The 51,872-nt window shown below is 70.5% G+C and carries 34 protein-coding genes; 24 read left to right on the top strand and 10 right to left on the bottom strand.

The window, feature by feature from the left end; all coding sequences use genetic code 11:
* Positions 1-2,235, bottom strand: a 2,235-nt coding sequence (locus tag BEK98_RS41365; protein ID WP_094221962.1) for a SpoIIE family protein phosphatase, incomplete at its 3' end; no start/stop codon positions are given.
* 302 nt (positions 2,236-2,537) lie between these two features.
* Here BEK98_RS41365 and BEK98_RS41360 point away from each other — a divergent pair.
* Positions 2,538-3,629 carry a lytic polysaccharide monooxygenase gene (locus BEK98_RS41360; protein WP_094221960.1) on the top strand — a complete coding sequence of 364 codons (1,092 nt, stop codon included), beginning with the start codon at positions 2,538-2,540 and terminating at the stop codon, positions 3,627-3,629.
* Positions 3,630-3,969: 340 nt separating this feature from the next.
* A complete protein-coding gene (locus BEK98_RS41355) occupies positions 3,970-7,236 on the top strand; it encodes a GH92 family glycosyl hydrolase (protein WP_094221959.1) in 3,267 nt (1,088 codons plus the stop codon).
* 60 nt (positions 7,237-7,296) lie between these two features.
* Here the strand turns inward: BEK98_RS41355 and BEK98_RS41350 are convergent, their stop codons facing one another.
* Positions 7,297-11,040 carry a GH92 family glycosyl hydrolase gene (locus BEK98_RS41350; protein WP_094221958.1) on the bottom strand — a complete coding sequence of 1,248 codons (3,744 nt, stop codon included), beginning with the start codon at positions 11,038-11,040 and terminating at the stop codon, positions 7,297-7,299.
* 413 nt (positions 11,041-11,453) lie between these two features.
* Between BEK98_RS41350 and ngcE the strand changes: the two genes are divergently transcribed.
* From ngcE to BEK98_RS41335, 3 genes are read left to right on the top strand one after another with little or no spacing between them, the layout of a single operon-like run.
* Positions 11,454-12,899 (top strand): N-acetylglucosamine/diacetylchitobiose ABC transporter substrate-binding protein, encoded by a 1,446-nt coding sequence (ngcE, locus tag BEK98_RS41345; RefSeq protein WP_094221957.1) that lies wholly within the window; start codon positions 11,454-11,456, stop codon positions 12,897-12,899.
* A gap of 28 nt (positions 12,900-12,927) precedes the next feature.
* Positions 12,928-13,854, top strand: coding sequence for a carbohydrate ABC transporter permease (locus BEK98_RS41340; protein WP_094221956.1), 927 nt, complete (start codon positions 12,928-12,930; stop codon positions 13,852-13,854).
* 4 nt (positions 13,855-13,858) lie between these two features.
* Entirely contained in the window at positions 13,859-14,788 is a 930-nt protein-coding gene (locus BEK98_RS41335; protein ID WP_094221955.1) for a carbohydrate ABC transporter permease, read from the top strand.
* A 6-nt stretch (positions 14,789-14,794) separates the two neighbouring features.
* Here the strand turns inward: BEK98_RS41335 and BEK98_RS41330 are convergent, their stop codons facing one another.
* Positions 14,795-15,118, bottom strand: a complete 324-nt coding sequence (locus BEK98_RS41330; RefSeq protein WP_244202202.1) for a hypothetical protein — start codon at positions 15,116-15,118, stop codon at positions 14,795-14,797.
* A 1,058-nt stretch (positions 15,119-16,176) separates the two neighbouring features.
* Here BEK98_RS41330 and BEK98_RS41325 point away from each other — a divergent pair.
* The 9 genes from BEK98_RS41325 to BEK98_RS41285 all read left to right on the top strand — a co-directional run bounded on the left by BEK98_RS41325 (position 16,177) and on the right by BEK98_RS41285 (position 26,905).
* Entirely contained in the window at positions 16,177-17,388 is a 1,212-nt protein-coding gene (locus BEK98_RS41325; RefSeq protein WP_094221953.1) for an ROK family transcriptional regulator, read from the top strand.
* A gap of 134 nt (positions 17,389-17,522) precedes the next feature.
* Complete coding sequence (locus tag BEK98_RS41320) at positions 17,523-18,623, top strand: sugar ABC transporter substrate-binding protein (protein WP_094221952.1); 1,101 nt, start codon at positions 17,523-17,525, stop codon at positions 18,621-18,623.
* Between the two features lie 188 nt (positions 18,624-18,811).
* A complete protein-coding gene (locus BEK98_RS41315) occupies positions 18,812-19,603 on the top strand; it encodes an ATP-binding cassette domain-containing protein (protein ID WP_167444384.1) in 792 nt (263 codons plus the stop codon).
* On the top strand, positions 19,600-20,901 hold the full coding sequence (locus BEK98_RS41310; RefSeq protein ID WP_094221950.1) for a sugar ABC transporter permease: 1,302 nt from the start codon (positions 19,600-19,602) through the stop codon (positions 20,899-20,901). The genes BEK98_RS41315 and BEK98_RS41310 overlap by 4 nt, the downstream gene beginning before the upstream one ends.
* A gap of 129 nt (positions 20,902-21,030) precedes the next feature.
* Positions 21,031-21,276, top strand: a complete 246-nt coding sequence (locus BEK98_RS41305; RefSeq protein ID WP_094221949.1) for a hypothetical protein — start codon at positions 21,031-21,033, stop codon at positions 21,274-21,276.
* 130 nt (positions 21,277-21,406) lie between these two features.
* The gene (dxs, locus tag BEK98_RS41300; protein ID WP_094221948.1) at positions 21,407-23,335 is read left to right on the top strand and encodes a 1-deoxy-D-xylulose-5-phosphate synthase; all 1,929 of its coding nucleotides are present in this window, start codon (positions 21,407-21,409) and stop codon (positions 23,333-23,335) included.
* A 151-nt stretch (positions 23,336-23,486) separates the two neighbouring features.
* A complete protein-coding gene (locus tag BEK98_RS41295; RefSeq protein WP_094221947.1) occupies positions 23,487-25,013 on the top strand; it encodes an amino acid permease in 1,527 nt (508 codons plus the stop codon).
* Between the two features lie 73 nt (positions 25,014-25,086).
* A complete protein-coding gene (locus BEK98_RS41290) occupies positions 25,087-26,535 on the top strand; it encodes a glycosyltransferase family 39 protein (protein WP_094221946.1) in 1,449 nt (482 codons plus the stop codon).
* A gap of 82 nt (positions 26,536-26,617) precedes the next feature.
* On the top strand, positions 26,618-26,905 hold the full coding sequence (locus BEK98_RS41285; protein ID WP_094221945.1) for a hypothetical protein: 288 nt from the start codon (positions 26,618-26,620) through the stop codon (positions 26,903-26,905).
* Positions 26,906-26,921: 16 nt separating this feature from the next.
* Here the strand turns inward: BEK98_RS41285 and BEK98_RS41280 are convergent, their stop codons facing one another.
* Positions 26,922-27,314 (bottom strand): PIN domain-containing protein, encoded by a 393-nt coding sequence (locus BEK98_RS41280; protein WP_094221944.1) that lies wholly within the window; start codon positions 27,312-27,314, stop codon positions 26,922-26,924.
* A 72-nt stretch (positions 27,315-27,386) separates the two neighbouring features.
* Here BEK98_RS41280 and BEK98_RS41275 point away from each other — a divergent pair, with 72 nt between their 5' ends.
* Together BEK98_RS41275 and BEK98_RS41270 are read left to right on the top strand one after the other, a co-directional pair.
* The gene (locus tag BEK98_RS41275; protein WP_094221943.1) at positions 27,387-28,403 is read left to right on the top strand and encodes a PLL family lectin; all 1,017 of its coding nucleotides are present in this window, start codon (positions 27,387-27,389) and stop codon (positions 28,401-28,403) included.
* Positions 28,404-28,562: 159 nt separating this feature from the next.
* Entirely contained in the window at positions 28,563-29,690 is a 1,128-nt protein-coding gene (locus BEK98_RS41270; protein WP_094221942.1) for a DUF8189 domain-containing protein, read from the top strand.
* A gap of 26 nt (positions 29,691-29,716) precedes the next feature.
* Here the strand turns inward: BEK98_RS41270 and BEK98_RS41265 are convergent, their stop codons facing one another.
* Positions 29,717-30,808 (bottom strand): LCP family protein, encoded by a 1,092-nt coding sequence (locus BEK98_RS41265; protein WP_094221941.1) that lies wholly within the window; start codon positions 30,806-30,808, stop codon positions 29,717-29,719.
* A gap of 394 nt (positions 30,809-31,202) precedes the next feature.
* On the opposite strand from BEK98_RS41265, the gene BEK98_RS41260 reads away from it, so the two are divergent.
* From BEK98_RS41260 to BEK98_RS41240, 5 genes are read left to right on the top strand one after another with little or no spacing between them, the layout of a single operon-like run.
* Entirely contained in the window at positions 31,203-32,831 is a 1,629-nt protein-coding gene (locus BEK98_RS41260) for a stealth family protein (protein ID WP_244202201.1), read from the top strand.
* A 15-nt stretch (positions 32,832-32,846) separates the two neighbouring features.
* Positions 32,847-34,466: a sugar phosphotransferase gene (locus BEK98_RS41255; protein WP_094221939.1), complete on the top strand. Its 1,620-nt coding sequence runs from the start codon at positions 32,847-32,849 to the stop codon at positions 34,464-34,466.
* 2 nt (positions 34,467-34,468) lie between these two features.
* Entirely contained in the window at positions 34,469-36,226 is a 1,758-nt protein-coding gene (locus BEK98_RS41250; protein ID WP_244202203.1) for a stealth family protein, read from the top strand.
* Complete coding sequence (locus tag BEK98_RS41245; RefSeq protein ID WP_094221937.1) at positions 36,223-38,319, top strand: glycosyltransferase family 4 protein; 2,097 nt, start codon at positions 36,223-36,225, stop codon at positions 38,317-38,319. Before BEK98_RS41250 ends, BEK98_RS41245 begins: the two co-directional genes overlap by 4 nt.
* A gap of 49 nt (positions 38,320-38,368) precedes the next feature.
* On the top strand, positions 38,369-40,336 hold the full coding sequence (locus BEK98_RS41240) for a DUF8189 domain-containing protein (protein ID WP_094221936.1): 1,968 nt from the start codon (positions 38,369-38,371) through the stop codon (positions 40,334-40,336).
* Positions 40,337-40,405: 69 nt separating this feature from the next.
* Here the strand turns inward: BEK98_RS41240 and BEK98_RS41235 are convergent, their stop codons facing one another.
* The 4 genes from BEK98_RS41235 to BEK98_RS41220 all read right to left on the bottom strand — a co-directional run bounded on the left by BEK98_RS41235 (position 40,406) and on the right by BEK98_RS41220 (position 47,277).
* On the bottom strand, positions 40,406-42,532 hold the full coding sequence (locus tag BEK98_RS41235) for a 3-hydroxyacyl-CoA dehydrogenase NAD-binding domain-containing protein (RefSeq protein WP_094221935.1): 2,127 nt from the start codon (positions 42,530-42,532) through the stop codon (positions 40,406-40,408).
* Positions 42,529-43,755: a thiolase family protein gene (locus BEK98_RS41230; protein ID WP_094221934.1), complete on the bottom strand. Its 1,227-nt coding sequence runs from the start codon at positions 43,753-43,755 to the stop codon at positions 42,529-42,531. Before BEK98_RS41230 ends, BEK98_RS41235 begins: the two co-directional genes overlap by 4 nt.
* A 118-nt stretch (positions 43,756-43,873) precedes the next feature.
* On the bottom strand, positions 43,874-44,911 hold the full coding sequence (locus BEK98_RS41225) for a LacI family DNA-binding transcriptional regulator (RefSeq protein ID WP_094221933.1): 1,038 nt from the start codon (positions 44,909-44,911) through the stop codon (positions 43,874-43,876).
* Positions 44,908-47,277, bottom strand: a complete 2,370-nt coding sequence (locus tag BEK98_RS41220; RefSeq protein WP_094221932.1) for a glycoside hydrolase family 2 protein — start codon at positions 47,275-47,277, stop codon at positions 44,908-44,910. Before BEK98_RS41220 ends, BEK98_RS41225 begins: the two co-directional genes overlap by 4 nt.
* A 155-nt stretch (positions 47,278-47,432) precedes the next feature.
* On the opposite strand from BEK98_RS41220, the gene BEK98_RS41215 reads away from it, so the two are divergent.
* Genes BEK98_RS41215 through BEK98_RS41205 form a run of 3 tightly spaced genes read left to right on the top strand, consistent with a single transcriptional unit; the run spans position 47,433 to position 50,454 of the window.
* Positions 47,433-48,749 carry an ABC transporter substrate-binding protein gene (locus tag BEK98_RS41215; protein ID WP_094221931.1) on the top strand — a complete coding sequence of 439 codons (1,317 nt, stop codon included), beginning with the start codon at positions 47,433-47,435 and terminating at the stop codon, positions 48,747-48,749.
* Positions 48,749-49,627: a carbohydrate ABC transporter permease gene (locus tag BEK98_RS41210; RefSeq protein WP_094221961.1), complete on the top strand. Its 879-nt coding sequence runs from the start codon at positions 48,749-48,751 to the stop codon at positions 49,625-49,627. Before BEK98_RS41215 ends, BEK98_RS41210 begins: the two co-directional genes overlap by 1 nt.
* Positions 49,624-50,454, top strand: coding sequence for a carbohydrate ABC transporter permease (locus BEK98_RS41205; RefSeq protein WP_094221930.1), 831 nt, complete (start codon positions 49,624-49,626; stop codon positions 50,452-50,454). The genes BEK98_RS41210 and BEK98_RS41205 overlap by 4 nt, the downstream gene beginning before the upstream one ends.
* Before the next feature lie 83 nt (positions 50,455-50,537).
* On the opposite strand, the gene BEK98_RS41200 is transcribed toward BEK98_RS41205, so the two are convergent.
* Positions 50,538-51,824 carry a ribonuclease D gene (locus tag BEK98_RS41200; protein WP_094221929.1) on the bottom strand — a complete coding sequence of 429 codons (1,287 nt, stop codon included), beginning with the start codon at positions 51,822-51,824 and terminating at the stop codon, positions 50,538-50,540.
* Between the last annotated feature and the right edge of the window lie 48 nt (positions 51,825-51,872).

Genomic DNA, 51,872 nt, shown 5'->3' with positions numbered 1-51,872 from the left:
GTCCAGCACCGCCTGGCAGCTCTCCTCCGGCGGCCGGTCGGGGTGCCCCGCCAGCGCCTGGCGCAGCAGCTCCATACCCACGTCCAGGTCACGCCGGCGGTCCTCGATGAGCCCGTCGGTGTAGAGGACGAGCTGGGTTCCCTCGGCCAGCTCCAGCTCGGCCGTCCGGAACGGCATGCCGCCGAGGCCCAGCGGCGGCCCGCCCGGCAGCTCGGGGAAGGTGACGCTGCCGTCGGGGTGGACCAGCGCGGGCGCCAGGTGCCCCGCACGCGACATGACACAGCGGCGTGTCACCGGGTCGTAGATCGCGTACAGACAGGTGGCGCCGACGATCTCCCCGGCCGACTCGGCACACGCGGACTCGTCCTGGTCGATGCGGCTCACCAGGTCGTCCAGATGGCTGAGCAGCTCGTCGGGCGGCAGGTCGAGCGTGGAGAAGTTGTGCACCGCGGTCCGCAGCCGGCCCATCGTCGCGGCCGCGTGCAGGCCGTGCCCGACCACGTCTCCGACGGCCAGCGCCACCCGGCTCCCCGGCAGGGGGATCACGTCGAACCAGTCACCGCTCACCCCCGACTGGGCGGGCAGGTAGCGGTACCCGACCTCCAGGGCGCTCTGCTCGGGCAGCGCCCGCGGCAGCAGGCTGCGCTGGAGGGTGACCGCCAGCGCGTGCTCGCGGGTGTACCGGCGGGCGTTGTCGATGTTGACCGCGGCCCGGGCCACCAGCTCCTCGGCGAGCGACAGCTCCTCCTCGTCGAAGGCGTCCCGCTTGGACCGCCAGAAGTTGACCATGCCCAGCCCGACACCGCCGGCCTTGATCGGGGCGGCGATGAGCGAATGGATGCCGAACTCGATGATCTGCTGGGCCCGCTCCGGGTCCTGTGCCTGCCAGCCCGGTGCGGCCGACAGGTCGGTCACCAGCTCGGAGCGGCCGGCGTCGTAGCCGCGCGCCTGCGGGGTGGAGGGCAGGAAGTCGATCAGCCGGCCCTTCTCGTAGAGCGGATGGTCGTCCCGGATGCCGTTCACGGCGACGCGCCGCAGGTCCGTCGCCGTGGGGGCCGGCTCCTCTCCGTGCAGCACGGCGTCGGCCACGTCCACGGTGACGAAGTCGGCGAAGCGCGGCACGGCGAGCTGCGCCAGCTCCTCGGCCGTACGAACCACGTCGAGGGTGGTGCCGACGCCCAGTCCCGCGTCGTACAGCAGCTCCAGCCGCTCCCGGGCGGCCTCCGCCCTGCCGGACACCGCCTGCAGCTCGGTGGAGTCGCGGAGCGTCACCACCGAGCCCCGGGGACCTCCCGCACGGTCCGTCGGCCGCTGGTTGACCGCCAGCAGCCGTCCTCCGGCGAAGTGCACCTCGTCGGTCGCCTCGCGCCCGGAGACCAGCAGCTGCGTCATCTCGGGGTCCAGGACCGACAGCTCCCGCACGTCTCGTCCCTCGGCCTCGGGGGGCAGCTCCAGCAGCCGCCTGGCCTCGTCGTTGGCCAGCAGCAGCCGCCCGTCGTCAGCGACGATCAGCACGCCTTCCCGCACCGAGTGCAGCACCGTGTCGTGGTGCTCGTACATCCGGGTCATCTCGGCCGGGGCCAGGCTGTGGGTCTGCCGCCGCAGCCGCCTGCCCACCAGGGCCGTCCCGCCGGTCGACAGCACGAGTGCTCCGGCACCGGCGGCCAGGATGATCGGCAGCTGCCGGTTCACCTCGCTGGTCACGTTCTTGACCTTCAGCCCGGCGGAGACGAGCGCGACCACCTTCCCGTGCGTGTCCTTGATCGGGACGGTCGCCTGGACCTCGTGGCCTAGCGGGCCGTGGACGCTCTCGGTGTAGACCTGCCCGGCCAGTGACGGTCCGATCCTGCCCACGAACCGATGGCCGATCTTGCTCGGAATGGGGTGGGTGTAACGGATCCCCTTGGTGTCCATGACGACGATGAAGTCGACGCCCGCGCTCTTGCGCCCCGCCTCCGTGAGCGGCTGGAGCACCTTCGACGGTTCGGGGGTCTGCAGGGCCTGGAGGACGCCAGGAGAGTGCGCGAAGGTCTGCGCGACGGCTATGGACCGCCGCTTGGCCTCCGTGCTGGTGTCACGCTCCGACTGCAGGACAAGGGCGAAGACGGCGCAGACCACAAGTACCACCACCAGCGCCACCTGGAGGACGAAGACCTGCCCGGCAACGCTACGGGGGCTCTTGCCGTTCACTGCACGCTGCGAGATGTGCCTGAATCGGGCCAAAAGGTCCCACATGCGATATTTCTAGCACCGGCCTTTCTGGGTGACTACGTCTGGTCCAAGCGATGGACATCACATTCCGACTGGTATGCCGGTCCTTTTGCCCATGCCGGTCCTTATGTCACAGCGCCGGCGACGGGCGTTTACACCTGACGCCTTGCGCGCTAGCTTCACGCACTAGGGGTGGGAGCGCTCCCATAGGTCCTCATGGCCCTGTCGCGGCCCAGGTGGACCGGAACCCGCCCGGACCGCGCGGGCGCGCTTCCGCCCTGTCCTCCTACGGTACGACTGCGACCACACCGAGAGGTGAATGTGTCATGTCTACGACAACTCGGGCGGGCCTCCCGAAGCGCCCCCGATTACCCCACCCCACCCGCAACACAGCCCTCCTCCTCATCCTCCTGGCCCTGCTCGCCACCCTCCCCGCCCTCGGCCTGATCCTCGCCGCGAGCACCCCGGCCTCGGCCCACGGCACCCCCATGAAGCCGGGCAGCCGGACCTTCCTGTGCTGGCAGGACGCGCTCACCGACACCGGGGAGATCAAGGCCGTCAATCCGGCCTGCAAGGCGGCGCAGCAGGTGGGCGGCACCACGCCGTTTTACAACTGGTTCTCGGTGCTGCGCTCGGACGGTGCCGGCCGCACCCGCGGCTTCGTGCCGGACGGCAAGCTGTGCAGCGGCGGCAACCCCAACTTCACGGGCTTCGACCTGGCCCGCGACGACTGGCCGGTGACCCATCTGACCGCGGGCGCCACGGTCGACTTCTCCTACAACGCCTGGGCGGCGCACCCGGGTTGGTTCTACGTGTACGTCACCAAGGACAGCTACGACCCGACCAGGCCGCTCACCTGGGACGAGATGGAGGACCAGCCGTTCCTGATCGTCGACCACCCGCCGCTCAACGGCACCCCGGGCACGGTCGAGGCCAACTACTCCTGGTCCGGCAAGCTTCCGTCGAACAAGTCGGGGCGGCACGTCATCTACATGGTCTGGCAGCGCTCGGACAGCACGGAGACCTTCTACTCCTGCTCCGACGTCGTCTTCGACGGCGGCAACGGAGAGGTCACGGGGGTCCACGACCCCGGCCACCCCACCGAACCCCCGCCCGGCACCTGCACCGCGAGCCGGAAGACCACCGGCACCTGGCCCGGCGGCTATCAGTCCGAGGTGACGGTGACCAACGGCGGTGACGTCCCGATGCTCGGCTGGATGGTCGACTGGACGCTGCCCGCCGGGCAGTCGGTGGCCAGCCTCTGGAACGGTAACGCGACCTACACCGGCCAGGGCGTGATGGTCCACAACGCCGACTGGAACGGTTCGCTGAGTCCGGGGCAGAGCACGACGTTCGGCTACGTCGTCCAGGGCTCCGGCGGTGACGACTCCACCACCCTTCCCTGTCAGGTCGGTTGAGCCGCTCTGGGCGGACCCGGTGGCCGTGCGCACCGGGTCCGCGAGCCGGGCAGGTGAGGGGGGTGTGTCCCTGCCCGGGTGGTGCCGGCTTGTGGCGGTGAGGCCTGGGCGGGCCTCGACCGTGTGGGGCGCGACAACGTTGTCGTATGGTCTGTACATGACTCTACCGCCTCAACCGACAACGATGTCAACCCACTTGGGGTAACCCGACCGGGTGATCCCGGCGCGCGCCTGCGGGGGCGTACGCGGTCTTCCGTGCTACGGGTGGCGCACGTTACTGTCCCTGCGGCTTGTGCGACCTGTGGTGCGCGACCCGTCCGTCAGGAGGAAGGGCCGCGCCATGCGATTCCGTCCCACGTCCCTGCTGCTGGCCGCGGTACTCGCGACCGGCGGCGCCACCCCCGCCCTCGCGGCGACCGCAGCTCCCCCCAGTCTCGTCAAGGACCCGACTTCGTACGTCGATCCGCTGATCGGCACCAGAAACGGCGGCAACGTCTTCCCGGGCGCCGTCGTGCCGTTCGGCATGTTCTCCTTCAGCCCGGAGAACACCAGAGGCGACGCCACCCGTACGGCCGCGCCCGGCGGTTACCAGTACGACGCCACCCGCATCCGCGGTTTCAGCCTGACCCATATGTCCGGCACCGGGTGCGCGGGCGGCAGTGGCGACATCCCGCTCTTCCCGTACGCGGGCGAGGTCACCTCCTCCCCGGCGAGCGACACCAAGGACGCCGTCTACGCCTCGGACTTCCGGCACGCCGACGAGACCGCCGCGCCCGGCCGCTACCAGGTGGGCCTCGCGTCCGGCGTCACCGCCGACCTCACCGCGACCACCCGCACGGGCTCGGCCCGCTTCACCTACCCGGCGGACAAGCCCGCCTCGCTGCTCGTGCGCACGGCCAACTCCGAGGTCGGGTCGGAGGATTCCACGGTCACCATCGACCCGGCTACCCGGACCGTCTCCGGCTCCGTCACCTCCGGGAACTTCTGCGGCTACCTCGACCCGGAGGGCCGACGCTCCTACTACACCCTGTACTTCACCGCCCGCTTCGACCGCGACTTCACGGCCACCGGCACCTGGCAGGACGACAAGCTGAGCCCCGGCTCCGTGCATGCCTCCGGCGGCACGGGCGGCTTCTCGCACGGCGGCAGGCCGGTCGCGGGCAAGGGCGCCGGAGCGTATGTGCGGTTCGCGCCCGGCACCGGCCCGGTGAACGTCAAGGTCGGCATCTCCTACGTCAGCCAGGCGGGCGCCGAGGCGAACCTCGCCGCGGAGAATCCGCCGGGCCGTTCCTTCGACGCCGTCCAGGACGCGGCGCGGCGGGCCTGGCGCGACCGGCTGGGCGCGGTCCGGGTCGGCGGCGGCAGCGAGGCCGAACGCACCACCTTCTACACGGCGCTGTACCACTCCCTGCTGCATCCGAACGTGATCAGCGACGCCGACCGCGGATACCGCGGTGCGGACGGCAGGCCGCACACCGTCGACCGGCGCCACCACGCGCAGTACGGCACCTTCTCCGGCTGGGACGTCTACCGCGACCAGGTCCAGCTGCTCACCCTCCTCGACCCGCGCACCGGCTCCGACATCGCCCAGTCGCTGTACGAACTCGCCGGGCAGAACGGCGGGACCTGGGACCGCTGGCTGCACGGCGCGAGCGGCACCCACGTCATGAACGGCGACCCCTCGCCCACCGCCCTGGCCGGCATCCACGCCTTCGGCGGCACCGGCTTCGACCTCAAGGGCGCCCTGGACTCACTGGTCAGGGCGGCGACCGTACCCACACCGCAGGACCTGTCCGCGGCCGGCAAGCCGGTGCTGTCCGTGGGCCAGCGCCCGTCGCTCGACAAGTACCTGAAGCTGCACTACATGCCCAGCGTCTCCAACGCCTGGGGCGGCGCCGCCGAGACCCTGGAGATGTCCACTGCGGACTTCTCCCTCGCCCAACTCGCGGCGGCGGCAGGGGAGAAGGACACGGCGGCCGCCTTCGCCCGCCGCGCCCAGTGGTGGCAGAACAACTTCAACATCGCGGCCGACCCGGGCGGCGGCTACGTCGCCAACCGCAAGGCCGACGGCAGCTGGGTCACCGGCTTCACCCCCGACACCGGCAACGGCTTCGTGGAGGGCACGGCCGCCCAGTACACCTGGATGGTCCAGCACGACCCGGCGGGCCTGTTCGCCGCGATGGGCGGCACCGACAAGGCGCTGGCCCGACTGGACGACTTCTTCCACACCGGCGACGGGGGCTGGGCCTTCACCGGCCAGGGCGGCACCAAGTCCGAGCTGGACAACGAGCCGTCCGTCAACGTGCCCTACCTGTACGACTACGCGGGCGCCCCCTACAAGACGCAGGAGACCGTCCGCGCGGCGATGAGCCGGCTCTGGTCGACCGAGCCCGGCGGCATCCCCGGCAACGACGACCTCGGCGCGATGTCGTCCTGGTATGTCTTCTCCGCGCTCGGCATGTACCCGCAGGTGCCCTCCCGGGCCGAACTCGTCCTCGCCTCACCCCTGTTCGAGCGGATCGAGATCGACCGCCCCCAGGGCAACCACATCTCCATCCGTGCGACGGGAGCCGCGGCCGACGCGCCGTACATCCGGTCCCTGAAGGTCAACGGGCGGGCCGGTGACCGGCCTTGGCTGCCCGCCTCCTTCGTGCGCGACGGCGGCCGCCTCGACTACACCCTCTCCACCACGCCCGACCGCACCTGGGGCGCGGCCTCCCCGCCGCCGTCCTTCCGGGAGGGCGAGCAGCCGTACCAGATCGGGGTCGGCCCCACCGCCGCCACGGTCGCACCCGGTGACAGCGCGAAGATCGGCATCCGCGCGCTGGCGCTGAGCGGTGGCACCGGCCCCGAGGTGCGCTTCCGGGTCGAGACCCCCTCCGGTGTCACGGCCACGCCCGCCGAGGGCACGGTCACCGACGGCTCCCAGGAGATCACCCTCACCGCGGCGAGGGACGCCGGCCAGGGCTTCTCCTCCGTCAAGGTCACGGTGACCTCGGGCGACACCTCTTACGAGCAGCCCGTCTCCCTCACCGTGGCCGCACCGGGCACCCTGCTCGCCGCCTACAACAACACCGGTGTCTCCGACGACGAGGGCGAGCACGACGAGGCCGACTACGACGGCGGCGGCTGGAGCTACTCCCGCCAGGCCCTCGCCGCGGCCGGACTCACCCCGGGCGGGCAGAGCACCGTCGACGGTCTGACCTTCACCTGGCCGAACTCGCCCGCCGCCCGCCCGGACAACGCCTCGGCCACCGGCCAGACCATCGAACTGGCCGCTCCCGCAGGCAAGTTGTCCTTCATCGGCAGCGCCGTCAACGGCAACCAGCAGGCCAAGGCGACCGTCACCTACACCGACGGCACGACCGACACCGTCGACCTCTCCTTCACCGACTGGACCGTCGGCGGTGGCGGCGGCACCGTCCAGTACGGCAACGAGGTCGTCGCCAAGACCGCGTACCGCAATGTCGCGGGCGCCGACAAGGACCCGGTGGCGACGTACGTCTTCGCCACCGAGCCGTTCGCGGCGCCGGCCGGCAAGACCGTCCGGAGCGTCAAGCTGCCGGAGAACACGGACCTGCACGTGTTCACGCTCGCCACCGGCTGAGCGCCGCACACACGACAGGGGGCGGACCCGAGCGGGCCCGCCCCCTTCTCCGTGCCGCGGTCAGGCCAGCAGCTCCACCTCCGCCAGCGTCGACTCGCCGTCGAGGACCAGGCGGTACTTCGTGTACGAGCCCGGGGAGGCGATGGTGAACGCCCGGGTCTGGCGGTCCCAGGTGAACGTCTCGCCGGAGCGGTGGTCCAGGGTCTGCCAGGTCGTGCCGTCGGTGGAGCCCTGCAGGGTCCAGCCGGTCGGCGCCTTGGTGTGGTCCGCCGCTGAAGTGAGCGTGTACTGCACGGGCTTGACGGCATCGCCGACCGGCAGGTCCACCGAGGTGACCGTGGCGCTCGTCGCCGACGTGTTGTCGAACAGGGCGCCGTCACCCTTCAGCACGTCCGCGCGGGGGGTCGGCACCTTGTCGTCCTGGGTGATGGAGACCGGCGCCGCGTTCTTGCCCGTGCCCCAGGCCGAGGGCTTGGACCCCATGAAGAACTCCAGCACCCCGCCCTTGGCCAGCAGTGAGTGGGGGAGCGAAGTTGACGTCCAGGGGCGGCCGTTGACCGTCACGCCCTGCACGTACACGTTCTGCGCGCTGTTGCGCGGCGCCTTGATCACCAGGTCCCGGCCGTTCTCCAGGTGCACGGTCGCCTTCTTGAACAGCGGGGAACCGATGGCGTACTCGCCGCTGCCCATGACCAGCGGGTAGAAGCCCAGCGAGGAGAAGAGGTACCAGGCCGACTGCTCGCCGTTGTCCTCGTCGCCGTGGTAGCCCTGCCCGATCTCGCTGCCCGTGTAGAGCCGGGTCAGCGCCTCGCGGACGTTCGCCTGTGCCTTCCAGGGTTCGGCGGCCGCGTCGTACATGTAGATCACGTGGTGCGCGACCTGGTTGGAGTGGCCGTACATGCCCATGCGGACGTCCCGGGCCTCGGTCATCTCGTGGATGACGCCGCCGTAGGAGCCGACGAAGTCCGGCGAGGCGGTCTCCGGGGTGGAGAAGTACGCGTCGAGCTTCTCCGCGAGGCCGCTCCGGCCGCCGTACAGGTTGGCCAGGCCCCGGCTGTCCTGCGGGGCGGTGAAGGCGTAGCCCCAGCCGTTGGTCTCCGTGTAGTCGTAGCCCCACACGCGCGGGTCGTACTTCGCGGAGTCCATCCGCCAGTCGCCCTGGGCGTCACGGCCCTGGAAGAAGCCCGCCTTGGAGTCGAAGAGGTTGACGTAGTCCCGGGCGCGGTTGAGGAAGTACTGGGACTCCTCCTGGTAGCGCTTCTCGCCGGTCTTCTTGTAGAGGGCCTCGCCCATCCTGGCGATGCCGTAGTCGTTGACGTAGCCCTCCATCGCCCACGACAGGCCCTCGTGCGTGTCGGTGCTGGTGTAGCCGAGGAACGGCGAGGTGCTCATGCCCTTGCGGCCCACGCCCGAGGACGGCGGAACGACCGTCGCGTTCTTGACCGCCGCGTCGTACGCGGCCTTCGCGTCGAAGCCGACGCCCTTGACGTAGGCGTCGGCGAACGCCACGTCCGAGGAGGTGCCGGTCATCAGGTCGGCATAACCGGGGGAGGACCAGCGGGAGGTCCAGCCGCCGTCCTTGTACTGCTGCACGAACCCGTCGACCATCTCGCCCGCCTGAGAGGGCGTCAGGAAGGAGTAGGCCGGCCACGTGGTCCGGTAGGTGTCCCAGAAGCCGTTGTTGACGTACACCTTGCCGTCGACGATCTTCGCGCCGGTGTGCGTCGGGGTGTCCGGGCCCGGCATGGGCGAGAAGGGCGAGGCGTACTGCGCCTTCCCGTCGACCGTCTCGAAGCCGGAGTTCGGGTACAGGTACAGCCGGTACATGCTGGAGTAGAGCGTGGTCAGCTGGTCCGGGGTCGCGCCCTCCACCTCGACCTTGCCGAGCAGCTTGTCCCAGGTCCGCTGGGCCTGCGCCTTGACGGTGTCGAAGGAGGTGCCGTCCGGGATCTCCTGGCGCAGGTTGTCCTTCGCCTGGTCGACGCTGATCAGGGAGGTGGCCAGGCGCAGGGTGACCGTGCGGTCCGCGCCCGCGTCGAACCGCAGGTAGCCCTTGACGCCGCTGGAGGCGCCGTCCGTCACCGGCTTGTCGAAGACGCCGTACACGAACAGCCGGGTGGCGCCCGTCGAGAGGCCCGACTTCACGTCCGAGTAGCCGGTGACGATCCCGTGCTCCTTGTCCAGGGTCAGGCCCGCCTGTTCGGTGACGTTGTCGAACAGCACACTCGCGTCGTCGCCCGGGTAGGTGAAGCGCAGCGCGGCCGCGTGGTCGGTCGGCGTCATCTCCGCCTTCAGGCCGTTCTCGAACCTGACGCCGTAGTAGTACGGCCGCGCGGTCTCGTTCTCGTGCCGGAAGGCCAGCTCCCGTGCCTCACGGCCGGTGTCCGGGGTGCCGGTCACGGCGGACGGCATCAGCTGGAAGGTCTGCCGGTCGCCCATCCACGGACTCGGTTCATGGCTCGCGCTGAACGCCTGGATCGTCGGCAGGTTGTCGCTGTTGTTCGCACGTGCGTACTCGTACAGCCAGCTCAGCGAAGACGCGTTGGTCACCGGCGTCCAGAAGTTGAAGCCGTGGGGGAGGGCCGTGGCCGGGAAGTCGTTGCCGCGCGAGAAGCTGCCGCTGGAGTTGGTGCCGCGGGTGGTCAGCGCGTAGTCCGACAGGTGCGCCTTCGGCTTCTCCGGGGCCACCGGCCTGAGCGCCACGTCGTCTATCCAGCCCCGGAACTTCGCCGGGCCGTTCGGGGAGTCGTACGCCACCAGGATCCGGTCGACGGTCTTGCCCGCCGCCACCGATCCGATCCGCGAGGCCACGTTGTTCCACTGGTTGACGTAGAGCACCTTCGCCGCGCCCTGCCCGCGCGGCGACAGCGGGAAGCCGTGCTGGTCCCGCGCGCCCAGGTCGCTCAGATAGGTGCCGTCGGTGAAGGCCAGGTCCACGGAGACGTCGGTGGCGTCGTAGTCGCGGTCGCCGTCGGCCATCGAGGGGAAGATGCGGTACGACAGCTGTGTGTCGGCGCCGACCTTCACGTTCACGTCGAAGACCTTGTTGTACGAGTACGCCCGGCCGGCCGCCGTGTGCCGCCCGGCGTAGCGCAGGGCCCGCTTGCCGGTGAAACCGGCCCGCGCCTTGGCGGTGGGCGAGCCGCTCGGGCCCTTGTCGACCAGCGACAGCATGTCCTGCGGCACGGGGCCGCCCCCGCCGCCGGTCGAGAACTGCACGTCGGCGATCTGCAGGATGTCCGGGGCGCCGTTGTTCTTCGTCACGTCCAGCCGGAAGTGCTGGTACTCGCCCGGCTGGGCCAGGTCGTACGACTTGGTCTGGAAGCGCTCCGGGAAGGACTCGCCGGAGCGGGTGTCGATCGTCTTCCAGTCCTTGCCGTCCGTCGAGCCCTGGAGCGTCCAGTCCTTCGGGTCGCGCTCGTCGAAGTCGTTGGCCGAGGTGAGCGCGTACGTCACCAGCTTGACGGGCTTGTCCAGGTCGAACTCGACCCAGCCGGTGGGCTGGAAGGTCAGCCACTTGGTGCCGGGCTCGCCGTCGACGAGGTTCTCCTTCACCTCGCCCGCGCCCTCGTTCTCGCCACTGGCCCGGACCTCGGTCACGTGGTCGGTGACATTGCCCGGAATGCCCGTGCTGTAGCCGCCGTCCACACCCGAGGCGCGCTTGCTCCCGTCCGCCGCCGTGTCGACGGTGTTCAGCCAGTCCGGCACCGGGTCACCGGTCTCGAACGAGGATGCGAACTCCTGGTCGGCGGCCGCGGCCCTGGCCGGCAGGGCGACCGCCGCGCCCTGCGCGCCGACGGCCATGACAAAGGCGGCCGTGAGGACGACCGCCGGACCGTATCTGTGCCGAGTTCTCCGCTGCCTCTTCCGCTGCATCTACGGATTCCCCTCCTGCGCTCCGCTCTGGACAACGTTGTCAACTTCGTGCGCAGGAACCAGTAGGTGGTCAAGTGGCCCTTGATGTCAAGGGTGTTGGGTGTGGCATTCAGGGGCCTATGTCGCCGATTTTCCGGCCGCGGTACCCACAGGTCGCTCATATTTCCGGGAGGTCTCAACTCGGAAAAGACCCACTGCCAACCTTGCATTCGATCTTGCTCCGCTGGCGGGAAGTGGACTATACCTGTCGGCGTTTCCCGCATGACCCTGCACTACCCGACCGCGGTGCCGGGGAGGATCCGGTTCACCGCCTGAGTCCTGGAGAAGGCGAGGACTTGAGCATGGGATCCACTGCGCACCACGGTGGCGAAGGTGTCGGCCGCCGCGATCTGATCAAGCGTTCGGCCGCGATCGGTCTGGTGGCCGCCCCCGGAATGGGTCTGCTGTCCGCCTGCGCGAGCAGCGGCGGCTCCGGACAGGACAAGGCGAAGACGGGCAAGAAGACCGCGAAGAACCCGCTCGGCGTCAACGAGACCGCGAAGATGGAGTTCGTCCTCTTCGACGGCGGTTTCGGCAAGGAGTACGCCCAGGACGCGGTGAAGATCTATCAGAAGGACTTCCCCAAGGCCACGGTGAAGTTCTCCGCCACCCAGAAGATCCAGTCCACGCTCCAGCCCCGCTTCAACCAGGGCAACCCGCCGGACCTCATCGACAACTCGGGCGCCGAGCAGATGGACATGGGCGTGCTCGTCGGCAAGAGCCAGCTGGCGGACCTCACCCCGCTGCTGGACGCGCCGTCGTACGACGACCCGAACAAGAAGGTCCGCGACACGCTGCGCCCCGGCATCGTGGAGATGGGCCAGTTCGACGGCAAGCCGGTCTGGATCATGTACTACGCCTACACGGTCTACGGCGTCTGGTACTCGCAGAAGGCGCTGGACTCGCTGGACGCCACGTACCCCGAGACCTGGGACGAGATGCTCGCGGTCTGCGAGAAGGCCAAGAAGAAGGGCATGGCGGGCTGGACGTACGCGGGCAAGTACCCGTACTACGTCCCCTTCTCGCTGTACCCGATGATCGCCAAGGTCGGCGGCCGCGAGGTGCTCGACGCCATCGACAACCTGGAGCCGAACGCCTGGAAGCACCCGGCGGTCAAGGCGTGTTTCGAGGCCTACTACGAGCTGTACAAGAAGGGCTACATCCTCAAGGGCACCCCGGGCCTGGACCACATCCAGTCGCAGACCGCCTGGGCCAAGGGGGAGGCGCTGTTCATCCCGAACGGCTCCTGGGTGGAGAACGAGTCGGCCAACGTCATCCCGGCCGACTTCAACCTCGCGGTCTCCGCGCCCACCGGCATCGACAGCTCGGACAAGATGCCGTTCGGCACCATCTGGGCCTCCGGCGGTGAGCCCTTCGTCGTCCCGGCCAAGGCGGCCAACGCCGAGGGCGGCATGGAGCAACTGCGCATCATGCTCTCCGAGGCGTCCTCGAAGAACTTCACCGCCAAGGTGAAGTCGCTGACCGCGTACAACGGCGGCACCACCGGCATCACCCTCACCCCGGGTCTGAAGTCGGGTGTGGCGGCGCTGGACAAGGCCGGATCCAACGTGGTGAACCCGCGGCTGCAGGACTGGTACGTACAGCTGCAGAAGGAGAAGATCGGTGTGGCCGGTCTCGGCGAGATGATGGCCGGCCGCCTCACCCCGGCCGAGGCCGTCAAGAAGATCCAGGGCTTTGCCGACGAGGCCGCCAAGGACACCTCGATCAAGCACTACAAGCACCAGTAACCAGCACCTTTACCGCACCGGAGTGGCGATGCAGCACGGCAAGTACCGGTTCATCGTGGGGTTTCTGGCACTGCCCCTGGGACTGTACGCGCTCTTCGTGGTGTGGCCGTTCATCCAGTCCATCTACTACTCGTTCACGGACTGGACCGGCCTCAGCCCCGAATTCAAGATGGTCGGCTTCGACAACTACAAGCGGATGTTCCACGACGACATCTTCTGGAAGTCGTTGCAGCACAGTCTGCTCTTCGCTCTGGTGCTGCCACTGGTGACCATCGGGCTGGCGCTGTTCTTCGCCTTCATGATCAATGTGGGCGGACGGCGGAGAAGGGGCGGCCCCGTGATCTCCGGGGTGCGGGGCTCCTCCTTCTACAAAATCGTCTATTTCTTCCCGCAGGTGCTGTCGATCGCGATCGTCTCCCTGCTGTTCGCCTTCGCGTACAACCCGGACAGCGGCGCGATCAACTCACTCCTGCGCGGTGTCGGCCTCGACAGCGTCCAGCCGCTCTGGCTGGGCGACCCGAGCCTCGCGCTGTGGTGCGTGATGGCGGTGCTCGTGTGGTCCACGGTCGGCTTCTTCGTGGTCCTGTTCTCGGCGGGCATGGCGTCGATCCCGGCCGAGCTGTACGAGGCGGCCCTGCTGGACGGCGCGAGCCGGGCCACCACGTTCTTCCGCGTCACCCTGCCGCTGCTGTGGGACACGGTGCAGTCCGGCTGGGTCTACATGGGCATCCTCGCGCTCGGCGCCGAGTCGTTCGCGGTCGTACAGATCATGACGACCGGGCCGGGCGGTCCCGACTACTCGACCACCGTGATGGTCCTGTACGTGTACCAGAAGGCGTTCCGGGACGGTCAGGCCGCCTACGCCACCACCATCGGCGTCGCCCTGCTCGTCGTCACGCTCGCGTTCGCCGCGATCGTGATGCGGCTGGGCCGTCGCGAGCGGCTGGAGTACTGAAGCCATGAAGACGACCGAGACCTCCGCCCCGCTGCCGGCCGAGCCCGGCGCGACCGTCTCCAAGGTCGACGTGCCGCCGGCGCTGCCCGCCGGCCGGAAGAAGAAGAAAGAGGGCACCGTCCTCAACGTCTTCTCCCACGGCATGCTGATCCTGTGGGCGTTCATGGTGGTCATGCCGCTGCTGTGGGCGGTGATGACCTCCTTCAAGGACGACGGAGCCATCTTCAACTCGCCCTGGTCCCTGCCGGACAAGCTGCACTTCGACAACTGGGCGCGGGCGTGGACCGACGCCAACATGAGCGACTACTTCCTGAACACCGTCCTGGTGGTCGGGGGCTCGCTGATCGGCACCCTGGTGCTCGGCTCGATGGCGGCCTACGTCCTGGCCCGCTTCGACTTCCCCGGCAACCGGTTCATCTACTACCTGTTCATCGGCGGCATGAGCTTCCCGATCATGCTGGCGCTGGTCCCGCTGTTCTACGTCGTGAACAACATGGGGCTGCTGAACACGATCCACGGCCTGATCCTGGTCTACATCGCCTACTCGCTGCCGTTCACGGTCTTCTTCCTCACCGCCTTCTTCCGCACCCTGCCCACATCCGTGGCGGAAGCGGCCTTCGTCGACGGCGCCTCGCACACCCGTACGTTCTTCCAGATCATGCTGCCCATGGCCAAGCCGGGTCTGATCAGCGTGGGCATCTTCAACTTCCTGGGCCAGTGGAACCAGTACATGCTCCCCACGGTCCTCAACACCGACCCCGACAAGCGCGTCCTCACCCAGGGCCTGGTCCAGCTGGCGGCCAGCCAGGGCTACAAGGGCGACTGGTCCGGCCTCTTCGCGGGCCTGGTGATGGCGATGCTGCCGGTCCTGGCGGCGTACATCATCTTCCAGCGCCAGGTGGTCGCGGGCCTGACGGCGGGCGCGCTGAAGTAGCGGCCCTCACGAGGAGCGCACCCAGCTCAGCTGTGCCTCGCTCAGCGGGGGAGCGAACCCTTCCGGAAACATCAGCATGCGCGGATCCGGCCACATGTTCTCGGCCCCGTGCTCCGCACAGTGCAGCGCGATGAGGTGATCCCCTTCCCCACAGGCCTCGTGCCGGTAGGCCCGATCATGCGTCCGGCAGACGTACCAGACCGACGTGCAGTCGTCCCCGCCACCCGGCTCATGAAATCCGGGATCCCGCACGATCATGGTCACCGGCTCCTGCCGGTTGAACCGGGGGATGGGCCGGGGATCACGCCACAACAGTCGGGGTGGAAGCATCCCCCCATCCTGCCGCGCGCCCCGCTCGCCCGGGTCCGGCTCCCGAAGGAGCGCACTGTCGCTGGGCTGTAGGGCAGGGGTATGCGCGGGGGATGCTCTCGGAGTCCTGCGCGGGTGGTCGTCCGTTGGTGCAGTCCGCCGGGCGGGTCCGGCTTTCGGAGCGGCGCCCCGTCGCCGGGGTGCCCTGCAGGGGTACGCCCGCGACGCTCCCCGAGTCCTGTGCCGCCGTGCGCCTCGCGCTCGCCCGCCTCGCCGCCCACCGGCCGGGCGCTCGCGCACCGAGCCCAGCGCCAGGTGCTGAGGCGGCCCCGTCGAACGCGCGCGGCGGTGGCGTACGTGGCGGCGACTCAAGGCCCGGGCCGCGGTGTTCGAGGCGAGGCCGCCGGCACAGCTCGCCTCGGTCGCGCGCCGCCCGGCGGATGGCTGCCGAGTACGTGCGCGACGCTTCCCGAGTCCTGTGCTGCCGCGGGCCTCGCGCTCGCCCGCCGTGCCCCCCACTGGCCCGGCGTCGCTCGCGTACCGTGCCCGGTCGTCCAGTGCCAGGTGCCGAGGCGGCCGGGCCGAACGCGCGCGGTGGCGGCTCAAGGCGGGAGTCACGGTGTGCGAGGGGAGGCCGCCGCCTCGGTCGCGCGCCGCCCGGCGGATGGCCGTCGAACCCCCAGGGCGGACCGGCTCGCGGCACAGTGACTCTTCGCACCCGCGATTCGCACGCTGCCGTCCGGTCGTCGGTCACGGCACGGTCACGTTCCGCCCCTCGGGATTCCGGGGCTGAACGATCCGCCGGCCCCGCACGCCAACTCTTCCGCAGCCCTCGAACCCCGCCCGGAAGCCCTGTCGGAACGTGCTTCCGCCCTGCTCGGGGGTGGCGTACACGTGTCCTGGGGGTGTCCGGTGCGGAACCGGAGAAGCGAGAGCGATTTCCGTCAAGGACTTGACTGCGGTAACCCGTACAGCCGAGCTTGGAGTTCATAACTTGTAAGTGGCCCGGTTCCGCAGATGTGACCTGGGCCACGGGCGGCGCAGGGGCCGCCCGGCCGATGGCGGGAGTGGATGGGTCGATGGAGACTCCGGGGTCGCAGTCGTCGCTGCACCGAGCCAACCTGGAACGAGTCGTACGGGCCGTGCGGCTGGCAGGGTCGCTCACGCAGGCGGAGATCGCGCGGACGACCGGCCTGTCCGCGGCGACGGTCTCCAACATCGTGCGGGAGCTGAAGGACGGCGGGACCGTCGAGGTCACGCCCACGTCGGCGGGCGGACGACGGGCCCGCAGCGTGTCGCTGAGCGGAGACGCCGGCATCGTGATCGGCGTCGACTTCGGGCACACGCACCTGCGCGTCGCGATCGGGAACCTCGCGCACCAGGTGCTGGCCGAGGAGTCCGAGCCGCTGGACGTCGACGCCTCCGCGACACAGGGCTTCGACCGGGCGGAAGAGCTGGTCAACCGCCTGATCGCGGCCACCGGCGTGGATCGGTCCAAGGTGGCGGGAGTGGGGCTGGGCGTGCCCGGTCCGATCGACGTCGAGTCGGGGACGCTCGGGTCCACCGCGATCCTGCCCGGCTGGGGCGGCACCAAGCCCGCCGAGGAGATGCGCGAGCGCCTCGGCGTGCCCGTGCACGTGGACAACGACGCCAACCTGGGCGCCCTGGGCGAGCTGGTCTGGGGCAGCGGCAAGGGCGTGCGCGATCTCGCCTACATCAAGGTCGCCAGCGGTGTCGGCGCCGGTCTGGTCATCAACGGGAAGATCTATCGCGGCCCGGGCGGCACCGCAGGCGAAATCGGACATATTACACTCGACGAATCCGGCCCGGTCTGCCGTTGCGGCAACCGTGGCTGCCTGGAGACCTTCGCGGCCGCGCGCTACGTGCTCCCGCTGCTCCAGTCCAGCCATGGCACCGACCTGACGATGGAAGGCGTCGTACGGCTGGCCAGGGACGGAGACCCGGGCTGTCGTCGGGTGATCGCCGACGTCGGCCGCCACATCGGCAGTGGAGTGGCCAATCTCTGCAACCTTCTGAACCCGAGCCGGGTGGTCCTGGGCGGTGATCTCGCCGAGGCCGGAGAGCTCGTTCTCGGGCCCATCAGGGAGTCTGTCGGCCGCTATGCCATCCCGAGTGCGGCGCGCCAACTGTCGGTTCTCCCGGGGGCACTTGGGGGCCGTGCCGAGGTGCTCGGAGCGCTCGCTCTCGCACTCAGCGAGATGGGCGATTCGACCCTTTTGGACGGCTCTGCTGCCGGCACGCTGTCCGCCGCCACGCCTGCCTTCACTTAGAGAACGATTGGCACCGTTGCCATCTCGTTAAGGATTTACTTCTTGACGTCGCACGTGTGGCCGAGTTGACTTCCAGCCACCTCGGCCGCAACGACGCGGCCTCGTCAGGGAGGTTTCAAAGAGTGAACATGCGTATGCGTCGTGCGGCCTTCGCCGTTGCTGCTGGTGCCATGGCCGTCTCGCTGGCCGCCTGTGGCAGTGCCAAGGAGTCCAAGGGCAGCGACAGCTCTTCCTCGGCGCCCGCCAAGGGCGACAACATCAAGGTCGGCCTCCTCCTTCCGGAGAACAAGACCGCCCGCTACGAGAAGTTCGACAAGCCGCTGATCGAGAAGAAGATCAAGGAGCTGACGAACGGCAAGGCGGACTTCCAGTACAACAACGCCCGCCAGGACGCGAACCTGCAGGCGCAGCAGGTCGACACCATGATCACCAACAAGGTGGACGTCCTGATCCTGGACGCGGTGGACGCCAAGGCCATCCAGAACTCCGTCCAGAAGGCCGTGGACGCCGGCATCAAGGTCGTCGCCTACGACCGCCTCGCCGAGGGCCCGATCAGCGCCTACACCTCGTTCGACAACGAGGAGGTCGGCAAGACCCAGGGCACCGCCCTGCTGAAGGCGCTGGGCAGCAAGGCCACCAAGTCCTCCAAGATCGTCATGGTCAACGGCTCGGTCACCGACCCGAACGCCGCCATGTTCAAGAAGGGCGCGCACTCCGTCCTCGACGGCAAGGTCACCATCGCCAAGGAGTACGACACCAAGGAGTGGTCGCCGGACAACGCCAACTCCGAGATGGAGGCGGCGATCTCCGCGGTCGGCAAGGGCAAGATCGCGGGCGTCTACTCCGCGAACGACGGCATGGCCGGCGGTATCATCACCGCTCTGAAGGCCGCGGGCCTCTCCGTCCCGGTCACCGGCCAGGACGCCGAGCTGGCCGGTGTGCAGCGCATCGTCGCCGGTGAGCAGTACATGAGCGTCTACAAGCCGTACGCCCCCGAGGCCGACGCCGCCGCCGAGATGGCCGTCGCGCTCGCCCAGGGCAAGTCGCTCGACTCGGTCGCCAAGGACAAGGTCTCCTCCGGCTCCGCCAAGGACGTCCCGTCGGTCCTGGTCCCGGTCACCTCGCTGACCAAGGACAACATCAAGGACACCGTCATCAAGGACGGCGTCTACACGGCCGCCGACATCTGCACGGGCAAGTACAAGTCCGCCTGCGACAAGCTCGGCATCAACTAAGCAGCCCCCCAAGTCCCTTCCCGATCACGGGCATTCGCACTTGAATGCCCGTACGGGAGCGGACGGACTGCCCAAGGCTCCTCCGGCGCCCCGCGCATCAGACAGCCCCGCAAGCTCGGTGCGGGGCGCCGGACGGAACTCCCCCCAAACTTCTGCACAACCTCCCGCCGGGTCAGGCGGCGAAGGAGATGGTTCACGTGTCCGCTACGCCCGTGCTGGCGTTGCGCGGGGTCTCCAAGCGGTTCGGTGCCGTTCAGGCGCTCACCGACGTAGAGCTTGAGGTCCACGCCGGTGAGGTGGTCGCCCTCGTGGGCGACAACGGTGCCGGAAAGTCCACGCTGGTCAAGACGATCGCCGGCGTGCACCCCATCGATGAGGGCGTCATCGAGTGGGGTGGCAAGGCTGTTTCGATCAGCAGGCCGCACGACGCCCAGGCCCTGGGCATCGCGACGGTGTACCAGGACCTCGCGCTGTGCGACAACATCGACGTGGTCGGCAACCTGTTCCTCGGCCGTGAGCTGAGGAAGTGGGGTGTCCTCGACGAGGTCGAGATGGAGCGCCGCGCCCGCGAGCTGCTCACCACGCTGTCGATCCGCATCCCGAGCGTCCGCATCCCGATCGCCTCGCTCTCCGGCGGTCAGCGCCAGACCGTGGCCATCGCGCGTTCGATGCTCGGCGACCCCAAGCTGGTCATCCTCGACGAGCCCACCGCCGCCCTCGGTGTCGAGCAGACCGCCCAGGTCCTCGACCTCGTGGAGCGCCTGCGCGAGCGCGGTCACGCCGTCATCCTCATCAGCCACAACATGGCGGACGTGAAGGCGGTGGCCGACAAGGTCGCCGTGCTGCGCCTCGGCCGCAACAACGGCGTCTTCGAGGTCAAGTCGACCTCGCAGGAGGAGATCATCTCCGCCATCACCGGCGCCACCGACAACGCCGTGACCCGCCGTGCGGCGCGCACGTCCGGGGAGGTTTCCAAGTGAGCATCGACAAGACCTCCGCGAACGTGGACGAGACCCCCGACGCGCCCGTCGTGAACCCCGAGGCCGCGGCCGCCGCGGTCACCGCGGTCGACCCGCGCCTGCTGGTGCGCGAGCAGGGCCTGCTCGGCTACTGGACCGAGTTCAAGCGCAAGATGAAGGCCGGCGAGCTGGGTTCCCTCCCGGTCGTCCTGGGCCTCGCGATCATCTGCGTGATCTTCCAGGTCCTCAACTCCGAGTTCCTCTCCGCGCAGAACATCAGCAACATCACGGTCACGATGGTCGGCACGGGCATGATCTCCGTGGGCATCGTCTTCGTGCTGCTGCTCGGCGAGATCGACCTGTCGGTCGGCTCGGTCAGCGGCGCGGCCAGCGCCCTCGCGGCCGTCCTCACGGTCAACCAGGGCTGGCCCGAGTGGCTGGCCGTGCTCGTCGCCATCGCCGTCGGTGCCGCCATCGGCGCGCTGCACGGCTTCTTCTTCGCGGTGCTCGGCGCGCCCGCCTTCGCCGTGACCCTGGCCGGTCTGCTGTTCTGGCTGGGCTTCATGCTCAAGGTGCTGGGCGAGGACGGCACGATCAACCTCGACAGCGACGGTCTGATCGGCAAGCTGACCACGTACACCTTCACGGACGTGGCCGCCGCCTACGGGCTCGCGGTCGTCGTGGTCGCGCTGTTCTTCATCAGCTCCTTCCTGGGCAACCGGCGCCGGGAGGCCGCGGGCGTCCCGTCCCGGCCGCTCAGCGACACGATCCTGCGCACGGTCCTGCTGGCCGTGGTCTCCTTCGCCGCGGCCTACATGTACAACCAGTACAAGGGTCTGCCGCTGGCCACCGTGATCTTCGTCGCGTTCCTGGTCGGCACGGACTTCGTGCTGCGGCGCACCGCCTACGGTCGCAAGATCTTCGCGCTCGGTGGCAGCGTGGAGGCGTCCCGGCGCGCGGGCATCAACGTCACCGCGGTGCGGATCTCCGTGTTCGCGATCTCCGGTGGGTTCGCCGCGATCGGTGGTCTGTTCCTGGCCTCGAAGATCGCGTCGGCCAACCAGAGCGCGGGTACGGGTGACCTGCTGATGAACGCGATCGCCGCCGCGGTCATCGGTGGTACGTCGCTCTTCGGTGGGCGTGGTCGTACGTGGAACGCGCTGCTGGGTGTGCTGGTGATCGTGTCGATCCAGTACGGCCTTCAGCTGGAGTCCATCGCGGAGCCGGTGAAGTACATGATCACCGCGGCTGTGCTGTTGACCACTGTGGTCATCGACTCCATCACTCGCAAGACGCAGAAGACGGCGGGCCGCGCGTAACGCCCGCCTTCGAAGGGCCCGGCGCCACCACTGGGATCCCCATGGTGGCGCCGGGCCTTTTCATGTGTTCCAGCGGTGTTCTTTTGTCGCGGCATATCGCGTGGTTTTCTTTCCGCCACTTTTGGGTGCTTGCCGCTCCCTTTCGGGGCCGGCCTGGTGCTCGCACCTGCGGCGCAGGCCAGCGGCTACGGTGGCAGCGGCAACCTGATCGACAAATTTCCGGTGACCTACAGCGGCAGCACGTTCGGCAACGTCTATCTCGACCAGGCGGGTCCGGTCAGCATTTCGGCCGCCGGGCACTGCATCCTCATTTACGGCCGCATCGGCTGGGCCGGTAACACGGGTGGTGCGTTCGACATCGGCCACTGCGGCTGACACACGACGTACGACGCCGGCGCCCGGCCCTGCGAAGGTGCCGGGCGCTGTCGTGTCGCGCAAAGCATGAACATTAGACTCGGGCGAGCCCGGCAACAGCTCGATCAGCTCTACTTGCAAGGAGGCACGGGTGCCGCTGCTGACCCGCATCAGGGGACCGCGCGATCTGGACCGGCTCAGCCTGGAGGAGCTGGACCAGCTGGCAGGGGAGATCCGGACCTTCCTCGTCGACGCCGTCTCCAAGACAGGCGGCCACCTCGGCCCCAACCTGGGCGTGGTCGAGCTCACCATCGCCCTGCACCGCGTCTTCGAGTCCCCGAAGGACAAGGTGCTGTGGGACACGGGCCACCAGTCCTATGTGCACAAGCTGCTCACCGGCCGGCAGGACTTCTCCCGGCTGAAGATGAAGGGCGGCCTGTCCGGCTACCCGGCGCAGGCCGAGTCCGAGCACGACGTCATCGAGAACAGCCACGCGTCCACCGTGCTCGGCTGGGCCGACGGCATCGCGAAGGCCAACCAGCTGAAGAAGCGGGACAGTCACGTCGTCGCCGTGATCGGTGACGGTGCCCTGACCGGCGGTATGGCCTGGGAGGCGCTCAACAACATCGCCGAGGCCAAGGACCGCCCGCTCGTCATCGTCGTCAACGACAACGAGCGCTCCTACGCCCCGACCATCGGCGGTCTCGCCAACCACCTGGCGACCCTGCGCACGACCGACGGCTACGAGCGCTTCCTCGCCCGGACGAAGGACATCCTCGACCGCACCCCGGTCGTCGGAAAGCCGCTGTACGAGACCCTGCACGGCGCCAAGAAGGGGCTGAAGGACTTCATCGCCCCGCAGGGCATGTTCGAGGACCTGGGCCTGAAGTACGTCGGCCCCATCGACGGACATGACATCGAGGCGCTGGAGTCCGCGCTGGCCCGGGCCAAGCGGTTCGGCGGCCCGGTCATCGTGCACTGCCTGACCGAGAAGGGCCGCGGCTACCAGCCCGCCCTCCAGGACGAGGCCGACCGCTTCCACGGCATCGGCCCCATCCACCCCGACACGGGCCTGCCGATCAAGGCCTCGGGCGCCGACTGGACCTCCGTCTTCGGCGACGAGATGGTCGAGCTGGGCAAGGAACGCGAGGACATCGTGGCCATCACGGCGGCGATGCTGCAGCCCGTCGGCCTGAAGAAGTTCGCCGACACGTTCCCCGACCGGATCTACGACGTCGGGATCGCCGAGCAGCACGGCGCCGTCTCCGCGGCCGGCCTGGCCCACGCCGGTGTGCACCCGGTCTTCGCCGTCTACGCCACCTTCCTCAACCGCGCCTTCGACCAGGTGCTGATGGACGTGGCCCTGCACAAGTGCGGGGTGACCTTCGTACTGGACCGGGCCGGCGTCACCGGCACCGACGGCGCCTCCCACAACGGCATGTGGGACATGTCGATCCTGCAGGTCGTGCCGGGGCTGCGGCTGGCCGCCCCGCGCGACGCCGACCAGGTGCGGGCGCAGCTGCGCGAGGCCGTCGCCGTCGAGGACGCGCCGACCGTGGTGCGCTTCTCCAAGGGCGCCGTGGGTCCCGCCGTACCGGCCGTGGGCCGGGTCGGCGGCATGGACGTGCTGCGCGAGCCGGGAACCGACCGCCCGGACGTGCTGCTGGTCTCCGTCGGCGCCCTCGCCCCGATGTGCCTGGAGATCGCCGGCCTGCTCGACAAGCAGGGCATCTCCACCACCGTCGTCGACCCGCGCTGGGTCAAGCCCGTCGACGAGGCGATGGCCCCGCTCGCCGAGCGGCACCGGGTCGTCGTCACCGTCGAGGACAACAGCCGCGTCGGCGGTGTCGGCTCCGCCGTCGCCCAGGCCCTCCGGGACGCGGGCGTGGACCTGCCGCTGCGCGACTTCGGCATCCCGCCGCGCTTCCTCGACCACGCCTCCCGCGCCGAGGTCATGGCCGAGATCGGGCTGACCGCGCCCGACATCGCCCGCCAGGTCACCGGACTGGTCGCCAAGCTGGACGGCCGGTTCGACCGTACGGCCGACGAGGTGGACGCCGTAGAACCCGCTCGCGACTAGGCACGTACGGGACAAGCACCCGTAGGGCCGGTTTCGCCCCCTTCCAGGTGGCGGACCCGGCCCTTTTGCGTTTACCTGCCTGTGCCGGGGCATACGCATCCCCAGCCCTCTCGATCATGTCGAGGACGACGAGCGTGTGGGAGGAAGGCCCGTGAGCAACAGCCTCTTCCGAACGAAGAAGGTCGAACAGTCCATCCTCGATACCGAGGAGCCAGAGCACGCGCTCAAGAAGTCCCTGACCGCGCTGGATCTGACCGTCTTCGGCGTCGGTGTCATCATCGGCACCGGCATCTTCGTCCTCACCGGCAAGGTGGCCAAGGAGACCGCGGGCCCCGCGGTCTCCTTGGGTTTCGTCGTGGCCGGCGTCGTCTGCGCCCTCGCCGCGCTGTGCTACGCGGAGTTCGCCTCCACGGTCCCGGTGGCCGGCTCCGCGTACACCTTCTCGTACGCCTCCCTCGGCGAACTGCCCGCCTGGATCATCGGCTGGGACCTGGTCCTGGAGTTCGCGCTCGGCACGGCGGTGGTGGCCGTCGGCTGGTCCGGCTACATGCGCTCGCTGCTGGACAACGCGGGCTGGCACCTGCCCGCCTACCTCGGCGGCCGGGACGGGGCCACCGGCTTCGGCTTCGACATCCTCGCCGCCGCGCTGGTCCTGGTGCTCACCGCCATCCTCGTCATCGGCATGAAGCTGTCCGCGCGGGTCACCGAGGTCGTCGTCGCCATCAAGGTGACGGTCGTCCTGATCGTGATCGTCGCCGGTGCCTTCTTCATCAACGGCGACAACTACAAGCCGTTCATCCCCAAGGCGGAGACCGTGCCGGCGGGCAGCAGCCTCAAAGCGCCGCTGATCCAGCTGATGTTCGGCTGGGCGCCGTCCAACTTCGGTGTGATGGGCATCTTCACCGCCGCCTCCGTGGTCTTCTTCGCCTTCATCGGCTTCGACGTCGTGGCCACCGCCGCCGAGGAGACCAAGAACCCGCAGCGGGACATGCCGCGCGGCATCCTCGGCTCCCTGTTCATCTGTACGACGCTGTACGTGGCGGTGTCCATCGTCGTCACCGGCATGCAGCACTACAGCAAGCTGTCCGTCGACGCCCCGCTCGCCGACGCCTTCAAGGCCAACGGACACCCCTGGTACGCGGGCGCGATCAGCTTCGGCGCCGTCATCGGCCTGACCACGGTCTGCATGATCCTGCTGCTCGGCCAGACCCGGGTCTTCTTCGCGATGAGCCGCGACGGCCTGCTGCCCCGCTTCTTCTCCATCGTCCACCCCCGCTTCCGGACCCCGCACCGGCCGACCATCCTGCTCGGCGGGCTCATCGCCGTGATCGCGGGCTTCACCAGCCTGAGCGAACTGGCCGAACTGGTGAACATCGGCACCCTGTTCGCCTTCGTCGTCGTCGCACTCGGCGTGGTCATCCTGCGTCGCACTCGCCCGGATCTGCACCGCGCCTTCCGCACCCCGTGGGTGCCGTTCATCCCGATCCTGTCCGTCGCCGCCACGCTGTGGCTGATGCTCAATCTGCCGGCCGAGACCTGGCTCCGGTTCGCCATCTGGATGGTCATCGGCTCCTTTGTCTACTTCCTCTACGGCCGCTCGCACAGCCGCCTCGGCCGGCACGAGGAGACCACCATCGGCGAGGTCATGCACCGGCCGCCGAAGGGCGACGCCGAGTAACCGTCACGGTCCCCGCACCGGCCCCGTATGTCCCGCTTCGGCGGGAACTGCGGGGCCGGATAACGTGCTCCCCATGCTTGCCGCCCCGCTCGCCCCCGCACGGACCGTGGTCACCCGGACGGCGTACTGGACGCGGCTGCTGCCCGCCCTCGCGGCCCTGGCCTGCATCACCCGGGCCCCCTCCTTCGTCCGGCCGCTGTGGAACCCCGACGAGGGATACCTCGCCGTACAGGCGCGCCTCCTCGCCCATGGCGGGCACCTGTACGAGACGGTCGTGGACCGCAAACCCCCGCTGGTGCCCTGGCTGTACGAGGCCGCCTTCGCGGTCTGCGGCTCCGGCTCCCTCACTCCGGTCCGGGTGCTGGCGGTCCTCGCGCAGACGCTCACCGCCGTCCTGCTGGCCTCCCTGGCCCGGCGCCGCTGGGGCGACACCGCGGGCCGCACCACGGGGGTGCTGTACCTGCTGATCTCGGTCGGACTCAACCCCGAGGACGCGCAGGCCGCCACCTTCGAGGTGTTCATACTGCCCGCCACGGCGGCCGCCCTGTGGTGCGCGGACCGCGGCCGCTGGGGTGCGGCCGGGGCCGCCGTCGCCTGTGCCTTCCTCGCCAAGCAGACCGGCGGCGCGGTGCTGCTGCCGGTGGTCTGGCTGCTGCACCGCGCGGGCACCCCGTGCGCGGGCGCGCTGCGGCTCGGGGCCGGGTTCGCCGTACCGGTGCTGTGCGCGGCCCTGGCCACGGACCCCGCCGGGTTCCTCTTCTGGACGGTCACCGGCTCCGCCGCCTACGCCTCCTTCACCGGCTCCGAACTCCACGTCCTGGGCCGTGGCGTGGCCAACGCCGTGCTCCTGGCCGTGGCCTGCGCGGGCCTGATCCCGCCGGTCGTACGGTCCCTGCGCACCGCCCGCACCGGCGCGGCCGACCTGTGGCTGTGGCTGGCTTCCTCGGTCGTCGCCGTCACCCTCGGCTTCCACTTCTTCGGCCACTACTACCTGCAACTCACCCCGCCCGCGGCCCTGCTGGCCACGGCCGCGCTGCGGACCCTGCCCCGCGAACGGCTGCCGGGCGCCGTGTTCACCTCGGCCTGCTGCTGCGCCCTGTTCCTCGCCTGGGGCCTGCTCGCACCGCGCCCCGAACTCACCCACGCCCAGCGCCTCGCGGCCGCCCTCGCCCAGCGCACCGCGCCCGCCGACCGGGTCCTCGTGTGGGGCATGCACCCGGAGACGTACTGGCTGGCCCACCGCACCCCCGCCACCCGCTACCTCACCGCGGGCCTGCTCACCAACTACAGCGGCGGCCGCGACGGCCCCCAGGTCGGCGAGAAGTACGCGGTCGAGGGTGCCTGGCCCGTGTTCCGGGCGGAGCTGGCCGCACACGCCCCCGCCCTGGTCGTCGACGACTCCCGCGGCGAGCCGTACGCCCCCGACCGCGTCCCGAGCCTGCGCCGGCTGCTGGCGGCACGGTACGAGGAGGTGGGGCGGGTCGACGGGGCGGTGTTCTACGCCCGGACTCCGCACGGCTGAAGGGGAGTTGGCGGGTCGCGGTCCGCATCCCCCTGTTATGCTCGGTACAGCGATTTGAACACGTTCAAATGAGGGGGAACACATGCCTGCGCCGACCACGCCCGGCCGAACCGACGACTCACCCGCCGTCGCCCTGGGCCCCACCGCACTCGTTTTCGGGCTCATCGCGGCCACGGGCGCATGGCCCAGCCTCATGCTCGCCGTGCTCCCGTGGTCGTTCCTCGCGGGCGGCCTCGCCGTCACGTTCGGCCTGATGGGCATCCACTACGCCCGCCAGGGCATCGGCCGCATGTGGACCGCCGTCACCGGAACCGTCCTCGGAGCCACCGGACTGGCCGGCTTCCTCACCCTGTTCGCGGCGCTCGCCTAGGGCGGATCCCGGGTCCTCAGCCGAGGACCGCGCGCGGCCCGGTCACCTCCGCGCCCAGCTCGGTCACCCGGCGCCGCAGTTCACGGTCGGCCGTGACCACGAGGCGGGCCCGGTGGGGGTTCTCGGCGGCCAGCTCCACGATCCGGTCGTCCCCGCTGCCGCGCGCCTCCGTCACCCGTACCCCGGGCACGGACTCCACCCCACGGGCGGCGCCCTCGACGACGAGCACCAGCTCCACGGCACCCTCGTGACCCGGCAGCCCCTCGCGGGCCAGCCGGTCCCGCAGCCGCTCGGCGGCACCCCTGCGGTCCCGCCACCAGCCGTCGGGCCGTGACCCGACGACGTTCGCGCCGTCGACGATCACGAGCAGCGGTCCGTCCGGGCCCGGGGAGCCGAGGGGGTCGTTCATGGCGCAAGGGTCCCATGTCACCCGTGCGGGGGCGGGCCCCGGCGTCCCGCCCCGGCCGCTTAGAGTGAACCGGTGAACGGCGACTGGCTCCTCCGCGGCCGCGACGGCCGGCTCAGTGCCTACCAGCTGTCGGGCGACGCCGTCCTGTGCCGGGCGGAGCGCGGCCCGGACGGCCCCTGGACCGACCCCCGCACGGTGGGCGGCGACCAGAAACTCCACCCCGTCCTCGCCGTCGGCCAGGGCGCCGACGCCTACGCCCACCTGGTCTCCTGGCGGCCCACGACCAAGGGCGAGTCGGGCCTGGTGCACTCCACCCACTTCCGCCCGCGCCTCGCGGCCCTGGACTGGAACCCGATCGGCCACCCGAACAAGAAGGGCGACCGCACCGGCACCCCCGCCGTCGCCGTGGACGCGCAGGGCCGCGCCCATGTCTTCGTGCGCAACAACGGCGGCGGGGTGAGCCTGCTCGCGCAGAAGGAGAAGGGCGGCTGGGATCCCTGGCGGGACCTGAAGGGCAGTGGGGTCCAGGACGGCCTGGCGGCGGTGACGGGGGAGTCCGGCAGGGTCGAGCTCTACGCGGCCGCCCCGGGGGCCGTCCTGCACTGGCGTCAGGAGGAGCCGGGCGCCCAGCCGGTGCTCCGGGAGACCCTGGAGACGGGAGTGCGCCCCGGCACCCTGCACGCCCTGGCCACGTCCTCCGACGGCACGACCCTCTACTACACCGACGACTCGGGCGACCTGTGCGCCTGGCGCCCCGGCACCAAGCCCGTCACGGTCCTCCCCTCGGCGGGCCCCGGCCCGGTCGCGGCGGTCCGCTGCGACCTCGACGGCCACGACTGCACGCTGCTGGCCCAGCGCTCGGCGAGCGGCCGGGTCGCCTTCGCCGCCTACCCCACCGAGCTGGAGTCGGCGGGCGCGTGGTGGGCGGAGTCGGGGCCGCGGCTGCCGGTGGACGCGCTGGTGTCCCTGGCCGTGGACGAGGACGACCGGGTGGTGGCGGCAACGTTGTCCCCGTCGACCGGCCAACTCCTGCTCACCAAGCGGAAGGACGAGCCGGGGCTGGCGCTGGAGGCGTGGCGCCAGGTGTGACGACCGGCCGCCCGGGCGCCGGGTGTGCACATGATCGCCACACCGCGTTCGTCGAACGTTCGACCTATGATGAGGCGCGCTCGGCCTCCCCCGTGCAACAGGTGTTCGGGAATCGGCAGGTCAACCACGCCGGGCGGCAGGGAAGGGGCGGGTCACGTCATGCGGACCGGATCCGGGCGCGGCACCGCCCGGCGCAGAGTTGCCGACCGCGTCGTCGCACACGCGCAGACGACGCAGGGGCACACGGCCGAGGCGACGGTGGCGGGCCGCTGGCTCGTGCTCGGCAAGGACGGCAGGCTGACCGCCTACGCCCGCACCCGTGCCGGCCTGCTGCGCTGGACCGAGACCCGGCCGGGCGGCCCGGACTGGACGGGCCCCGACTTCTTCCCCGTGCCGGACCTGACCCATCTGTCGGTGGCCCAGGGCGCCGACACCTACGTCCACTTCGTCGGCCGGCGCGAGGTCCCCAAGGGCGACGGCCCGCCCGCCGTCGACATCGTGCACGCCCTCCAGTACCAGACCGGCCGCCCCGTGACCGAGTGGCGGTCGCTGGGCAATCCGCACAAGGACCGGGAGCGGGCCGTCCGCTTCGGTGTCCCGGTGGCCGCGGTCAGCGCCTCGGGACGCGTGCACGTCTTCGCGCGCAACGCCGGCCGCGGGCTGATGCTGCGCCGTGAGGGCCCCACCGGCAAGTGGGAGCCGTGGCAGGACCTCAAGGGCAGCAAGGTGCACGACGGACTGGCCGCGGTCGCCCACGCCTCGGGACGTATCGAGGTGCTGGCGGGCGGCGAGCAGGACGTCATGTGGTGGCGGCAGGCGGAGGCCGACGGCGACTTCCGGCAGGAGCCCAACATCCCGCTCCGGGTGGCTCCGGGCACGGCGTCGGCGCTGGAGACGGCACCGGACCGGGCGTCGTACTACTGGGCCGACCCGGACAGCGGCGGGCTCGTCGCCCATCGGCCCGGCGGCTGGGTGATCCCCCTCGGCGGCGCACCGGCCGGGGACCCGGTCGCGCTGCTGCGTGCGGTGCTCGACGGGTACGACTGCACGGTGCTGGCCCACCGGGACATGGACGGGCAGGTCGTGCTCGCCGCGTGCGGCGTGGAGAACGAGCAGGCCGGCCTGTGGTGGTCGCCGACCGGCGAGCACTGCATCGGCGCCCCGGCGCTCTCCCTCGACGCGTACGGCCGGATCGTGCTCGCCGTGATCGCGCCGGACGGAGCGCTGCACATCGCCCGCCAGGCCGGCGGCCCCGGCCTGGCGCTGTCCCCGTCGGTCCGCGTCTGACGCGCCCGCGCCCCGGGGCAGGGGCCCTAACCTCCCGTCGCGGGCGACTTCTTCGCCGACTCGGGAATCTCCTGGTCCTTGCGCAGCGCCTGCCACAGTTGGCCGGCCTGCGGCTGGGCGGCCACGACGCGGTTCGGGTCCTGGGTGTCGTACCGCACCGGCAGCATGATCGTCTCCATGGTGGACGGGTCGACGCCGTTCATGCTGCGCCCGAAGTCGGCGAGCTTGGTGAGGGAGGCGAGGCCCGAGTCGGTGGTGAGCGACTCGGTGAGCTTGTCGGCGATCCGGAAGGCCTTGGTGGGGCTGCCCAGCAGGTCCTGCTTCTTGATCTCGCTCAGCAGGGCGATCAGGAACTGCTGCTGGAGGCCTATGCGTCCGAGGTCGCTGCCGTCGCCGATGCCGTGCCGGGTCCGGACGAACTGCAGGGACTGCGTGCCGTCGAGCCGGTGGGTGCCCGCGCTCAGGTCCAGTCCGCTGGACTTGTCGTGGATGTCCTGGTCCACGGTGACGGTGACCCCGCCGATCGCGTCCACGAGCCCCTTGAAGCCCGCGAAGTCGATCTCCACGAAGTGGTCCATCCGCACCCCGGACATCTGCTCGACGGTCTTGACCACACAGGCCGGACCGGCGAGCGAGTAGACCGAGTTGAACATCACACGCTTCGCGGACGGCAGCGCGGAGCCGTCCTTCCCGGTGCACTCGGGCCGGGTCACCAGGGTGTCGCGCGGGATGCTCACGGCAACCGCCTTCTTACGTCCCTCCGGTATGTGGATCACCAGCGCGGTGTCCGAGCGCGCCCCGGAGACATTGCCCGTGCCCAGCGAGGCGTTGGCGCCGGACCGTGAGTCGGAGCCGAGGACCAGGAGGTTCTGCCCCGAGGTGGGCAGCTTCCGCGGCCGGTCGTCGCCGATCGCCTTCTCCAGGTCGACGCCCTTGATGTTGCCGTTGAGGTCGTTGTAGAGCCAGTAGCCGACGCCGCCCGCGGCCAGCACGAGCAGGACGAGACTCAGCGCTATCCAGCGCCACACGCGCCGGCGCCGCCGTGGCGGTTTGGCCCGGCGGCCCGCCGGCGCCCGCCGTGATCTCCGGGGGCCCGTATCCGTCAGGGCGTCCGTCATTGCCTCGGTTCCTCTCTCGTGCCGGCTCGATGCCGCGGTACTCAGCAGCTCAGGGCACGAGTGGGGGGGTTGGACCGGGCCCGTCTGCGGTGGTGGACAGACATCCACCGGTCATCAGACGTTCAACGAGACGTAAGGGTTGTATGTGTTTTCTGTCATTTACGGATCAAGTTGACAGCCATGTAAGCGCTTGATGAGATGTGCCGGTCCTGTGAAGGTTAAATTTTCGGTATGAACCGCTACGGCCTCGTGCCGTCGCGTCGACGTGGTCGCGAATCGAGCCGGGGGGCACGAGGGCGAGCGACCACCGGTACTCGCCCTTGGTCTGGTCCGGGTGAGGAGAGGGAGGGGTGGCTGTGCTGGTGCGTGCGTCGGCCCGTGGGGGGCGAGCGGCGTGACGACCGTCTCCGATCATGCTCTCCGGCAGGGGGCCGGCCAGGTGGGCCGTACCCCGCGAGGAGCAGCAGCACCGCGGCGTCCCGCCGAGGCCGGGCCCACCACGGTCACCGCGGAGCACGGCGACGTCTATGTCGAGCCGGGACTGACACCGCTTTCCGCCCGCGAGGCCAACCGCTCCGCGCTCACCGCCCTGCTCGACTCGGCGGGCGTCCCGCACTTCGCCGTACGCGGCACCTCCGACCACGGCACGGTCGTCGCCGTCGCCGAGGAGGACCGGGACCGGGTGCTCGGCGTGGTGTTCCGCGGGCTCGGCCAGTACCCGGGCCACCTCAGCGTGATCGACCCGGACGCGCCCCGGCCGGCCAAGCCCGTCTCCTCCCGCGATCCCCGGGCCTGGCGTGACGTCACCGGCGCGCGCGTCCTGCAGATCAGCTGGTCCCGCACCGACCCGGGCCGGCATCTGCTGCTCGGGCACGAGTACGGCTGCGCCATCGAGTTCTGGCAGCGGCAGGGCACGTACCTCCTCGCGCCCCGCGCCAACCGCGCCACCTGGGCCGTCGCCGCCGACGGCGGGAACGTCCTGGGCTCCGCCCGGCTGTTCAGCCGGTTCGTCTCCGACTGGACCCCGCGCCACCTCGCGCCCGCGCTGCCCACGCGCCCCGAGTTCCTGGTGAACTGCGCGGACGACATCGCCTTCCCCGTCGACGCCGTCTACACCTGGGTCGACGGCAACGAGCCCGCCTGGCAGCAGCGCAAGGCGCAGGCGAAGGGCGAGGTCTACCACGCGGAGTCCGCCAGCGACGCCCGCTTCATCAGCCGCGACGAACTGCGCTACTCGGTGCGCTCCCTGCACCTGTTCGCGCCGTGGATCCGCAACATCTACATCGTCACCGACGACCAGGTCCCGGCCTGGCTGCGCGAGGGTGTGCCCGGACTGCGCATCGCCACCCACCGGGAGATCTTCCGCGACCGGTCGGTGCTGCCCGTGTTCAACTCGCACGCGATCGAGTCGCAGCTGCACCACATCGAGGGCCTGGCCGAGCACTTCCTGTACTTCAACGACGACATGTTCATGGGCCGGCCGGTGGCCCCGCACGCCTTCTTCACGCCGAACGGCACGGCCCGCTACTTCCCCTCGCGCAACCGCATCCCGCAGGGCCCGGTCACGGAGACCGACACCCCGGTCGACGCGGCGTGCAAGAACAACCGCGCCCTATTGAAGGAACGTTTCGGCAAGGTCATCACCCAGCCGATGGAGCACATCCCGTACGCGCTGCGCCGCTCGGCGATGGAGGAGGCCGAGCAGGACTTCCCGGAGGCCTGGGCACGCACCGCGGGCAGCAGGTTCCGGGCGATGACCGACCTGTCGCCGACCTCGTCCTTCGCGCTCTACTACGCGGCGCTGACCGGCCGGGCCCAACCGGGCTCGATGCCCTTCACCTACCTCCAGCTGGCCGTGCCGGACCTGGCGGACCGGCTGCAACGGCTGCTCGACGGCCGCGACCAGGACTCCTTCTGTCTCAACGACGCCTTCTCGACACCCGAGGACATCGAGGCACAACAGGAGCTGCTGGACGGCTTCCTCGATTCCTACTTCCCCACCCCCAGCCCCCACGAGCGATGAAACGGAGTTCATGACGTGTCGGACCCGACGTCCATGAGCTCCGCGGTCAACGTCTACAAACGCCTCGTCCCCCAGCCGGTGCGCTCCGCCGCCGCCACCACGGTGCCCGTGGGTGTGCGGCGCAAGGTCAAGCGGCAGCTCGCCCGCACCCTGAGCCGCCGCGAGGCACGGCTGCACCGCAGGGCCCTGCGCCGGGTGCGCAGGGCGGAGTTCGGTCACTCCGAGCGCCGTACCCAGGCACCCGACGGCCGGGTCGGCCATGTGCACACCGGCCTCACCGCCGACCGGGCCCGCCGGCTCGACCACGACCTGGTCACCCAGGCCCTGGACGCCGCCGACATCCCCTGGTTCGCGGTCCCGGCGCTCGACGACCGCCGCATCTGCCTGGCCGTCGACCAGCAGGACAAGGGCGCCGTCCGCCGCGTGCTGCGCGCGCTGCTGGAGGAGCACACCGGCTACGTCGTCTCCGTCTCGCCCGCCCAGAACGACACCCGGGACGTCCCGGGCAGCCATGTGAAGGCGTGGAAGCACTACGGCAAGGCCAAGGTGATCCGCCTGACCTGGCTACGCACCGAGCCCACCGGGAACCTCTGGGTGGGCGAGGACCAGGGCGTCGAGATCGAGTTCTGGACCGCCAACACCGACCTGCCCGCCGAGCGGCTGATCGGCCCGCGCCCCAACCGGGTCCAGCGCGCCGTGCCCAGTGACGCCCCCGGCGTCGAGATCGGCCTCGACCGGCTGTCCGGCTACTGCGACATCGACGGCGACCTGGAGCCGACGATCACGCTGGAGAACTTCGACGTCCCGCGCCTGGAGGAGATCACCTTCCCCGTCGACGCGGTCCTGCTGTGGCAGCACCCGACCCCGTGGGGCGAGGAGCTGCTGCGGGCCGCCCTGCGCTCCCTGCACCAGTACGCCCCCTGGGCCGACGTCGTCCACCTGGTCGCCGAGGCGGAGCCGCCGGCCTGGCTGCGGGCCGACGACCGGCTCACCGTGGTCCGCGCCCGGCCGGGCTCGGAGTGGCATTTGCACCAACTGCCGGATCTCGCGGAGCACTTCCTGCTGCTGCGTCCCGGAGCCCTGCTCGGCCGGCCGGTCCGCCCCTTCGACTACTTCACCCCGAGCGGTTCGACCCGCCCGCGGCGCGGCCCCTGGAACGCCCAGGAGTCCTTCGCCCCCTGGACCCGTACCGCGTACGCGGCCACCGGCCGGGTCACCGCCCACGGCTACGCGCACGGCCCGCAGCCGCACCGCGCCGAGACGCTGGCCCGGCTCAGGGGCTCCGGCGCCGCGCCGCTGCCCCTCGACGACGGACAGCGGCTGCCCGCCGTACCCGGCACACACCCCCTGGACGGCGTGGTCCACCACTTCGGGCACACCGCCGGACTGGCCGACCCCTCCGGCGAGGCGTCGGTGGCGCTGCACGCGGCGCTCCCCGACATCGGCACCCATCTGGAACGCCTCCTGGTCCGCCGCGACACCCAGCAGATCCAGCTCTTCGGCCTCGGCACCGAGGAGGCGCGCGTCCGCGGCGGCACCCAGGCCGTCGTGCGCTTCCTGCACCGTTACTTCCCGGTCCCCAGCGTCTTCGAGCGCGACCACCACCACACCGACGAGGCGGGCGACCAGCCGTGAGCATGGGCAACGCCGAGGCCTCCGCCGCGGTCGGGGCGTACCGCACCCTGGTTCCCGCGGGCCTCAGACGCCGTATCGCACGCCGGGTGCCGATGGGCCTGCGCATGGTGCTCAAGCAGCTGCTGCGCCGGCTGCACACCGTCAACCTGGGCGCCCGGCTGCTGCGCGGCGCGCGGGCCCGCCGCCGCTGGCCGCACCTGTTCGGCGCGGGCGAGCGGCTCGCCGTCCTCGCGGGGCACGGCGCCCGGATCGCCCTGGTCCGGCCGACCGTGTCGCCGCTGGGCCTGCGCGAGGCCAACCTCGAACTCGTCGTCACCGCCCTGGAGGAGGCCGGCGTCGACTACTTCGCCGTACGCGGCACCTCCGACTTCCGCTCCTGCCTCGCCGTCGCCGAGGCCGACCGCGCCCGGGTCGGCCAGGTGCTGGAGCGCTGCGCCGAACACAGCCCCGTCTACCTGCGCGCCTGCCGCGGCGAGGCCGCGCAGGGCCACACCGCGCTGGCCGGCTCGCGCGGCGGCCGGCAACTGGTCCGCCGGGCCGCCGTGCTGCGGGTCGGCATGGTGTGGAGCGACCCGGCGGGCTCCCTGGTCCTGGGCCTGGAGCACGGCTGCGACATCGAGTTCTGGCGGCCCGAGGACGGCCGCCTGCTCGCCCCGCGGCCCAACCGCGTCACCGAGGACGTCGCCCTCGACGAGCCCCGTGTCACCGTCCCCGTGAGCCGGCTCACCGGCTTCGCCGCCCTGCACACCCGCCGCACCCGCGCGGTGCGCACCATCCGGCCCTGTGCCGACCCCCTGCCCGAGGACGTGCGCTTCCCCGTGGACGTCGTCTACACCTGGGTCGACGGCAGCGACCCCGACTGGCAGCGGCGGCGCGGCGCCTACGGCGCGGGCGGCTACCACACCGAGTCCGCGAACGCGGCCCGCTACATCAGCCGCGACGAACTGCGCTACTCCCTGCGCGCGCTGGAGCAGAACGCCCCCTGGGTGCGGCACGTCTACGTGGTGACGGACCGCCAGCGCCCCGCCTGGCTGAACGACGGCCACCCGCGCCTCACGGTCGTCGACCACGCGGAGATCTTCGAGGACCCGTCCGCGCTGCCCACCTTCAACTCGCACGCCATCGAGAGCCGCCTGCACCACATCAAGGGCCTGTCCGAGCACTTCCTCTACTTCAACGACGACATGTTCCTGGGCAGCCCCGTCACCCCGCAGGACTTCTTCCTGTCCAACGGCATGACCCGCACCTTCTTCTCCCCGTCCCAGGTGCCCCGCTGGGACCTCAGCCCCGTGGACCGCCCGGTCGACGCGGCCGGGAAGAACAACCGGCGCCTGCTGCTGGAGCACTTCGGCACCGCCATCGTGCAGAAGCTGCGGCACGCCCCCTACGCGCTGCGGCGCAGCGTGCTGCACGAGATCGAGCGCGAGTTCGCCGAGGAGCACTGGAACACCTCGCACAGCCGCTTCCGCAGCGCCACCGACATCTCCATCCCGTCCTCCCTGTACCACTACTACGCCTACTTCACCGGTCGTGCCGTGCCCTCGAACATCACCTTCGCCTACCTCGACCTCGCCAAGCCGGAGATCCAGCGCCGGCTCGGCATCCTGCTCGCCCGCCGTGACCGGCAGGCGTTCTGCATCAACGACACCCTCTCCGACGGTCACGACATCGACCGCCAGACACGGATGCTCGACACGTTCCTGCGCGCCTACTACCCGGTGCCGAGTCCCTTCGAGCGCCGGGAGGGCGAGGTCCGGTGAAGATCTCCTTCCTGATCAACAACATCTATGGCATCGGCGGGACCAACCGCACCGTCATCAACCTCGCCGAGGCGCTCGCCGTCCGGCACGAGGTGGAGATCGTGTCGGTCTTCCGGCGCGCCACCGCCACCAAGTTCGAGATCTCCCCGCGCGTCACCGTCCGCGCCCTCGTCGACCTGCGCCCGGGCTCCGCCGACCGCGGCGCCGCGGGCAGCGACGAACCCAGCGAGGTCGTACCGCGCCAGGAGGAGTTCTACGCGCAGTACAGCAAGTTCACCGACGGGCGCATCATCCGCGAACTGCAGAAGACGTCCGCCGACGTGGTGATCGGCACCCGGCCCAGCCTCAACCTCTTCGTCGCCGCCCACACCCGCGACGGCGCCCTGCGCGTCGCCCAGGAGCACATGACCCACCTGGCCATCCCGCCGGCGGTGCGCGCGGAGATGGCCCGGGTCTACCCGCGGCTGGACGGGATCACCACGGTCACCGACGCCGACGCCCACTCCTTCATGGAGAACACACCGATCCCCGGCATCCCCGTGGTCGGCATCCCCAACAGCGTGCCCGAGCCGTCCGTCGAGCCCTCGGACTGCTCGCGCAAGGTCGTCGTCAGCGCGGGCCGCATGCACCCGATCAAGCGCTACGACCTGCTGATCCGCGCCTTCGCCGAGCTGGCCGAGGAGTTCCCCGACTGGCAGCTGCGGATCTACGGCGACGGCGGTGAGGCCGGCAGGCTGCGCGGCCTGGTCACCGAACTGGGCCTGACCGGGCGGGTGTTGTTCATGGGCGGCTTCTCGCCGATCGAGTCCGAGTGGGCCAAGGGCTCCATTGCGGCCGTCACCTCCAGCGCGGAGTCCTTCGGCATGACGCTGGTCGAGGCGATGCGCTGCGGACTGCCCGTGGTCTCCACCGACTGCCCCGTCGGCCCCCGCGAGATCCTGGCCGACGGCGAGGACGGCTTCCTCGTGCCCAACGGCGAGGTCGAGGGCATCGCCTGGGGCCTGCGCCGCCTCATGGCCGACGAGCCGCTGCGCCGCGCCATGGGCGCCGCCGCGCTGCGCAACGCCGCCCGCTTCGACCCGTCGGCCGTGGCCGACCGCTACCTGGAGCTGTTCGAGGACGCCGCCCGCCGCCGCGCCGCCGCCGAGCGCGGCTACCGCGCCCCCGCCGGACCCCGCAAGGCCGCGACCGAGCAGCTCACCGTGCCCCCGGCCGCCCTCGGCGCGGCCACCGTGGACGTCACCGCCGACGACGCCGGCTACCTGCGCTTCGCCGCCGACGGGCCCGGCGAGGGCCGCCGCCGCTGGCAGTTCGTGCTGCGCCACAAGCCCACCGACGGCGACCGCCGCCCCGACCTCCCGCTGCGCACCTCCCGCACGGACCTGGACAACGGCGGCACCCGCTACACCGCCGTCCTCACCCCGGCGGCCCTCGACGACCTCGGTGACGGACGCTGGCAGGTGACCATGGCGTCCGCCAAGGCGTCGTCCGTCCACATGAAGGCCGGCGTCCGCGACACCCGCGCCCTCATCGACGCCCGCGCCCGCCTCGTCGCCCGCCCCCCGACCGGCCCGGTCGGCTGGAACCTGCCCTACGCCCAGCCCAACGGCCGGCTGATGCTGCGCACGCTGCTGCGCGAGGAACACGCCGAGTGCACCGGCGTGGAGGTGGCGGACGGCGCCATCACCGTGCGGGGCGTGCTGTGCGGCGGACGGCGGATCGAGCCGGGCGCCCTGTTCATCGTCAGCCGCCGCGGCCGGCACGGGGGCAGCTTCTCCGTGCCCGTCGAGGTCCTGGGCCGTCAGTCGTTCCGGGCGGCGGCGCCGCTGCGCCGGGTCGTCGACCACCGCCTGGAGCGCTGGGAGGACTGGGACTGGTGGCTGCAGCCCGACCCGTTCGACCGCCGCAAGGTGCGCGTCTGCCACCTGCTGGAGGACTTCCCCGACGTCAAGGGCGCGTTCGTCTACCCGTCCGTCCCGCTGGTCGGCGAGGAGGCCTCCGCGCATGTCGTGGTCCACCCGTCCCGCCCGGTGTGGGTACGGCCGTACTGTTCGGCGTCGGGCGCCATGGCGATGAACGTGGTGGACCGATGAGCCCGACCGCCCCGAGAACCCTGGTGAACCCGACGCCCGAGGAGGCCCGATGACCACGACCACCCGCTCGATCCTCCACATCGTCGCCCACCAGGACGACGACCTGTACTTCATGAACCCCGACCTGGTGCGCTCCCTGCAGGACGGCGACCGGATCACCACCGTGATCCTCACCGCGGGGGAGGGCGACGGCATCAACGTCGACACCGACGAACCGCAGCGCCGCGCCGTGCCGCCGGACTTCGCCCGGTACAGCACCGAGCGCGGCTGCGGGCTGCGCTCCGCCTACGCCCGGATGGCCACCGGCGACCGCGACCACCCCTGGCGGCGCGAACCCGTCGACCTCGTGCCCGGGTTCGCCGCGGAGCGGTTCACACTCGTCGACCACGACTCCGTCTGCCTCTACTTCCTGCAGCTGCACCAGGGCGCCCCCACCGAGCGCGGCACCCGCACCCGGCTCCACGAACTGTGGGAGGGCGCCCTGCGCACCCAGCCCACGCTGCCGGTGCACGGCTGCACCGTCGGAGAGGTCCAGCACATCACCCGCGAGCAGGTGATCGCCGCCCTGACCGCGCTCCTGGGCCACGCCCGCCCCAGCACGGTGCGCACCATGGACCCCGACCCCGAACACGACGGCGGCCGCAGCGAGTTCGTCTGCTCCGACCACGTCGACCACACCACCGCCGCGCAGTTCGCGCTCGCCGCCCTCACCCGGCACCGGGAGGCGGGCCACACCCCGGTCGTCGAGCACTACCGCGCCTACGCCAACCGCTTCTGGGGCTACAACCTCGACTCGGCCGCCGTCACGGAGAAGGGCGAGTACCTGGCCACGTACGGCGGCCTCGACGCCCCCACGGTCTGCCCGCACGGCACCTGCCAGACCTGTGGCGACCGGCAGCTGGGGCCGAACCCGTACCGCAGCACGCACATGCGGAGCGCCGCCTACCGCTACTCCCCGACGACCGACTGGCTGCGGCTGGGGCCGGGCGGGCGGCTCAACGCCTTCGGGGTGCTGGCCGGCCGGCTCGCCTTCTGGACGGAGACCGGTCCGGCGAGCGGCGAGTGGAAGGGGCCCTTCGTCCTCGGTGACGGCTGGATCGCGCCCACGCTCGCCGTCACCGGCCTGCCGGGCGGCCCGGCCGAACTCGTGGCCCTGCGCCGCCAGAACGTCGTCGGCAGCGGGGTGACCGTGGACGTCGTGCACACGGTCCAGGACCCCGGCGGCAACGGCTTCAGCGGCTGGCAGACCCTGGAGAACCCCGACTGGGCGCACGGCGACGGCCGCCGTCAGCGCGAGGTGGGCGTTCCCTCGGCGGCGGTCGACGCGGCCGGCCGGCTGTACGTCTTCGTCCGCACCTTCGACCAGGGCATCGCCGTCCGCCGCCGGGACACCGACGGCACCTGGTCCCCCTGGGAGGCGATCGGCGGCAGCTTCGTCCAGGACGCCGGCACCGCGCTGGTCACCGAGCGGGGCACCGTGGAGCTGTACGTGCCGGGCAAGAACACCGTGTGGCGCTGGCACCAGGCCGAACCCGGTGGTCCCTTCCTGCTCGACGAGACCCTGCAGACGGGCCGGCCGGCGACCGGCGGGATCACCGCCGTCGACTCGGGCGGCGGCCGTACCTGCCTCTACTTCCGGGAGGCCGGCACCCAGCAGGTCATGGCCTACCGCCAGCACGCCGACGGTCGCTGGCCGGGCTCCGGCGCCGGACTCGGCGGCCACGGGGGCACGGGCGCCGTCGCCGCGCTGTGGGCCCCCGAACGCGGCGCCCGCGAGGCCTTCCTGGCCCATCGCGGCAGCCGCGGCCGGCTCGTCGTCTCCCTGCCGGACCGCGACAAGAACGTCTCCGGGACGCACTGGAACGAGTCGGGCGAGATGGTCGCCCACGCCCCGGCCCTGGCGTACGACGCCGCGGGCGCCCTGGTCGTGGCCGTCATCGGCACCGACGGACAGCTGCACGTCCGCCGCCAGCTGTCGCCGGCGGTGGGCAGCCCGCTGGGGCCCTGGCTCGCCTGAACGCCACGTCTCGCACATGACAGAGGGCCTCCGCCCGGAAGCGGAGGCCCTCTGTCATGTGCTTCGGTGTTACGCCGGAACCGACGCCACGCCCGGAGCCAGGAACTTCTTGCCGTTCACGCGCTCCGAGACACCCTCGCGGTCCAGGTACGGCGTGATGCCGCCCAGGTGGAAGGGCCAGCCGGCGCCCGTGATCAGGCACAGGTCGATGTCCTGGGCCTCGGCGACGACGCCCTCGTCGAGCATGAGCCCGATCTCCTGCGCCACCGCGTCCAGCACCCGGTCGCGCACCTGCTCCTCGGTCAGGACGGAGTCGCCCTGCTGCAGCAGCGCCGCGACCTCCGGGTCCAGCTCCGGCTTGCCGCTGTCGTAGACGTAGAAGCCGCGCTTGCCCGCCTTGACGACGGCCGCGAGGTTCGGGGAGACCGTGAAGCGGTCCGGGAAGGCCCGGTTGAGGGTCTCCGAGACGTGCAGACCGATCGCGGGGCCGACCAGCTCCAGCAGCACCAGCGGGGACATCGGCAGACCGAGCGGCTCGACGGCCTTCTCGGCGACCTCGACCGGGGTGCCCTCGTCGATGACGTTCTGGATCTCGCCCATGAAGCGGGTGAGGATGCGGTTCACGACGAACGCCGGGGCGTCCTTGGTGAGGACCGCGGTCTTCTTCAGCTTCTTGGCGACGGCGAACGCGGTGGCCAGCGAGGCGTCGTCCGTCTTCTCGCCGCGGACGATCTCCAGCAGCGGCAGGACCGCGACCGGGTTGAAGAAGTGGAAGCCGACGACCCGCTCGGGGTGCTGCAGCTTCGACGCCATCTCCGACACGGACAGCGAGGAGGTGTTGGTGGCGAGGATCGCGTGCGCCGGGGCGACCGCCTCGACCTCCGCGAACACCTGCTGCTTGACGCCGATCTCCTCGAAGACCGCCTCGATGATGAAGTCGGCGTCCGAGAAGCCCTCGGCCTTGTCCAGGACACCGGTCACCAGCGCCTTGAGGCGGTTGGCCTTGTCCTGGTTGATCCGGCCCTTGCCGAGCAGCTTCTCGATCTCGGCGTGGACATAGCCCACACCCTTGTCGACGCGCTCCTGGTCGATGTCGGTCAGGACGACCGGCACCTCCAGGCGGCGCAGGAAGAGCAGCGCGAGCTGGCTGGCCATCAGACCGGCGCCGACGACGCCGACCTTGGTGACCGGGCGGGCCAGGTTCTTGTCCGGGGCGCCCGCGGGACGCTTGCCGCGCTTCTGCACCAGGTTGAACGCGTAGATGCCGGAGCGCAGTTCGCCGCCCATGATGAGGTCGGCGAGGGCGACGTCCTCGGCGTCGTAGCCCTGCTGCAGGTCGCCGTTCTTGGCGGCCGCGACGATGTCCAGGGCGCGGTAGGCGGCCGGAGCGGCCCCGTGCACCTTGGAGTCCGCGATGAAGCGGCCCTTGGCGACGGCCTGGTCCCAGGCCTCGCCGCGGTCGATCACCGGACGCTCGACCTCGATGTCGCCCTTGAGGACGTTCGCGGTCCAGATCAGCGACTGCTCCAGGAAGTCGGCGCCCTCGAAGATCGCGTCCGCGATACCGAGGTCGAAGACCTGCTGGCCCTTGAGCTGCTTGTTCTGGTTGAGGCTGTTCTCGATGATCACCGAGACGGCCTTGTCGGCGCCGATCAGGTTCGGCAGCAGCGTGCAGCCGCCCCAGCCCGGGACCAGGCCCAGGAAGACCTCGGGCAGGGAGAACGCCGGGATGGCCTTCGAGACGGTCCGGTACGTGCAGTGCAGACCGACCTCGACGCCACCGCCCATGGCGGCGCCGTTGTAGTAGGCGAAGGTCGGCACGGCCAGGCCCGCGAGGCGCTTGAACACCTCGTGGCCGCCCTTGCCGATGGCCAGCGCGTCCTCGTGCTTCTTCAGCAGCTCGACGCCCTTGAGGTCGGCGCCGACCGCGAAGATGAACGGCTTGCCGGTGACACCGACACCGACGATCGTGCCCTCGGCCGCCTCCTTCTCGACCTGGTCGACGGCGGTGTTGAGGTTCGCCAGCGAGGCCGGGCCGAAGGTGGTCGGCTTGGTGTGGTCCAGGCCGTTGTCCAGCGTGATCAGCGCGAAGCGCCCGGCACCGAACGGGAGGTCGAGGTGGCGTACGTGCGCCGACGTCACGACCTCGTCGGGGAACAGCTCGGCGGCGCCCTTCAGGAGTTCGGTGGTGCTCACTTGTCGCCTCCGGCGTCCTTGTGGTGCGGGTTCTCCCAGATGACCGTGGCGCCCATGCCGAAGCCGACGCACATGGTCGTGAGGCCGTAGCGGACCTCCGGCTGCTCCTCGAACTGGCGGGCCAGCTGCGTCATCAGACGGACGCCGGAGGAGGCCAGCGGGTGGCCGTACGCGATGGCGCCGCCGTACTGGTTGACGCGCGCGTCGTCGTCGGCGATGCCGTAGTGCTCCAGGAAGGCGAGCACCTGGACGGCGAAGGCCTCGTTGATCTCGAAGAGGTTGATGTCCTCGATGGAGAGACCGGCCTGCGCCAGGGCCTTCTCGGTGGCCGGGATCGGGCCGTAGCCCATGACCTCCGGCTCCACGCCCGCGAAGGCGTACGAGACGAGACGCATCTTCACCGGCAGGTTGTGCTCGCGGGCGAAGTCCTCGCTCGCGATGATCGAGGCGGTGGCGCCGTCGTTCAGACCGGCCGCGTTGCCCGCGGTGACCCGGCCGTGGACGCGGAACGGCGTCTTCAGACCCGACAGGTTCTCCAGGGTGGTGCCCGGACGCATCGGCTCGTCGGCCGTGACCAGGCCCCAGCCCGTCTCGCCGGCCTCGGGGTTGGTGCGGCGCACCGAGATCGGCACCAGGTCCTGCTGGATCTTGCCGTCGGCGTACGCCTTGGCGGCCTTCTCCTGCGAGCGCACGGCGTACTCGTCGGCGCGCTGCTTGGTGATCGTCGGGTAGCGGTCGTGCAGGTTCTCCGCGGTCATGCCCATGAACAGGGCGGACTCGTCGACCAGCTTCTCGCTGACGAAGCGCGGGTTCGGGTCCACGCCCTCGCCCATCGGGTGGCGGCCCATGTGCTCCACACCACCGGCGATGACGGCGTCGTAGGCGCCGAACGCGATCGAACCGGCGGTGGTCGTCACGGCGGTCAGGGCGCCGGCGCACATGCGGTCGATGGAGTAGCCGGGAACCGACTGCGGCAGACCGGCGAGGATGCCGGCCGTACGACCGAGGGTCAGGCCCTGGTCACCGATCTGCGTGGTCGCGGCGATGGCGACCTCGTCGATCTTCTTCGGGTCCAGGCCGGGGTTGCGGCGCAGCAGCTCCCGGATCGCCTTCACGACGAGGTCGTCGGCGCGGGTCTCGTGGTAGATGCCCTTCGGGCCCGCCTTGCCGAACGGGGTGCGGACGCCGTCTACGAAGACGACATCCCTGACGGTACGAGGCACGATGGCTCTCCTCCAGGGTGCGGGATGGCACTGCTGCGATGCGCTGAGCGCGCGCTCAGGCCCCATGCTACTTATGAGTAACGTAGCTGCCCAGTCCTGCAGGGGGGAGCGGTGAACGTCACATCTTCGGAGGTGCCGTCGAACCTCTCGGAGTCAGTACCGGAGTCGGTACAGGATGCGACCCAGGTCCTTCCCCCGTGATCACCCCGAACAACGTCCGCGCCGCATCCGCCCCGAACCCGTGCACGTCATGGCTCATCGCCGACAGCGTCGGATGCGTCAGCCGACACAGCTGGGAGTCGTCCCACGCCAGCAGCGAGACATCGCCCGGCACGCTCAGCCCCATCTCCGCCGCCACCGAAAGCCCGGCCACCGCCATGACGTCGTTGTCGTAGACGATCGCCGTCGGCCGGTCCACCGGCGCGGCGGTCAGCAGCGAACGCGTGGCCCTCGCCCCCGCCTCCCCCGAGTAGTCGGTGGTGACCTGCCAGGCCCCGGCCAGCTCCAGGACCCGGGCCGCCTCGTCGAACGCGGCCGTACGGATCCCGGTGTGGCCGAGGGCCGCCGCCCCGCCGACCCGGGCGATCCGCCGGTGCCCGAGCGCGGCGAGATAGCGCACGGCCTCGGTCACGGCGGTCGCGTCGTCGGTCCAGACGGAGGTGAGCCCGCCGGTCAGCGACGGATGCCCGACCGCCACCACCGGCAGCCCCAGCCGCTCGGCCGCGGCCACCCGCGGGTCGTCCGCCCGGAAGTCGACCAGGATCGACCCGCCGATCTGCCGCCCCTTCCACCAGGAGTCCAGCAGCCCGGCCTCCTCCTCCGGACTGCGTACGAGCCGGAGCAGCAGCGAGCAGGAACGCTCCGTCAGTACGCTCTCCACCCCGGAGATGAACTCCATGTAGAAGGGTTCGAGCCCCAGCATCTGCGCGGGCCGGCAGATCGCCAGACCCACCACGTCGACGCGGGCCCCCGCCAGCGACCGGGCGGTCAGGCTGGGCGCCCAGCCCAGCTCCCGGGCGGCCGCGAAGATCCGGTCCCGGGTGGCCTCCGACAGTCCCGGCTTGTGGTTGAAGGCCAGCGACACGGCCCCCTTGGACACGCCCGCGCGCGCGGCGACGTCCTTGATCGTGACCCGGGGGCTGGGCGTCGAGGTCATCCGGCGGGCTCCATGCAGTAGAGGGCGGAACGGGCGGCGGCCGGGTCGGGAGTCTGCCAGCCGCGCACACCGATGGTGACCCGTTCGCCGGGGAGCAGGGTGACAAGACCGTGATCGGCCCGTGCCTCCGGCTGCAGCCGGTCGGCCTGCAGGAGCAGATCCCGTACGAGGGTGTGGGCCGTCACCGTCACCGCGCCCGGCGCCACGGTCACGTCGAACTCCGGTCGGGGATAGGGGACTTCACGATCCGGCACGGGAAAGTGCACGGCCCTGAGTCCGTCCGCGTCGGCCACGAGGAACTCCTTGGCCCCGGCGGGCTCCAACTCCCGGGGCACCGCGACGATCCCCACCGTCCGCGCCTCCACACCCAGCTCAACCCTCGCCTCCCCGACCGCCCCACCCTCGACGGACATCCGCCGCAGCCTCACGACCCCCGTCCACGCCTCCGCCCCCTGATTGGCGGCCGCCAACACCAGCCCGGACTCCCGCACCTGGAGCGTCAGCAACCGATCCGCGTACAGCCGTTTCAGCTCGTGATACAGCGGCTTCTCCCGCCCGTCGCCGTCGATCGCCGCCCAACTCGTCACCGGCCAGCAGTCGTTGAGCTGCCACACCACGGTTCCCGCACACACCGGCCAGTGCGACCGCCAGTGCTCGATCCCGGCGGCCACGGCCCTCACCTGATTGACCTGCATGAGGTAGTGCCAGCGGTCGAAGTCCCCCTCGGGAAAGGCGAAATGACGCTCAAGGCCTCGCCTCAGCTTCCCGTTCCCGTCGGCGGCCTTCTGATGGTGCAGTACACCAGGGGAGTCCGCCGCGAGCTCCTCCCCGGACAGCGCACGCGCCAACGTGGCGAACGCGGGCGGCGCCTGCCAGCCGAACTCGGCCACGAAACGCGGCACGGTCAGCCCGTAGTCGGCGTAGTCCTCCCGGTTCCACACCTCCCAGGAGTGATGGGTGCCGTGGGCCGGGTCGTTCGGATGACGGTCCCAGGAACCCGACCACGGGCTGCCCGCCGTGTACGGCCGCGTCGGGTCCAACTCGGCCACCACACGCGGCAGTACACCCAGGTAGTACCCCTCGCCCCAGGAGTTCCCCGCCAGCCGCCGCTCCCAGTCCCAGTCCCGGAAACCCCACAGGTTCTCGTTGTTGCCGTTCCACAGCACCAGCGACGGGTGCGGCATCAGCCGTACGACGTTCTCCCGGGCCTCCGCCTCCACCTCGCCGCGCAGCGGCTGCTCCTCCGGGTAGGCCGCGCAGGCGAACGGGAAGTCCTGCCACACCAGCAGGCCCAGCTCGTCGCAGGCGTCGTAGAAGTCCTCGCTCTCATAGATCCCGCCGCCCCACACCCGCACCAGGTCCACGCCCGCGGCGGCCGCCTGCCCGAGGCGCCGCCGGTACCGCTCGCGCGTGACGCGGGACGGGAACACGTCGTCCGGGATCCAGTTCACGCCCCGCGCGAACAGCCGCTCCCCGTTCACCACCAGGGTGAACCCGGTGCCGTGCGCATCCGGCCGCCGGTCCAGCTCGACGGTCCTGAAGCCGATGCGCCGCCGCCACACGTCCAGCACCTCCTCGCCATGCAGCAAGGTCAACTCGACGTCGTACAGCGGCTGTTCGCCGTAGCCGCGCGGCCACCACAGCCGCACGTCCGGCACCCGCAGCCGTACCACCCCGCTCGACCCGTCCAGCGCGGCCCGCACCACCCGGCCGCCCACCCGGGCCTCGACGCCGAGCGAGGCCTCCACCCGGGACCGCTCCACCTCCACATGCAACTCGACTGCGCCCGCGCCCTGTTCGACGGTCACCAGCGGGCGCACCCGGCTGATCCGGGCCGTCGACCAGTGCTCAAGCCGCACCGGCCGCCAGATCCCGGCCGTCACCAGCGTGGGCCCCCAGTCCCAGCCGAACGAGCAGGCCATCTTGCGGATGTACTGGTACGGCTCGTCGTACGCGGCGGGCCGCTCGCCCAGCCGGTCGCGCACCGCCCCGGCCTCCGTGTAGGCGGAGGCGAACCGCACGGCGAGCCGGCCCCGCAGCCCGGTCGCGTGGAAGCGGTGGGAGCGGTGCATGTTCCGCACCCGGCCGAGCAGTTGACCGTCCAGGGTGATCTCGGCGGCGGTGTCCAGACCCTCGAAGACCAGGTCGGTCTGCTCATGCCCGGAGGCGGCCCGCAGTTCGGTCTCGTACGTCCACTCGCGTCGTCCGACCCAGGCCACCTCGGTCTCGTTCCGGCCGAGGAAGGGGTCCGGGATCACCCCGGCCGCGAGCAGATCGGTGTGCACGCACCCCGGCACCCGGGCCGGAAGCACCTGCCCTCCGTGGCGCAGGGTCCAGCCCTCGGTGAGCGGTGTGGCCTCCAGCATGCGGCACTCCCTTAACCGGTCTATTCCAGCACTGGACGTGGTTTTCGCATCGTTGGCGGGATTGGGACTTTACCGGTTGAGAAAGCGCTGTCAGAGTGCCGAACCAGCCAACCCCGCACGTGCTCGTCCGTCCCTCAGATACGGAGCTGATGCACATGAACCGCCGTACGACCCTCGCCACCGCCGTGGGAGCCGCCGCCCTGCTGCTCGCGGGCTGTACCGGTACAGGAGGCTCGACCAAGGGCGCCGACGCCAAGGCACCCGCCGACCCGGCGAAGGTGAGCGGGACCATCACGGTCCTCACCCAGCGCACCGACCTCGTGCAGGACGGCACGATGGACCGGTACGCGGCCGCGTTCAACAGGACGTACCCGAAGGTGAAGGTGAAGTTCCAGGCCCTCACCAACTACGAGGCCGAAGTCAAGATCCGCATGAACACGGAGAACTACGGCGACGTCCTGATGATCCCCGGGGTCATCAAGAAGAGCGACTACCCGAAGTTCTTCGCCTCCCTCGGCACCCGGGCCGAACGGTCGAAGAAGTACCGGTTCACCGGCTTCACCACCGTCGGCGGCAAGGTCTACGGCCAGAGCCCGATCGGCGTCACCCCCGGCTTCGTCTATAACAAGCGCGTCTGGAAGCAGGCCGGGATCACCCGATGGCCCACCACCCCGGCCGAGTTCCTCGCCGACCTGAAGGCGATCAAGCAGAAGACCGGCGCCGTCCCCTACTACACCAACTTCGCCGCCCAGTGGCCCCTGACGTCCTGGACCTTCGTCAACGGCTCGGTCCACTGCGACACCGGCGCCACCACCGAGCTGGCCGAGGGCAACCCCTGGGCCCAGGGCGCGGACCTGCGCGTCGGCGACACGCTCCTCTACGACATCGTCCACCAGGGCCTCGCCGAGAACGACCCGACGACCACCAACTGGGAGGCTTCGAAGGCCCAGTTGGCCAAGGGGAAGATCGCCACCCAGTGGCTCGGCACCTGGGCGGTCATCCAGTTCCAGGACGCGGCCAGGAAGGCCGGCCAGAACCCCGACGACATCGGCTTCATGCCCTTCCCGGCCCAAGTGGACGGAACATTCTGCGCAGTTGTCGGCCCCGACTACAACCAGGCCGTCAACGTCCACTCCCCGCACAAGGAAGCCGCCCGAGCCTGGATCGACTGGTTCACCGACAAGTCCGGCTACGACAAGGACAACCTGGCGATCTCCCCGCTGAAGGACGCCCCTCTGCCCACGGTCCTCAAGCCGTACGAGGACGCGGGCGTGAAGCTCATCGAACTGGACGACACGGCCGGCGCCAAGGTCAAACTGATCGACTCCGAGTCGGAGGTCGGCATCAACGCCCCCGACTACCGGCAGAAGCTGGTCGACCTCGCCCGCGGCGCCCGCAAGGGCAGCCTCGACGACTTCCTGAACGACCTCGGGAAGAAGTGGACCGAGGCCCAGCGGACGGCGGGATCCTGATGCGGCACTTCCCGCGCGCCCTCACCCCCTGGCTGTTCCTGCTCGCCCCCCTCGCCCTCCTGATCACCTTCACCTACGCGCCGATCGTCAACATGGTCGCGTACAGCTTCACCGACTGGGACGGCGTCAGCCCCGAACTCCACTACACGGGCGCCCACAACTACGCCGAGATCTTCACCCGCCAGGACCTCTTCGAGGTCTTCTTCGTCAGCGGCTACTACCTCGTCGCCTCCGCCGTCCAGATCGTCGCCGCGCTCTACTTCGCGACGATCCTGAGCTTCAAGGTCCGCTTCCGGAACTTCTTCAAGGGAGTGCTGTTCTTCCCGTCCCTGATCAACGGGGTGGCGATCGGCTTCGTCTTCCTCTACTTCTTCCAGGACGGCGGCACCCTCGACACCGTGCTGCGCCTGTTCGGCGTCCACACCGACCACGCCTGGCTGGGTTCCCCGGTCTCCGCGAACATCTCCCTCGCCGGCGTCTCCGTCTGGCGCTACATGGGCCTGAACTTCGTCCTCTTCCTCGGCGCCATCCAGTCCATCCCCGGCGAGCTGTACGAGGCGGCCGAACTGGACGGAGCGAGCCGCTGGCACCAGTTCCGGTACATCATCGCGCCCGGCATCAAACCGGTGGTCACCCTCACGGTGATCCTCTCGGTCTCCGGCTCCCTGTCGGTCTTCGAGGTGCCGTACATCATGACCGGCGGCGCCACCGGCACCGAGACCTTCGTGACACAGACCGTGAAGCTGGCCTTCCAGTACAACAAGACCGGGCTCGCCTCGGCCGCCGCGGTCGTGCTGCTCCTGATCGTCCTGGCGGTGACCTGGCTGCAGCGCCGGTTGGTACCCGACTCCGCCGACAACCGGATGGACCTCGTATGACGCGCCGCATCGCAGCCCGCGCGCTGGTGTACGCGACCCTGATCGCCGCGACGGTCGTGGTCCTGCTGCCCCTCGGGGTCGTCCTCCTGACGTCCCTCAAGTCCTCGCGGGAGATGGCGGACGACAGCGGGGCGCTCACCCTCCCCGACGACCTGCTGAACCTGCACAACTACGCGACGGCGTTCCAGGACGGCCGGATGCTCCAGGCCTTCGGGAACACGCTCTTCATCGTCGTGTTCGCCATCGGCGGCACGGTCCTGATCGGCTCGATGACGGCCTACGCCATCGACCGCTTCACCTTCCGCTTCAAGAAGCTGGTGGTGGCCCTCTTCCTGCTGGCCGCGCTGGTCCCCGGCGTGACCACCCAGGTGGCCACCTTCCAGATCGTCAACAGCTTCGGCCTCTTCGACACCCGCTGGGCGCCGATCGCGCTCTACATGGGCACGGACATCGTCTCGATCTACATCTTCCTGCAGTTCGTCCGCTCGATCCCGATCTCCCTGGACGAGGCGGCCCGCCTGGACGGCGCGAACGCGTTCACCATCTACCGGCGGATCATCTTCCCGCTCCTGAAACCGGCGATCGCCACGGTGGTGATCGTGAAGGGAATAGCCGTCTACAACGACTTCTACATCCCCTTCCTCTACATGCCCTCCCAGGATCTTGGCGTGATCTCGACGTCCCTGTTCCGCTTCCGCGGCCCGTACGGCGCCCACTGGGAGATCATCTCGGCGGGAGCGGTCCTGGTGATCCTGCCGACGCTGATCGTCTTCCTGGCGTTGCAACGCTTCATCTACAACGGCTTCATGAGAGGTGCGACCAGGTAAACGCGCCCCAAAGGGGCGCGGGGAACTGCGCGAGCAACTCAAGACGACCCGCAGCCGCCGTACGCGACAAAGCGCTACGGCGGCTAGGCACCGGCACCCGCCAGCGCAGCAACCAGCACAGGCGCAACCTGCTCCACCTGCCAAGCCCGCGCGCCGAACCCCGCAAGCGCGTCCTCCACGGCCTTCACGTCGGCAGACGGCGGCTCCCAGCAGATCCTCCGCACCGTGTCCGGAGAGATCAAGTTCTCCTGAGGCATGTTGAGCTGCTCAGCCAAGGCCGACACCCCCGCCCGAGCCGCGGACAGCCGAGCCGCGGCGGCGGGGTCCTTGTCGGCCCAGGCCCGAGGCGGCGGCGGCCCGGCGACCGGCTGTCCCGGCTGAGGCAACTGCGACTCGGTCAAAGCCTTCGCCCGATCCACCGCCGCCTGCCACTGCTCCAGCTGCCGACGCCCCATCCGATGCCCGAACCCGTTCAGCGCGGCCAGCGCATGCACGTTGCCGGGCAAAGAGAGCGCGGCCTCCACGATGGCCGCGTCCGAGAGAACCTTGCCCGGCGACACATCCCGTCGCTGGGCGATTCTGTCCCGCGTCTGCCACAGCTCCCGTACGACACCCAGCTGCCGACGCCGCCGCACCTTGTGCATGCCGGACGTACGGCGCCAGGGATCCTTGCGGGGCTCGGCGGGCGGCGCGGACGCGATCGCGTCGAACTCCTGGCGCGCCCACTCCAGCTTGCCCTGCCGGTCCAGCTCCTTCTCCAGGGCGTCCCGCAGGTCGACGAGGAGTTCCACATCCAGGGCGGCGTAGCGCAGCCACGGCTCGGGCAGCGGGCGGGTGGACCAGTCCACGGCGGAGTGCCCCTTCTCCAGGACGAAGCCGAGGACGCCCTCGACCATGGCGCCGAGACCGACCCGCGGGAACCCGGCGAGCCGGCCGGCCAGCTCGGTGTCGAAGAGGACGCTCGGCACCATGCCTATTTCCCGCAGGCAGGGCAGGTCCTGGGTGGCGGCGTGCAGCACCCACTCGACGCCGGACAGCGCCTCGCCCAGACCGGACAGGTCGGGACAGGCGACGGGGTCGATCAGCGCGGTGCCGGCGCCCTCGCGGCGCAGCTGCACCAGATAGGCGCGCTGGCCGTAGCGGTAGCCGGAGGCACGCTCGGCGTCCACGGCGACGGGGCCGGAACCGGCGGCGAAGGCGGCGATCACCTCGGCGAGGGCGTTCTCTTCGGCGATCACCGGCGGAATGCCCTCGCGGGGTTCGAGAAGTGGCGTCGGCGCCCCCGTCACAGAAGATCCGGCGTCGTCCGGAGGAGTGCCTCCGGTGGTGCGCAGGGCGCTGTCTGCTGCGGTCTCTTGGGCGTCGGTCACCTGTCAAGGGTATCCGTGTGTGGACAGCGCCCGTCGACGGAACGTTCC

The organism is Streptomyces diastatochromogenes (assembly GCF_002242805.1).
GTDB lineage: Bacteria > Actinomycetota > Actinomycetes > Streptomycetales > Streptomycetaceae > Streptomyces > Streptomyces diastatochromogenes.
Note: the sequence above shows the minus strand (reverse complement) of the source record. Positions and strands in the feature narration are given on the sequence as shown.

Excerpts from the sequence above, each read along its gene's own strand:
- BEK98_RS41360 (WP_094221960.1), top strand. The coding sequence starts at position 2,538 with ATGTCTACGACAACTCGGGCGGGCCTCCCGAAGCGCCCCCGATTACCC.
- BEK98_RS41355 (WP_094221959.1), top strand. The coding sequence starts at position 3,970 with ATGCGATTCCGTCCCACGTCCCTGCTGCTGGCCGCGGTACTCGCGACC.
- BEK98_RS41350 (WP_094221958.1), bottom strand. The coding sequence starts at position 11,040 with ATGGCCGTCGGCGCGCAGGGCGCGGCGGTCGCCCTGCCGGCCAGGGCC.
- ngcE (WP_094221957.1), top strand. The coding sequence starts at position 11,454 with ATGGGATCCACTGCGCACCACGGTGGCGAAGGTGTCGGCCGCCGCGAT.
- BEK98_RS41340 (WP_094221956.1), top strand. The coding sequence starts at position 12,928 with ATGCAGCACGGCAAGTACCGGTTCATCGTGGGGTTTCTGGCACTGCCC.
- BEK98_RS41335 (WP_094221955.1), top strand. The coding sequence starts at position 13,859 with ATGAAGACGACCGAGACCTCCGCCCCGCTGCCGGCCGAGCCCGGCGCG.
- BEK98_RS41330 (WP_244202202.1), bottom strand. The coding sequence starts at position 15,118 with ATGCTTCCACCCCGACTGTTGTGGCGTGATCCCCGGCCCATCCCCCGG.
- BEK98_RS41325 (WP_094221953.1), top strand. The coding sequence starts at position 16,177 with ATGGAGACTCCGGGGTCGCAGTCGTCGCTGCACCGAGCCAACCTGGAA.
- BEK98_RS41320 (WP_094221952.1), top strand. The coding sequence starts at position 17,523 with ATGCGTCGTGCGGCCTTCGCCGTTGCTGCTGGTGCCATGGCCGTCTCG.
- BEK98_RS41315 (WP_167444384.1), top strand. The coding sequence starts at position 18,812 with ATGGTTCACGTGTCCGCTACGCCCGTGCTGGCGTTGCGCGGGGTCTCC.
- BEK98_RS41290 (WP_094221946.1), top strand. The coding sequence starts at position 25,087 with ATGCTTGCCGCCCCGCTCGCCCCCGCACGGACCGTGGTCACCCGGACG.
- BEK98_RS41285 (WP_094221945.1), top strand. The coding sequence starts at position 26,618 with ATGCCTGCGCCGACCACGCCCGGCCGAACCGACGACTCACCCGCCGTC.
- BEK98_RS41280 (WP_094221944.1), bottom strand. The coding sequence starts at position 27,314 with ATGAACGACCCCCTCGGCTCCCCGGGCCCGGACGGACCGCTGCTCGTG.
- BEK98_RS41270 (WP_094221942.1), top strand. The coding sequence starts at position 28,563 with ATGCGGACCGGATCCGGGCGCGGCACCGCCCGGCGCAGAGTTGCCGAC.
- BEK98_RS41265 (WP_094221941.1), bottom strand. The coding sequence starts at position 30,808 with ATGACGGACGCCCTGACGGATACGGGCCCCCGGAGATCACGGCGGGCG.
- BEK98_RS41250 (WP_244202203.1), top strand. The coding sequence starts at position 34,469 with ATGGGCAACGCCGAGGCCTCCGCCGCGGTCGGGGCGTACCGCACCCTG.
- BEK98_RS41240 (WP_094221936.1), top strand. The coding sequence starts at position 38,369 with ATGACCACGACCACCCGCTCGATCCTCCACATCGTCGCCCACCAGGAC.
- BEK98_RS41225 (WP_094221933.1), bottom strand. The coding sequence starts at position 44,911 with ATGACCTCGACGCCCAGCCCCCGGGTCACGATCAAGGACGTCGCCGCG.
- BEK98_RS41220 (WP_094221932.1), bottom strand. The coding sequence starts at position 47,277 with ATGCTGGAGGCCACACCGCTCACCGAGGGCTGGACCCTGCGCCACGGA.
- BEK98_RS41215 (WP_094221931.1), top strand. The coding sequence starts at position 47,433 with ATGAACCGCCGTACGACCCTCGCCACCGCCGTGGGAGCCGCCGCCCTG.
- BEK98_RS41210 (WP_094221961.1), top strand. The coding sequence starts at position 48,749 with ATGCGGCACTTCCCGCGCGCCCTCACCCCCTGGCTGTTCCTGCTCGCC.
- BEK98_RS41205 (WP_094221930.1), top strand. The coding sequence starts at position 49,624 with ATGACGCGCCGCATCGCAGCCCGCGCGCTGGTGTACGCGACCCTGATC.